Annotated in this window: 50 protein-coding genes and 1 riboswitch (1 of these 51 running past the window's edge); of the genes, 24 read left to right on the top strand and 26 right to left on the bottom strand. The window is 72.2% G+C overall.

What is annotated here, in order from left to right; genetic code table 11:
- Positions 1-872 carry the 5' portion of an NCS2 family permease gene (locus tag ACH4D5_RS17305; RefSeq protein ID WP_398303014.1) on the bottom strand. The gene continues 577 nt to the left of window position 1, outside the view, so 872 of the gene's 1449 nt are visible here — the first part of the coding sequence; its start codon is at positions 870-872; its stop codon lies off the left edge, out of view.
- A gap of 212 nt (positions 873-1084) precedes the next feature.
- Between ACH4D5_RS17305 and ACH4D5_RS17300 the strand changes: the two genes are divergently transcribed.
- Together ACH4D5_RS17300 and ACH4D5_RS17295 are read left to right on the top strand one after the other, a co-directional pair.
- Entirely contained in the window at positions 1085-1342 is a 258-nt protein-coding gene (locus ACH4D5_RS17300; RefSeq protein WP_398303012.1) for a DUF2530 domain-containing protein, read from the top strand.
- 117 nt (positions 1343-1459) lie between these two features.
- Positions 1460-3862 carry an HAD-IC family P-type ATPase gene (locus ACH4D5_RS17295; protein WP_398303010.1) on the top strand — a complete coding sequence of 801 codons (2403 nt, stop codon included), beginning with the start codon at positions 1460-1462 and terminating at the stop codon, positions 3860-3862.
- Positions 3863-3888: 26 nt separating this feature from the next.
- Here ACH4D5_RS17295 and ACH4D5_RS17290 read toward each other — a convergent pair whose 3' ends face one another.
- The 3 genes from ACH4D5_RS17290 to ACH4D5_RS17280 all read right to left on the bottom strand — a co-directional run bounded on the left by ACH4D5_RS17290 (position 3889) and on the right by ACH4D5_RS17280 (position 9727).
- Positions 3889-4728 carry a DUF5707 domain-containing protein gene (locus ACH4D5_RS17290; RefSeq protein ID WP_398303008.1) on the bottom strand — a complete coding sequence of 280 codons (840 nt, stop codon included), beginning with the start codon at positions 4726-4728 and terminating at the stop codon, positions 3889-3891.
- Positions 4729-4937: 209 nt separating this feature from the next.
- Positions 4938-8132: a molecular chaperone Hsp90 gene (locus ACH4D5_RS17285; RefSeq protein ID WP_398303006.1), complete on the bottom strand. Its 3195-nt coding sequence runs from the start codon at positions 8130-8132 to the stop codon at positions 4938-4940.
- A gap of 656 nt (positions 8133-8788) precedes the next feature.
- The gene (locus ACH4D5_RS17280) at positions 8789-9727 is read right to left on the bottom strand and encodes a DUF3027 domain-containing protein (protein ID WP_398303004.1); all 939 of its coding nucleotides are present in this window, start codon (positions 9725-9727) and stop codon (positions 8789-8791) included.
- A 913-nt stretch (positions 9728-10640) separates the two neighbouring features.
- Between ACH4D5_RS17280 and ACH4D5_RS17275 the strand changes: the two genes are divergently transcribed.
- From ACH4D5_RS17275 to ACH4D5_RS17260, 4 genes are all read left to right on the top strand, one after another.
- Positions 10641-12035: an MFS transporter gene (locus ACH4D5_RS17275; protein WP_398303741.1), complete on the top strand. Its 1395-nt coding sequence runs from the start codon at positions 10641-10643 to the stop codon at positions 12033-12035.
- A gap of 101 nt (positions 12036-12136) precedes the next feature.
- The gene (locus ACH4D5_RS17270; protein WP_362999597.1) at positions 12137-12646 is read left to right on the top strand and encodes a DUF2771 domain-containing protein; all 510 of its coding nucleotides are present in this window, start codon (positions 12137-12139) and stop codon (positions 12644-12646) included.
- Positions 12616-13374 (top strand): futalosine hydrolase, encoded by a 759-nt coding sequence (locus ACH4D5_RS17265; RefSeq protein ID WP_398303001.1) that lies wholly within the window; start codon positions 12616-12618, stop codon positions 13372-13374. Before ACH4D5_RS17270 ends, ACH4D5_RS17265 begins: the two co-directional genes overlap by 31 nt.
- The gene (locus tag ACH4D5_RS17260; protein ID WP_398303000.1) at positions 13367-14251 is read left to right on the top strand and encodes a 1,4-dihydroxy-6-naphthoate synthase; all 885 of its coding nucleotides are present in this window, start codon (positions 13367-13369) and stop codon (positions 14249-14251) included. The genes ACH4D5_RS17265 and ACH4D5_RS17260 overlap by 8 nt, the downstream gene beginning before the upstream one ends.
- Positions 14252-14270: 19 nt before the next feature.
- Here the strand turns inward: ACH4D5_RS17260 and ACH4D5_RS17255 are convergent, their stop codons facing one another.
- Positions 14271-14654 (bottom strand): cold-shock protein, encoded by a 384-nt coding sequence (locus ACH4D5_RS17255; RefSeq protein ID WP_362999596.1) that lies wholly within the window; start codon positions 14652-14654, stop codon positions 14271-14273.
- A 192-nt stretch (positions 14655-14846) separates the two neighbouring features.
- Here ACH4D5_RS17255 and ACH4D5_RS17250 point away from each other — a divergent pair, with 192 nt between their 5' ends.
- Positions 14847-15098, top strand: coding sequence for a hypothetical protein (locus ACH4D5_RS17250; protein ID WP_398302997.1), 252 nt, complete (start codon positions 14847-14849; stop codon positions 15096-15098).
- Here ACH4D5_RS17250 and ACH4D5_RS17245 read toward each other — a convergent pair.
- Positions 15091-15720 carry an HAD family hydrolase gene (locus ACH4D5_RS17245; protein WP_398302995.1) on the bottom strand — a complete coding sequence of 210 codons (630 nt, stop codon included), beginning with the start codon at positions 15718-15720 and terminating at the stop codon, positions 15091-15093. The genes ACH4D5_RS17250 and ACH4D5_RS17245 overlap by 8 nt on opposite strands.
- Before the next feature lie 126 nt (positions 15721-15846).
- Here ACH4D5_RS17245 and ACH4D5_RS17240 point away from each other — a divergent pair, with 126 nt between their 5' ends.
- Genes ACH4D5_RS17240 through ACH4D5_RS17225 form a run of 4 tightly spaced genes read left to right on the top strand, consistent with a single transcriptional unit; the run spans position 15847 to position 19785 of the window.
- The gene (locus ACH4D5_RS17240) at positions 15847-16845 is read left to right on the top strand and encodes a FecCD family ABC transporter permease (protein WP_398302993.1); all 999 of its coding nucleotides are present in this window, start codon (positions 15847-15849) and stop codon (positions 16843-16845) included.
- Positions 16842-17936 carry a FecCD family ABC transporter permease gene (locus ACH4D5_RS17235; protein WP_398302991.1) on the top strand — a complete coding sequence of 365 codons (1095 nt, stop codon included), beginning with the start codon at positions 16842-16844 and terminating at the stop codon, positions 17934-17936. Before ACH4D5_RS17240 ends, ACH4D5_RS17235 begins: the two co-directional genes overlap by 4 nt.
- Entirely contained in the window at positions 17933-18793 is an 861-nt protein-coding gene (locus tag ACH4D5_RS17230; RefSeq protein WP_398302989.1) for an ABC transporter ATP-binding protein, read from the top strand. The genes ACH4D5_RS17235 and ACH4D5_RS17230 overlap by 4 nt, the downstream gene beginning before the upstream one ends.
- 11 nt (positions 18794-18804) lie before the next feature.
- The gene (locus ACH4D5_RS17225; RefSeq protein ID WP_398302987.1) at positions 18805-19785 is read left to right on the top strand and encodes an ABC transporter substrate-binding protein; all 981 of its coding nucleotides are present in this window, start codon (positions 18805-18807) and stop codon (positions 19783-19785) included.
- Between the two features lie 20 nt (positions 19786-19805).
- Here ACH4D5_RS17225 and ACH4D5_RS17220 read toward each other — a convergent pair whose 3' ends face one another.
- Complete coding sequence (locus ACH4D5_RS17220; RefSeq protein WP_398302985.1) at positions 19806-20891, bottom strand: HAAS signaling domain-containing protein; 1086 nt, start codon at positions 20889-20891, stop codon at positions 19806-19808.
- Positions 20892-21101: 210 nt separating this feature from the next.
- Here ACH4D5_RS17220 and ACH4D5_RS17215 point away from each other — a divergent pair, with 210 nt between their 5' ends.
- The 3 genes from ACH4D5_RS17215 (at position 21102) to ACH4D5_RS17205 (ending at position 22915) form a co-directional block, all read left to right on the top strand.
- A complete protein-coding gene (locus ACH4D5_RS17215; RefSeq protein ID WP_398302983.1) occupies positions 21102-21290 on the top strand; it encodes a hypothetical protein in 189 nt (62 codons plus the stop codon).
- A gap of 88 nt (positions 21291-21378) precedes the next feature.
- On the top strand, positions 21379-22602 hold the full coding sequence (locus ACH4D5_RS17210; protein WP_398302981.1) for a glycosyltransferase 87 family protein: 1224 nt from the start codon (positions 21379-21381) through the stop codon (positions 22600-22602).
- On the top strand, positions 22541-22915 hold the full coding sequence (locus ACH4D5_RS17205) for a hypothetical protein (protein WP_398302979.1): 375 nt from the start codon (positions 22541-22543) through the stop codon (positions 22913-22915). Before ACH4D5_RS17210 ends, ACH4D5_RS17205 begins: the two co-directional genes overlap by 62 nt.
- A 36-nt stretch (positions 22916-22951) precedes the next feature.
- On the opposite strand, the gene ACH4D5_RS17200 is transcribed toward ACH4D5_RS17205, so the two are convergent.
- From ACH4D5_RS17200 to ACH4D5_RS17190, 3 genes are all read right to left on the bottom strand, one after another.
- Positions 22952-24592, bottom strand: coding sequence for a DNA repair helicase XPB (locus ACH4D5_RS17200; RefSeq protein WP_398302977.1), 1641 nt, complete (start codon positions 24590-24592; stop codon positions 22952-22954).
- A gap of 346 nt (positions 24593-24938) precedes the next feature.
- The gene (locus tag ACH4D5_RS17195) at positions 24939-25211 is read right to left on the bottom strand and encodes a hypothetical protein (protein WP_398302975.1); all 273 of its coding nucleotides are present in this window, start codon (positions 25209-25211) and stop codon (positions 24939-24941) included.
- Positions 25211-25711 (bottom strand): hypothetical protein, encoded by a 501-nt coding sequence (locus ACH4D5_RS17190; protein ID WP_398302973.1) that lies wholly within the window; start codon positions 25709-25711, stop codon positions 25211-25213. Before ACH4D5_RS17190 ends, ACH4D5_RS17195 begins: the two co-directional genes overlap by 1 nt.
- A 358-nt stretch (positions 25712-26069) precedes the next feature.
- Here ACH4D5_RS17190 and ACH4D5_RS17185 point away from each other — a divergent pair, with 358 nt between their 5' ends.
- Entirely contained in the window at positions 26070-28733 is a 2664-nt protein-coding gene (locus ACH4D5_RS17185) for a helicase-associated domain-containing protein (RefSeq protein WP_398302971.1), read from the top strand.
- 555 nt (positions 28734-29288) lie between these two features.
- Entirely contained in the window at positions 29289-31352 is a 2064-nt protein-coding gene (locus tag ACH4D5_RS17180) for a HelD family protein (RefSeq protein WP_398302969.1), read from the top strand.
- 10 nt (positions 31353-31362) lie between these two features.
- On the opposite strand, the gene ACH4D5_RS17175 is transcribed toward ACH4D5_RS17180, so the two are convergent.
- The 3 genes from ACH4D5_RS17175 to ACH4D5_RS17165 form a co-directional block, all read right to left on the bottom strand.
- Positions 31363-31977: a DUF2165 domain-containing protein gene (locus tag ACH4D5_RS17175; protein ID WP_398302967.1), complete on the bottom strand. Its 615-nt coding sequence runs from the start codon at positions 31975-31977 to the stop codon at positions 31363-31365.
- 50 nt (positions 31978-32027) lie between these two features.
- Positions 32028-32732 carry a copper homeostasis protein CutC gene (locus tag ACH4D5_RS17170; RefSeq protein WP_398302965.1) on the bottom strand — a complete coding sequence of 235 codons (705 nt, stop codon included), beginning with the start codon at positions 32730-32732 and terminating at the stop codon, positions 32028-32030.
- A gap of 136 nt (positions 32733-32868) precedes the next feature.
- A complete protein-coding gene (locus tag ACH4D5_RS17165; protein ID WP_398302963.1) occupies positions 32869-35172 on the bottom strand; it encodes a heavy metal translocating P-type ATPase in 2304 nt (767 codons plus the stop codon).
- 152 nt (positions 35173-35324) lie between these two features.
- Here ACH4D5_RS17165 and ACH4D5_RS17160 point away from each other — a divergent pair, with 152 nt between their 5' ends.
- On the top strand, positions 35325-36293 hold the full coding sequence (locus ACH4D5_RS17160; RefSeq protein WP_398302961.1) for a hypothetical protein: 969 nt from the start codon (positions 35325-35327) through the stop codon (positions 36291-36293).
- A 22-nt stretch (positions 36294-36315) separates the two neighbouring features.
- On the opposite strand, the gene ACH4D5_RS17155 is transcribed toward ACH4D5_RS17160, so the two are convergent.
- On the bottom strand, positions 36316-36924 hold the full coding sequence (locus tag ACH4D5_RS17155) for a CatB-related O-acetyltransferase (RefSeq protein ID WP_398303739.1): 609 nt from the start codon (positions 36922-36924) through the stop codon (positions 36316-36318).
- Positions 36925-37042: 118 nt separating this feature from the next.
- Positions 37043-37720, bottom strand: coding sequence for a maleylpyruvate isomerase family mycothiol-dependent enzyme (locus ACH4D5_RS17150; protein ID WP_398302959.1), 678 nt, complete (start codon positions 37718-37720; stop codon positions 37043-37045).
- A gap of 74 nt (positions 37721-37794) precedes the next feature.
- Between ACH4D5_RS17150 and ACH4D5_RS17145 the strand changes: the two genes are divergently transcribed.
- The gene (locus ACH4D5_RS17145) at positions 37795-38454 is read left to right on the top strand and encodes a hypothetical protein (protein WP_398302957.1); all 660 of its coding nucleotides are present in this window, start codon (positions 37795-37797) and stop codon (positions 38452-38454) included.
- A 35-nt stretch (positions 38455-38489) separates the two neighbouring features.
- Complete coding sequence (locus tag ACH4D5_RS17140; RefSeq protein ID WP_398302955.1) at positions 38490-39566, top strand: GNAT family N-acetyltransferase; 1077 nt, start codon at positions 38490-38492, stop codon at positions 39564-39566.
- 11 nt (positions 39567-39577) lie between these two features.
- On the opposite strand, the gene ACH4D5_RS17135 is transcribed toward ACH4D5_RS17140, so the two are convergent.
- Genes ACH4D5_RS17135 through ACH4D5_RS17125 form a run of 3 tightly spaced genes read right to left on the bottom strand, consistent with a single transcriptional unit; the run spans position 39578 to position 40517 of the window.
- Positions 39578-39880: an NIPSNAP family protein gene (locus tag ACH4D5_RS17135; protein WP_398302953.1), complete on the bottom strand. Its 303-nt coding sequence runs from the start codon at positions 39878-39880 to the stop codon at positions 39578-39580.
- Positions 39881-39897: 17 nt separating this feature from the next.
- Positions 39898-40164, bottom strand: a complete 267-nt coding sequence (locus tag ACH4D5_RS17130) for a DUF4031 domain-containing protein (RefSeq protein ID WP_398302951.1) — start codon at positions 40162-40164, stop codon at positions 39898-39900.
- A complete protein-coding gene (locus ACH4D5_RS17125; protein ID WP_398302949.1) occupies positions 40161-40517 on the bottom strand; it encodes a hypothetical protein in 357 nt (118 codons plus the stop codon). Before ACH4D5_RS17125 ends, ACH4D5_RS17130 begins: the two co-directional genes overlap by 4 nt.
- 110 nt (positions 40518-40627) lie before the next feature.
- Here ACH4D5_RS17125 and ACH4D5_RS17120 point away from each other — a divergent pair, with 110 nt between their 5' ends.
- Positions 40628-41551: a MurR/RpiR family transcriptional regulator gene (locus ACH4D5_RS17120; protein ID WP_362999572.1), complete on the top strand. Its 924-nt coding sequence runs from the start codon at positions 40628-40630 to the stop codon at positions 41549-41551.
- A 52-nt stretch (positions 41552-41603) separates the two neighbouring features.
- Entirely contained in the window at positions 41604-42611 is a 1008-nt protein-coding gene (murQ, locus tag ACH4D5_RS17115; RefSeq protein WP_398302947.1) for an N-acetylmuramic acid 6-phosphate etherase, read from the top strand.
- Between the two features lie 55 nt (positions 42612-42666).
- Here the strand turns inward: murQ and ACH4D5_RS17110 are convergent, their stop codons facing one another.
- Positions 42667-42879: a hypothetical protein gene (locus ACH4D5_RS17110; protein WP_398302945.1), complete on the bottom strand. Its 213-nt coding sequence runs from the start codon at positions 42877-42879 to the stop codon at positions 42667-42669.
- Positions 42880-44659: 1780 nt separating this feature from the next.
- Here ACH4D5_RS17110 and ACH4D5_RS17105 point away from each other — a divergent pair.
- Positions 44660-45970: an esterase/lipase family protein gene (locus tag ACH4D5_RS17105; protein WP_398302943.1), complete on the top strand. Its 1311-nt coding sequence runs from the start codon at positions 44660-44662 to the stop codon at positions 45968-45970.
- A gap of 91 nt (positions 45971-46061) precedes the next feature.
- Here ACH4D5_RS17105 and groL read toward each other — a convergent pair whose 3' ends face one another.
- The 4 genes from groL to thrC form a co-directional block, all read right to left on the bottom strand.
- Positions 46062-47687 (bottom strand): chaperonin GroEL, encoded by a 1626-nt coding sequence (gene groL / locus ACH4D5_RS17100; RefSeq protein ID WP_062776541.1) that lies wholly within the window; start codon positions 47685-47687, stop codon positions 46062-46064.
- Positions 47688-48016: 329 nt separating this feature from the next.
- The gene (locus ACH4D5_RS17095; protein ID WP_005315736.1) at positions 48017-48220 is read right to left on the bottom strand and encodes a cold-shock protein; all 204 of its coding nucleotides are present in this window, start codon (positions 48218-48220) and stop codon (positions 48017-48019) included.
- A 419-nt stretch (positions 48221-48639) separates the two neighbouring features.
- Entirely contained in the window at positions 48640-48915 is a 276-nt protein-coding gene (locus tag ACH4D5_RS17090; RefSeq protein ID WP_398302941.1) for a MoaD/ThiS family protein, read from the bottom strand.
- A gap of 86 nt (positions 48916-49001) precedes the next feature.
- On the bottom strand, positions 49002-50321 hold the full coding sequence (gene thrC / locus ACH4D5_RS17085; RefSeq protein WP_398302939.1) for a threonine synthase: 1320 nt from the start codon (positions 50319-50321) through the stop codon (positions 49002-49004).
- A riboswitch (SAM riboswitch) is annotated at positions 50315-50443 on the bottom strand. It overlaps the preceding gene by 7 nt.
- 176 nt (positions 50444-50619) lie before the next feature.
- On the opposite strand from thrC, the gene ACH4D5_RS17080 reads away from it, so the two are divergent.
- Complete coding sequence (locus ACH4D5_RS17080; RefSeq protein ID WP_398302937.1) at positions 50620-51564, top strand: glucosyl-3-phosphoglycerate synthase; 945 nt, start codon at positions 50620-50622, stop codon at positions 51562-51564.
- Between the two features lie 50 nt (positions 51565-51614).
- Positions 51615-53021 (top strand): trehalose-6-phosphate synthase, encoded by a 1407-nt coding sequence (locus ACH4D5_RS17075; RefSeq protein WP_398302935.1) that lies wholly within the window; start codon positions 51615-51617, stop codon positions 53019-53021.
- A gap of 22 nt (positions 53022-53043) precedes the next feature.
- Here ACH4D5_RS17075 and otsB read toward each other — a convergent pair whose 3' ends face one another.
- From otsB to ACH4D5_RS17060, 3 genes are read right to left on the bottom strand one after another with little or no spacing between them, the layout of a single operon-like run.
- A complete protein-coding gene (gene otsB, locus ACH4D5_RS17070; RefSeq protein WP_398302933.1) occupies positions 53044-53916 on the bottom strand; it encodes a trehalose-phosphatase in 873 nt (290 codons plus the stop codon).
- A 19-nt stretch (positions 53917-53935) separates the two neighbouring features.
- Positions 53936-54178 (bottom strand): DUF3263 domain-containing protein, encoded by a 243-nt coding sequence (locus ACH4D5_RS17065; RefSeq protein ID WP_398302931.1) that lies wholly within the window; start codon positions 54176-54178, stop codon positions 53936-53938.
- Positions 54179-54227: 49 nt separating this feature from the next.
- Positions 54228-55445: an ABC transporter substrate-binding protein gene (locus ACH4D5_RS17060; RefSeq protein WP_398303738.1), complete on the bottom strand. Its 1218-nt coding sequence runs from the start codon at positions 55443-55445 to the stop codon at positions 54228-54230.
- Positions 55446-55592 lie beyond the last annotated feature (147 nt).

Genomic DNA, 55592 nt, shown 5'->3' with positions numbered 1-55592 from the left:
ACGAAGAGGACGCCGGTCAGGATGCCGACCTTCTCGAACCCGCCGAACAGGCTGATCTCGCCGACGAGCCCGAAGTCCGGCGTCGAGACGGGGTTGCCGGGCCACTCCGGGGTGGTCAGGCCCCAGGAGGGGACGGACGCCAGGGAGTTGATGATCATGGCGACGATCGTCATGACGACGATGCTGATGAGGATGGCGCCCGGCACCTTGCGTACCAGCAGGGCAAGGGTGAGCAGCACGCCGAGCACGAAGACGAGGACGGGCCAGCCGTTGAGGTGCCCGTCGCCGCCCAGCTGCAGCGGGACGGTGGTGTGCGCGGCGTCCGGCATGCGCGAGACGAAGCCGGAGTCGACGAGGCCGATCAGCATGATGAAGAGGCCGATGCCGATCGCGATGCCCTTGCGCAGACCGAGCGGGACGGCGCTCATCACGCGCTCCCGCAGGCCGGTCGCGACGAGCAGCATCACCACGAAGCCGGCGAGCACGACCATGCCCATCGCGTCGGGCCACGACATGCGGGGCGCGAGCTGGAGGGCGACGACGGTGTTCACGCCGAGGCCCGCGGCGAGCGCGATCGGGACGTTGCCGATGACGCCCATGAGGAGCGTGGTGAAGGCGGCGGTGAGCACGGTCGCGGTGACCAGCTGCTTGTTGTCGAGCTGGTGCCCGTACATGTCCTTCGCGCTGCCCAGGATGATCGGGTTCAGCACGACGATGTAGGCCATCGCGAAGAAGGTGGCGAAGCCGCCGCGGACCTCCCTGGCCAGGGTCGAGCCCCGCTCCGTGATCTTGAAGAACTTGTCGATGCCGCCCTGCGGGGACTGCGGCTGCGGCGTTTTGGCGTCGACCGGGGCGCTGGCCGAGGGAGACATGCGTGACCTCATGAACTCAGAGAAAGGAATGATCGTTAAGCGGCGGCTACGGACCGACCATTGGGGCGAGTTGTTTCTTCGTACGAAAGCAATCGGCCATTAACGAGCCGTTTCAGTATGAATACATGAGAGCGAAATCGCTATCTCCGCGCGTAGACCCTTGCCGGGCAACGGGTGTACGGGACGCCCACCCCGCCTCGTAAGGTGTACTCATGGCGAAGTGGACCCCACAGCACGAGGCGCCGGAGCCCCTTGAGGGCCCCGTGGTCGCCACCATCACGGGCGGCACGATCCTCTGGTTCGTCCTCTTCCTGGTCCAGCTCCCGTTCTACGGCTGGTTCGACGACCGCGACGCGACCTGGTGGGTGTGGACCTGCCTGGCCGGCGCGGGCCTCGGCCTCATCGGCATCTGGTACGTACGGGGACGCGACGCCGCGATCAAGAGGGCGAAGGCCACCCAGCCCCAGTAGGAAGGTCACCCGGCCCCAGCGGTCCGTACAACCACGGGACGGTACGACTCCTACCCTGGTCGGATCTTTGGGGCATTCAAGGGGTGAAGCCCCAGGACCACCCTTACCGTCGAATGCATGACGCATATCGACGCGGGCGCCGAGCTCGATCCGGTCCACCCGGTGCCGCCGCCCAAAGGGCGGGCCACCGGCCTGACCACCGCGGAGGTCGCCGAGCGGGTCGCCCGCGGCGAGGTCAACGACGTACCGGTCCGCAGCTCCCGCTCCCTGGGCGAGATCATCCGGGCCAACGTCTTCACCCGCTTCAACGCCATCATCGGCGTCCTCTGGGTGATCATGCTCTTCGTGGCGCCGATCCAGGACAGCCTCTTCGGCTTCGTCATCGTCGCCAACACCGGCATCGGCATCATCCAGGAGTGGCGCGCCAAGAAGACCCTGGACTCGCTCGCCGTCATCGGCGAGGCGAAACCCACCGTCCGGCGCGACGGCAGGGCGGCGGAGATCTCCACCTCCGAGATCGTCCTCGGCGACGTGGTGGAGCTCGGCCCCGGCGACAAGATCCCGGTGGACGGCGAGGCCGTCGAGACCGACAGCCTGGAGGTCGACGAGTCGCTCCTGACCGGTGAGGCCGACCCGGTCGTCAAGAAGCCCGGCGACAAGATGATGTCCGGCTCGTTCGTGGTCGCGGGCGGCGGCGCCTTCACCGCCACCAAGGTCGGCCGCGAGGCGTACGCCGCGCAGCTCGCCGAGGAGGCCAGCCGCTTCACGCTCGTCCACTCCGAGCTGCGCTCCGGCATCTCCACGATCCTCAAGTACGTGACGTGGCTGATGGTCCCCACCTCCATCGGCCTGGTGATCTCCCAGCTCGTCGTCAAGGACGACAACTTCAAGGAGTCCATCGCGTACACCGTCGGCGGGATCGTCCCCATGATCCCCGAGGGGCTCGTCCTCCTCACCTCGGTGGCCTTCGCGATCGGCGTGATCCGCCTCGGCCGCAAGCAGTGCCTCGTGCAGGAGCTCCCCGCGATCGAGGGCCTGGCCCGCGTCGACACCGTCTGCCTCGACAAGACAGGCACCCTCACCGAGGGCGGCATGGACGTCACCGAGCTGCGCATGCTGAACGGCAGCGACGAGGGTTACGTCCGCAAGGTCCTCGGCGCCCTCGGCGAGTCGGACCCCCGGCCCAACGCCTCGCTCCAGGCGGTCATCGACGCCTACCCCGACAGCGAGGAGTGGCGCTGCACCGAGTCCCTGCCCTTCTCCTCGGCCCGCAAGTACAGCGGCGCCTCCTTCAGCGAGGGCGACGGCACGGAATCGACCTGGCTGCTCGGCGCGCCCGACGTCCTGCTGCCCGACGGCGACGCGTCCCTCACCGAGGTCGAGGAGCTCAACCAGCAGGGCCTGCGCGTCCTGCTGCTCGCCCGCGCGAGCGGCGCCCTCGACGACCCGGACGTCGCCTCGGGGGCCCGGGCCACCGCGCTGGTCGTCCTCGAACAACGGCTGCGCCCCGACGCCGCCGACACCCTGCGCTACTTCGAGGAGCAGGACGTCGCCGCCAAGGTCATCTCCGGTGACAACGCCGTCTCGGTGAGCGCGGTCGCCGGCAAGCTCGGCCTGCCCGGCGCGGAGAACACCGTGGACGCGCGCAAGCTGCCCGCCGAGCGGGACGAGATGGGCGAGGCCCTCGACGACAACTCCGTCTTCGGCCGCGTCACCCCGCAGCAGAAGCGCGACATGGTGGGCGCGCTCCAGGCACGCGGCCACACGGTCGCGATGACGGGCGACGGCGTCAACGACGTCCTGGCCCTCAAGGACGCCGACATCGGTGTCTCGATGGGCTCAGGCTCGGAGGCCACGCGCGCGGTCGCCCAGATCGTCCTGCTCAACAACAGCTTCGCGACGCTGCCGTCCGTCGTCGCCGAGGGCCGCCGCGTCATCGGCAACATCACCCGTGTCGCCACGCTGTTCCTGGTCAAGACCGTCTACTCAGTGATCATCGCGCTGCTCGTGGTCTGCTCGCAGGTCGAGTACCTCTTCCTGCCGCGCCACCTGACGCTGCTCTCCACCCTCACGATCGGCGTTCCCGCCTTCTTCCTCGCCCTCGCCCCCAACAAGGAGCGCGCGAAGCCGCACTTCGTCCGCAGGGTCATGCGGTACGCGATCCCGGGCGGCGTCATCGCGGGCGTCGCGACCTTCCTGACGTACATCCTGGCCCGGCACCACTACGACGGCGCGGGCGCGCGGGAAGCCGAGACCAGCGCGGCGACCCTGGCGCTGTTCCTGATCGCCATGTGGGTGCTCGCCATCATCGCCCGCCCCTACACGTGGTGGCGGATCGGCCTCATCGGCGCGATGGGTCTCGGCTTCCTGCTCGTGCTCACCGTGCCCTGGCTCCAGGACTTCTTCCAGCTGAAGCTGGTGGGCACGACGATGCCGTGGGCGGCGGTCGCGATCGCGGCGGTGGCCTCACTCGCCATCGAGGTCGTGTACCGCGTGGTGGACCGCCGCTTCCCCGCCTGACGGCGGACGGCTGCTACCGGCGGCTGCTACTGGACGTCGACGAAGTCGCTGGCCGAGGTCACCGACGGGGTCGTGGACGTGCCCGCGAAGACGTAGCGGTAGTAGCCGTCGGCGGAGGCCGTCACCGTGGTCTTCAGGTTGCCCTTGGTGTCGGACTTGACCGTCTTGAGGGTGGTGTAGCTGGTGGCACCCTTCTTCTTGTACTGCAGCTTCACGTCCTGCTTGGTGTAGCCGGCGTACTTCGAGGTGTCCCAGTTGGCGCGCGTCAGGGCGCCGGTGACCGTGAGGGTCTTGCCCTTCTTGATGGGCTCGGGGGAGGCGTTGGTGGTGAGCTTGGCGGCGCGCTTCACCGAGACGCTGGTCGGGTACGAGTCCTGCTGGACGTGGTCGCCGTCCTTGCCCTGCGCAATCGTCCAGACCTTCCACTTGCCGGCCAGGATGTTGCTGTAGATGTTCACGTTCGGGTCGGCGACGACCGTGACGGTGCAGGTCGAGGTGGTCGCGTCCACAGCCGTGCAGTCGCCGCTCTCGGTCTCGGGGACCATCGAGCCGTCGATGTTGTCCTCGTCGAAGGACGTGCCGTGCCACAGGAACGCCACGGCGTCCTCGATGCCGGACGGGTCCGTCGCGGTGACGGCGATCTTGACCGTCTTCTTGGCGGAGGTGCCGACCACGATGTCCTTGCCGCCGTTGACGGTGATCTTCGTGATCTTGGTGTCGCCCACGGCCACGTCGGCCGGAGCCTTGGCGACGAAGGAGGAGAGGTTCGGAGCCTTCGGGGCGTCGTCGGCCTGGGCAGCCGGGACGGCGAGTGCGGAAAGGGCCAGGGTGCCGGACAGTGCGGCCACGGTGGCACGGATGCGCATGTGTTTCCCCAGTTGGAGAAGGGGGCCTCGCGGTGCATTGCCGTCACGCGAGGCCCAAGTGATCTAGGAGTCTGTTGACTCGCAAGATCAGACACGCCACCGAGGCGAACGGTTGTACGACGGGTGAAGGAAATGTGACCGCGTTACGGAATGCCCTGTTCCGCCCCCCTGAGGTCAGGGCGGAACAGTCCATTCCGAGCTGCGCCGCGTCAGTCGAACCAGCGGTCCCGTGCCAACTCCGCCGTCCGTGAGGGATCTTCGAGCAGCGCCGCCACCTCGAACCGGCGCGGCCACTGGCCCGCCGCCCAGGCGAGACCCGCCGCGACACCCTCCACGGTCGCCGCGTGCACGACACCGTCCGGGGTGCGGCGCCAGTCCAGCTCCACGCCACCCGCGACCAGTTCGTCGTACTCGACGTACGTCTCCGGAGTCGCCGCCCCGAGCAGGGTCCGCACCGACTCCGGCACCGCGTGCTCGACGCCCTCCCCCGACGGCTCCACGGCCGCCGTCTCGCTCAGCCGCCGCACCTGGAACAGCTCCGCCAGGTCCCCCGCCCTGCCGGGCCGCACGGGCAGCAGCGCCACACCGCCGGCCAGCGGCAGCAGATCGGGCGCGTCGGCGACCACCGCGTCCGCCGCGTCGACCACCACGACCTCGCCGTCCACCACCGCGCGCAGCTCGTCCGGGAGGGTCACCTGCTCCGGGTCGAGATCGGCCAGCGCCCCGTACAGGGCGTGCAGTTGCGCGGCCGTGACGGTCCTGTCCGGGTCCGCGAGACGGTCGAGCAGTTCGGCCGCGCCGCCCGGCTCCGCCAGGAGTGCGGCCACGGACGTCCGTACGCCCAGCGCCCGCAGCACCTGCTCGTCGCCGAACCCGGACGCGTCCGCCGCGTCGTAGAGCCCGGCGAGCAGCGGATCGCCGCCCGCCGCGCGCAGTCCGGCGGGCCGGCGGCCGTCGAGGACCGGGTGGCCGCGCAGCCACCACGCCGCGTACGAACGGACCGTCTCCGTCGTCCCGTCCGGCAGCAGCACCCGCAACGGCTGCGTCAGCGCGTCCCGCAGCGGCGGGCGCGACAGCATCGCCAGCGCCTGCGGCCAGCAGTCGTCGTCGACCAGGTCGAGATCCCGCACGGCGACGATCTCCGTGGCCACCGGCGGCACCGGAGTCTCCGGCAGCCGGTCGAGGACGTCCTCGCACCACACGTCCACGGCGTCGAGCAGACCCGCGTCGTCCGGCTCGGCGAAGTCGCCCTCGCGGGGCTCCAGTTCGTCGGGGTCGAGGACGACATCGGTGGCGCGTACGAGAGCGAACGTGGCGAGCACACCGCAGGCGGCGAGCGGCTGCTCCCCCCACCGCTCCGCCAACTCCTCGTCGACAAGAGCCACTTCACCCTCCCGCATGACCTGCGCGAAAGGACTGCCCGGCAGGACGAGCTCGCCCGCCGGGGAGAGCTCGCCGTCCTCGTCGGGCAGCGCGAGGGCGGCCAGCCACGGCTCGTCGCCCGGGGCGAGGTTCGCGTCCCGCACGAGCGCGAGCACGACGTCCGCAAGCTCCTCGGCGTCCAGCGCGTCCTCGTCCCACGTGTCGTCGTCGAGGGACGCGGCCACGGCCGCCCGGACCTGCGGCGTCGTGAGGACGGCGCGGGGCGTCGCGGGCAGCGCGCCGAGCTTCTCCAGGAGCGGGTGGACGGCGTCCGGGTGGGCGACCTTCAGACCGAGGCGGGCCAGGGACGCCGGGTCGCGCTCGTCCCCGGACGCGGGAAGCAGAACCTGCCGGGGTCCGATGGTGGTACGGCTGTCGGCCAACGGCACCGGCAGCCCGGACAGCCGGTCCGGGTCGACCCCCGCCAGGGTGTCGTACAGCCGCCGCCACCAGCCCGGCTCCCGCTCGAGACCCGCGAGACGGTCGATCGCCTCGGTCAGCGGAATGCGCGCGACACCGAGCGTGCGCAGTTCGGCACGGCGCTCGAGACCCGCGGGCAGCAGGCTCGGCAGCACCTCGGCGAGCACCCGGACGGTGTCCGCCCCTGCGCCCTCCACGACCTCCGCGTCCCGCGGCCGCAGGACCTCCGGCAGCTCGTCCTCCTCGCCCTCGGCGCGGGGCAGGGCCGGCGGCAGGAAGGCGGTGCGGGGCAGCCGGTCCAGGATGGCCTGCCGCAGCGCGCCGTCCAGCTCGCTCCTGCCGAGCGGCCCCGGCACCAGGGAGATGATCTCCTCCGTGACCGGCCGCCAGTCGGCGAGCAGCTCCACGTACGCCTCCGCGGCCCGCTCCACCAGGAAGTCGGTCAACGGTCCCGGCGCCGCGTGCCGTCGCGCGGTGTCCAGCGGGAACGACGCGAGGAGCAGCGCCGGTACGCCCAACGGCTCGTCGCTCGGCGTCGGCGCGTGCACGACGGGGCTCGTGCGGGGCCGCTCCGGAGCGCCGTCGCCGCCCGCGGGCACGGCCCACGTCACGGACCAGTACGGGCGCAGCCGCTCCTCGACGGGCCGGTCCTTCAGGAGGGCGGCGTCGAGCGGACCCTGCCGGCTGACGGTGCGCCAGCGGGTGGTGCCCTCCCGGCTGTCCTCGACGATCGTGTACGGGGCCTCGGTCCGGCGGCGCAGGGTGCGGGTCGTCCCGTCCGGCGTCTCGACGGTGACCTCCGCCAGGCCCGGCAGGGCGAGGAGCAGCGCGTCGTCGACGCCGTCGAGCAGCCGCGTCACGAGGTCCTCCGCGGCGGCGTCGCGCAGCGGCAGGATGACGACGGTGTCGTAGCCGGCGGGGGCGGTGCCCTCGGCGGCGAACGGGAGCCGGAGCAGCGGGACGTGGCCGTCCCGCCGCCGTACCTCGTCCCCGAGCCCCGGGCTGAACCTGGCCGTCTCCGCGGCGAGTTCCCGCGCCTCGGAGAGCGACCAGCGGACACCGCCGGTGCGCCCGACGAGGGCGGGTTCGTCGCTGACGGCGAGGACGGCGGCGAACCCGACGCCGTAACGCCCGACGCTGTGCGCTTGCCCTTGCCCGTGCTCCTGCCCGTGCTCCTGCTGTTGCTGTTGCTGTTGCTGTTGCTGTAGCTGTAGCTGCGCCGGGCTCTCCTCCCGCTTCGCGGAAGCCCGGAGGGTGGAGAGCGACTCGACGCCGGCGGCGTCGAGCGGCGCGCCGGTGTTCGCCGCGGCGAGCACCCCGCCGCGCAGCGTCAGCGCCAGCCGGCCCGGCACGCCCGCGCGGGCGGCGGCGTCCGAGGCGTTCTGGGCGAGCTCCACGACGAGACGGTCGCGGTAGCCGCCGAGGGCGAGGTCCTCCTCGGCGTTGGCGTCCTCACGGAAACGGGCCGGCGCCGCCGCCCACGCGTCGAGGACTCCGCGGCGGAGGCGGGCGGTGCCAAAGGGATCAGTACCCTCGGCCGCCGGCCGCACGGTCTTGCTCACGGTCGACTGTCTCCTCTTGTGGTGGCTCTTGGCGCGCGCGTTTCGGTTCCTGGTGATGGTGCTCGGCCTGCGGGCGAACGGTATCGCGTCTCGCTGGGGGCGTCGGGGCAGGACGGGGGCACCCCTTGGGGGGCGCCGCCTTCCCACGGCTCCGCCCGGCAGCCGGAACGCACCACGCCGCTGCGCGGCGACTCTCCCACCCACCCACCCGTTTGCCCGGCACCGCACGGTGGACGTGCTTGCGCCGCTCCGCGGCGGTCTCCCCACCCACCCACCCGTTTACCCGGCACCGCAAAGTGGGCGTACTTGCGCCGCTGCGCGGCAGGAGGCGGGCCGGCTTTCCGCAGTCCGTTCCGTGAGGTGGGCGTTCCTTCGCCGCTGCGCGGCGACTCTCCCACCCACCCACCCGTTTGCCCGGCACCGCATGGTGGGCGTGTTTGTGCCGCTGCGCGGCGGGGTTTCCCGCCCGCCCACCCGTTGGCCCTGGACCGCAGCGTGGGCGTGTTGCGCCGCTGCGCGGCGGGGCCCGGCCCGCCCGCCCCGGGGCGGGATAGAAGGGCGGGTGGGTGGGGAGAACGCCGCGGAGCGGCGACGCGGGGAGGGAAGGTGCAGGGGGAGTGGGGGGGCGCCTCAGCCCCGTTCCACCGCTGCCGGAACTACGAGTGGCCGAGATCCTCCCCCGGCCCCTCCCCACTCACCGACCCGGAATCCGCCGCAGGCCGCAGCGGCAGTACGTCCACCCGCGTCTCGTCCAGAACCGGCGGCGCCGGCCGCGGCGGCTTCGGCATGACCGCGGCCTCCGAGTGCCCACCGCAGCCGTACGACAGCGACACCACGTGCCCGTCCGCCGGCCCGAACTCATTGCCGCAGATACCGAACGCCTGCCCGAGCGAGCCACCGATCCGCACCAGGAACCCACAGCTGACGCACGCCGCGGGCGCCGCCTGCGCCATCGGGGTCTTCGCCCCGTACGCCTCGTCCCAGCGGTCCGCGGCGACATGCAGCCCGTAACGGGACAGCACCCGCGCCCGCCGCATGCCCAGCTCGTCGGCGACCGCCGCGATGGACCCGCGGGCCGGCGCGACCGGCAGCTCCGCCGGCGACACCGGCGTCACGTCGGCGTCCTCCGCCTCGACGAGCTCGGCCATCTCCTCCGACACCGCGGAGTTCGGCGGCGGCTCCTCCTCGCCCGAGTAACCGGGCTCCAGGCGCAGATCCTCCGCGTCCGTCGGCAGCAGGTCGCCCGGCCCCATGTCGCCCGGGCGGAGCCGCTCGCTCCACGGCACCCACTCGGGGGCGAGGAGCGCGTCGGGGCCCGGCAGCAGCACCGTCTCGTCCAGGGTGACGATCTTCGCCCGCGAGGCGCGGGCCACCGTCACGGCCCACCGCCAGCCGCGGTAGCCGAATTCCTTGCACTCGAAGAGGTGTGTGACGACGCGGTCACCCTCGACCACGACCTCGACATGCTCACCGACCACACCGGGCGCGGCGGCCTCCTCGGCCGCGGCGCGCGCCAGGCCGACCGCCTCGGCGCACAGGCGGTCGGGGGTACGCGGGGTGCGCGGGGTACGGCTTCGCGTTGTCGCTGCGCTCACAAGTATCGCTTCTCTCCTACGCCGTCTCACGAGTGCGCCACCCTTACGCGGGGGTACGGACGGAGCGGACCAGAGGGCCGCGTCAACGTCCGCGCCCGACGTTCTCGGGCGCACCTACGTCACCCATTCTGCGGGATGACCGAGAGGCGCGCGGCCAAGAACAACCGCCGCAGGCGCGCTACGCACGCTACCTTCTCCTGGCCCCTGGGCCTACACCGACGTACGCCCCCGCGCCCCGACCCACCCCCGGCCCCCTCCCCCACACCCCCCTCACGCCCACCCCCACATCCCCCTGCACCCCCTCCCCCCGCGTCGCCGCTCCGCGGCGTTTCCCCCACCCACCCGCCCTCCAGCGGCGCAACACGCCCACGCCGCGGCGCGGGGCAAACGGGTGGGCGGGCGGGAAAACCGCCCCGCAGCGGCGGGGCAACGTCCGCCTCACGGACTGCGGAAAGCCGGACCACCTCCCGCCGCGCAGCGGCACAAACACGCCCACGCTGCGGTGCAGGGCAAACGGGTGGGTGGGTGGGGAGACCGCCGCGCAGCGGCGGAGAAGCGCTCGGCTCGGGGACTGCGGCGCGCCGATCGCCCCCGCCGCGCAGCGGCGTACCGCGCCCACGCTGCGGTGCGGGGCAAACGGGTGGGTGGGTGGGAAAACCGCCGCGGAGCGGCGCAAGCACGCCCACCTTGCGGTGCGGGGTGAACGGGTGGGTGGGTGGGAGAACCCGCCGCGCAGCGGCGGGGAGCGGCCCGGCTTGCCGGGTGGGGCGCCTCCCCGCGCAGCGGGGCCCAGGCAGTCGGCGCGGAGGGGCGGTGTGCCGCCGGTGACGGAGGACGCCACGGCTCACAGCCAGTATTCGCACTAGTAGTGCCCCCAAGGGGGCACTATGACGGGGTGGCCCCCACCAGGTCGATGTCCGAAGGAACCGTCTCGCCGGGCCCGGCGAGACGAACCGCCCGTGCGCTGGCCCGCGCCCTCCACCTCCCCTTCACCGGCACCGCCCGAGGCATCCGCAAGGCCACCCACGCCCACGGAGCGGGCGAGTCGGGCCTCGGGAAGCTCATCGAGCTGCACGCCGTGAACGGCGCGGGTGACGTCATGATCACCGTCGCCCTCGCCTCCACCGTCTTCTTCTCCGTGCCGACGGACGAGGCCCGCGGCCGCGTCGCGCTCTACCTCGCCATCACGATGGCACCGTTCACGCTCCTCGCGCCCGTCATCGGCCCGCTCCTCGACCGGCTCCCGCACGGCCGTCGCGCCGCGATGGCCGGCGCCATGCTGGCCCGCGCGCTGCTCGCGCTGGTCCTTTCGGGCGCGGTGGTGACCGGCAGCGTGGAGCTCTATCCCGCTGCGCTCGGCGTGCTGGTCGCCTCCAAGGCGTACGGGGTGGTCAGAAGCGCTGTCGTGCCACGCCTCCTGCCACCGGGGTTCTCCCTGGTCAAGGCCAATTCCCGGGTCACTCTCGGCGGTCTGCTCGCCACCGCGGTCGCGGCGCCCGCCGGTGCGGGGCTACAGGCGCTCGGCCCGCGCTGGCCGCTGTACGGCGCCTTCGTGATCTTCGTCTCCGGGATGTTCCTGTCGTTCTCGCTGCCGCACAAGGTCGACTCGTCGAAGGGCGAGAGCAAGGCCCTCCTCGCGGCCGACGAGGAGCACCTGCATCTGCACGCCCGCGCCGAGGCCGATGCGGACACCTTCCGCAAGCGGCGCCTCGGGCTGCGTACGGTCGGCCCCGCCGTCACCCACGCCCTGGCGGCGAACGCGTCGCTGCGCTGCCTGTCCGGCTTCCTCATCTTCTTCCTGGCGTTCCTGCTGCGGGAGCATCCGCTCGCGGGGCAGAGCGCGGCGGTGTCGCTCGGCATCGTGGGCGTCTCGGCGGGCGCGGGCAACGCGCTGGGCACGGCGGTCGGGGCCTGGCTGAAGTCACGGGCCCCGGAGCTCATCATCGTGACGGTCGTCGCGGTGGTGCTGGGCGTGGCGGTGACGTCCGCGCTGTTCTTTGGAGCGGTGGCCGTCGCCTGTCTCGGCGCGTGCGCGGGCTTCGCGCAGGCGCTGTCCAAGCTGTCCCTGGACGCGCTGATCCAGCGGGACGTCCCGGAGCAGGTCCGCACCTCCGCGTTCGCCCGTTCCGAGACGCTGCTCCAAGTGGCCTGGGTGGTCGGGGGCGCCGTGGGCATCGCCCTGCCGCTGATCGGGACGCTCGGTCTCTCGGTGGCGGCCGGCATAGTCGCGGTCGGCTGGCTCTCGACCGTACGCGGCCTCCTGCTCTCGTCCCGGCACGGCGCCCCCCGCCGCGCCCGGGTGGTGTGAGCCCCCGGGGGACGCGCTCCACGGGCCCGCGGACGCGAGTGGACGGCACGCCGTGCCCCCCGCGTAACAGCACCCCCCGACGCGCCCGATAGCCTTCGCCCATGACCTCCCTGCTCCGCGGCGGAGCCGCGAATGTGAACAGCGCGGTGCGCCGCCGCCGCACCGTGGCCGCCCTTGGCGCCGTCTCCGCCGGATTCCTCGTTCTTTCGGCCTGTGACAAGCCGACGCCGCTGGCCACCGTGACGGTCGGCAGCGACTCGGTGCACACGGAAGCTTCCTGCTACAACGACGGCAAGGAGCTGAAGGAGTCCCAGCTGAAGTCCTGCCTGCAGGACAAGGACGTCAAGACGGTGAAGATCGACCCGGACGAGAAGGTCCGCTTCGGTGTCGACCCGGAGATGGCCGAGAAGGGCTGGACGCTGCTGATGAACGGTCAGCCGCTGACCGAGGCCAGCAAGAAGACGTACGTCGTCATCCCGGGCAGCGTCTTCTTCAACCAGCAGTACGGCGGTGGCGGCAGCAAGTCGACCGTGAGCCTGCTCGAGGGCGGCAAGGGCTCGGAGTCCAAGGCCACGGGTCTGTGGTCGTTCAAGTTCGAGAAGGACTCCTGACCACGTCCGCCCCGCACACCGCGCCCCTCGCGGGCCGCGTCCTCGTCGCCACCGCCGTCCCCGCCGAACGGGACGCGGTGGCCCGAGCGCTGACCGGGAGTCCGGACGCGGCGACCCGCATCGACGTCCTCGCCGTCGGCGTGGGCCCGGCCGCCGCCGCGGCGGGCACGGCGACCGCACTCGCCCGCGCCGCCGCCGCGGACCTGCCCTACGCCCTCGTCGTCTCGGCGGGCATCGGCGGCGGCTTCCCGCCCCACGCGCCCGTCGGCTCACTCGTCGTCGCCGACGAGGTCACCGTCGCCGACCTGGGCGCCGAGACCCCCGACGGCTTCGCGCCGGTCACCGAACTGGGCTTCGGCGCCGTCACACACCGGCCCCCGCCCTCCCTCGTACGGGACGTGGCGGAGGCCTGCGGTGCCGCGACGGGCACCGTCCTCACCGTCTCCACCGTGACCGGCTCCGCCGAGCGCGCCGCCGAGCTGCGGCTGCGCCATCCGCGCGCCCTGGCCGAGGCGATGGAGGGTTTCGGTGTCGCCGAGGCGGCCGCCCTGCACGGCCTGCCCGTCCTGGAGATCCGCGCGGCCTCGAACCCCGTCGGCCCGCGCGACCGCGCCGCCTGGCGGATCGGCGACGCGCTGGCCGCGCTGAGCGACGCGTTCGGGAAGGCCGCGCCGGTACTGAGGAGTTGGAACCCACATGGCAGCACATTCAGCAGCACACATGACTGAGTCCGACGGCCCGGGCCTCGAACGGCCCCTGCGCATCGCGTACTCTCCCTGCCCCAACGACACGTTCGTCTTCGACGCGTGGGCGCACGGCCGGGTGCCGGACGCGCCCGCCCTGGACGTGACGTTCGCGGACATCGACATCACGAACGGCATCGCGGAGAGGGGCCCCGCGGAGTCCGACCTGGACGTCCTGAAGGTGTCGTACGCCGTCCTCCCGTACGTCCTGGACGAGTACGCGCTGCTGCCCTGCGGCGGCGCCCTCGGCCGTGGCTGCGGGCCGCTGGTCCTGACCCGGGAGCCGGGCGTCGACCTGACGGGGAAGACGGTCGCCGTGCCGAGCGAGAAGTCGACGGCGTACCTGCTGTTCCGGCTCTGGGCGGCGGACACCCTCCGCGACGGCGGTGTCGGCGAGATCGTCGTGCTGCCCTTCGACCAGATCATGCCGGCGGTGCGCGACGGCAAGGTCGACGCGGGCCTGGTCATCCACGAGGCCCGCTTCACGTACCGGAACTACGGCCTGCACCGCCTCGCCGACATGGGCGAGCACTGGGAGGCCACGACGGGCCTGCCGATCCCGCTGGGCGCGATCATCGCGAGGCGGAGCCTCGGCACGGCGGCCCTGCGGCACATCGCCGAGTCGGCCCGCACCTCGGTCCGCATGGCCTGGGACGACCCGGAGGCCTCCCGTCCGTACGTCCTGGAGCACGCGCAGGAGATGGACCCGGCGGTGGCGGACCAGCACATCGGCCTGTACGTCAACGAGTTCACCGCCGACCTCGGCGAGGACGGCTACGCGGCGGTCCGCGGGCTGCTGACGCGCGCCGCGGCCGAGGGACTCGTGCCGCCCCTCGGCCCGGACGCTCTGTCGTTCCCCTAGCGGGGCTCCAGTGGGCGCGCTACACGTCCAGCTGGTCCGCGACCGCCCGCAGCAGGCCCGCGATCTTCGCGCCGGACGCCTTGTCGGGGTAGCGGCCCTTCTCCAGCATGGGGGTGATGTTCTCCAGGAGGGTCGTCAGGTCCTGGACGATCGACGCCAGTTCGTCCGGCTTGCGGCGCTGCGCGGCCGCCACCGACGGGGTCGGGTCGAGGATCACGACGGAAAGAGCCTGGTCACCGCGTTGTCCCGCGACCACGCCGAATTCCACGCGCTGGCCGGGCTTGAGTGTGTCGACGCCGGCGGGCAGTACTGAGGAATGCACGAAGACGTCGCCGCCGTCGTCGCGGGAGAGAAAGCCGAAGCCCTTCTCGCTGTTGAACCACTTGACCTTGCCGGTAGGCACGTGAAGTCCTCGTCCTCGTACTCGTCGTACTCGTTTATGCCGGGTCCGCCCGTCCGGAACGGCGGGGCGAAAACGGCTCTGGATAGCACTACAGCGGGTCGCACGACCCGCCGAACCCAAGACTATTGGTCCGGGGGCCGGTGACAAGACGTCCCCGGATTCTTCCTACGCGCTGGGAACTACCCTGGTCGGGTGCGTGACAAAACCCAAGCGAATTCCGCCGGTCCCGGCGATGGCATGGTCCGGACCGGAGCGATCGTCTTCTTCGTCGGAGCCGTGGCCACACTGGTCACGGTGGCCCCGCTGTTCCTGGGCACCGACCCCTTTCCCTCCATCGCGTACGCGGTGTGCATGCTGATGGGCGTCGGCTTCCTCATCGCGGGGATCGGGGTGCTGCGCGGCATCGCCTCCCAACGGCGTCAGGCCAGGTCCGGCGTCAGCTGACGGCGCCACGCGCGGCGTACGCGTCGAGCCAGGCGGGGAACTCCGGCAGCCCGCCGAGGACGACGTCCGCGCCCGCCGCGCGCAGTTCCGCTGCGTCGCACGGTCCGGTCGCCACCGCGACGGAGAGCGCGCCCGCCGTACGCGCGCCGCGTACGTCGCCGGTGTGGTCCCCGACGTACACCGCCGCGTCGTGCTCGCGCAGCGCCGCCGCCTTCGCCTCAGCCCACAGCCAGCCGATGACGGCGTCGGCCTCGATGCCGAGGTGCGACAGGTGCAGCTTCGCGTTGGGCTCGTGCTTGGCGGTCACCACGATCGCACGGCCGCCGTGCGCGTGGACCGCGGCGACGGCCTCGCGGGCGCCGGGCATCGCGAGCGTCGGCTCTATGGCGTGTGTGGGGTAGATCTCACGGTAGAGGTCGGCCGTCTCCTCGATCCTGTCCTCGGGGAACCAGTTCCGCAGCTCCTGCTCCAGCGGCGGGCCGAGCCGCGTGATCGCCAGGTCGGCGTCGACGTACGTCCCCGTCGCCGCGGAGAGCGCCTGGTAGGCGGCCTTGATGCCGGGCCGTGAGTCGATCAGGGTCATGTCGAGGTCGAAGCCGACGGTCAGCGTGTGTGAGCTCATGGGCCCATTCTGCCGACGGCGGCCGCACCGCCCGCACATAGACTTAGCCCACCCTTACTGCCCCCCTCCCCCGGGCCCCGGCCCTCCCCCCCCCCCGTCCTCGCCCCCGTGAAACGAGCTCAGCCGATGCGTGTGCCCGTCGGACGCGCCGCCGTGATGACGGCGGCCGTCGTGGCCCTGCTGCTCGCCGTCCTGTTCAGCCTCTCCGTGGGCGCCCGCGCCGTCGCGCCCTCCACCGTGTTCGACGCGCTGCTGCACGGCGGGGACAGCGACTCCGCCGGCGTGATCCGCGAGATGCGGGTGCCCCGCACCGTGATCGGCGTGCTCGTCGGCGCCTCGCTCGCGCTCGCGGGAACCGTCCTACAGGGCATGACCCGCAATCCGATCGCCGACCCCGGCATCCTCGGCATCAGCCAGGGCGCCTCGGTGGGTGTCGTCCTCGCCATCGCCTACGCCGGCGTCCACACCCTGACCGGTTACGTCTGGTGGGCGTTCGCCGGCGCCGGGCTCGCGTCCGTCGCCGTCTACGCCATCGCGGCCGGCGGCCGGGGCGGCGCGACCCCCGTGAAACTCGCCCTCGGCGGCGCCGCGATCAACGCGCTGCTCGTCTCCGTGACGACCGCGATCCTCACCACCAAGGCCTCCGCGCTCGACGAGTTCCGGTTCTGGCAGGTGGGTTCACTCGCCGGCCGCGACGCCGAGATCGTCGGCCAGATCTGGCCGTTCCTGCTCGTGGGCCTGGTGCTCGTCCTCGCGGTCGCGCGCGGCCTGGACGCGCTGGCGCTCGGCGAGGACGTGGCGAAGGGGCTCGGCCAGAACGTCGCGGCGGTACGGATCGTCGGCGGGCTCGGCGCGACGGTCCTCACCGGCGCGGGCGTGGCCGCAGCGGGACCGATCGCGTTCATCGGCCTCGCCGTGCCGCACATCGCCCGCGCCCTCATCGGCAGCGACCACCGCTGGGTGCTGCCGCTCGCGGCGGTCCTCGGCCCGGTGATGCTCCTCGCCTCCGACACGGTCGGACGGATCGTCTTCCCGCCCAGCGAGGTGCCCGCCGGCGTGATGACCGCGCTGATCGGGGTGCCGTTCCTGGTGGCGCTCGTCCGCCGGAAGACGGTGGCGGCATGAGCAGCGGTACGACTGCCGTGGCCCCGGCCAGGAACCCGGCCCGCGTCCGGCCCGCCGGCTACGCCGTGCTCCGCGTCCGCAAGGCCGCCTTCCTCGTGCACCGCAGGGCCGCCGCGGTGGCCGCCGCCCTCGCCCTGCTGCTCGCCGCGAGCTGTCTCGCGTACCTCTGTGTCGGCGAGTCCTTCGTCCAGCCCGTCGAGGCCCTGAAGGTCGTCCTCGGGCAGCCCTCGCCGGACACGCTGGTCGTGGGGACCCTGCGCGAACCCCGCATGGTGGTGGGCCTGCTCGTCGGCGCCGCGTTCGGCGTGGCGGGTGCGCTCATCCAGACCGTGGCCCGCAACGCGCTGGCCAGCCCCGACATCATCGGCATCAGCCAGGGCGCGAGCGCGCTGACGGTCGGCGCGATGACCTTCGGCGTCACCTCGTACACGGTGCTCCCCTACCTGTCCGTGCTCGGCGGGATCGCCGCGGCCGCCCTCGTCTACGTCTTCGCGTGGCGCGGCGGCCTGCACGCCACCCGGTTCGTCCTGATCGGCATCGGCATCGCCATCGCCCTGCGGTCCGTGACGACGCTCTTCATGACGAAGGGCGACTACCTCGTCGCCCAGCAGGCGCAGATCTGGATGACGGGCTCCCTCAACGGCCGCGGCTGGGCCGAGGCGAACCCGCTCGGCGTCACCCTGCTCGTCCTGCTCCCCTTCGTCCTGTGGGCGGCCCGCGCCCAGCGCGCCGTCAGCATGGACGACGACACGGCGACGGCTCTCGGGACGCGCCTCGGACACGTACGCCTCGGTCTCGTCCTGCTCGGCGTCGTCCTCGCCTCGGTGGCGACCGGCGCCGCGGGCCCCGTCGACTTCGTGGCGCTCCTCGCCCCCCAGATCGCCCGCCGCCTCACCCGCACCGCGCAGCTCCCGCTGCTGTGCTCGGCGCTGCTCGGCGCGCTCATCGTGGTCCTCGCCGACCTGCTTGCGCGCCGCCTCTTCTCGCCCACGGAGCTCCCGGTGGGCGTCCTGACGGCGGCGGTCGGTGCCCCGTACCTCATCTGGCTCATCGTCCGGAGCCGCTCCGTCCGCAATGGAGGCACGTCGTGACAGCCGCCGCCCGCCTTTCGGCCCGCGAGTTGACCCTCGCCTACGAGGACCACACCGTCGTCGACGGCCTCGACCTCGTGATCCCCGACGGCAAGGTCACCGTCATCGTCGGCCCCAACGCCTGCGGCAAGTCCACGACGCTGCGGGCCCTCGGCCGCCTCCTCAAGCCGAAGAACGGTGCGGTCCTCCTCGACGGCGCGTCCCTCGCCAAGCTGCCCACCAGGAAGATCGCCCAGCAGATCGGCCTGCTCCCGCAGACGCCCGTCGCCCCCGACGCGATCACCGTCGCCGACCTCGTCGCGCGCGGCCGCCAGCCGCACCAGCACTGGTGGCAGCAGTGGTCCGACGACGACGAGAGAGCGGTGACCGAGGCCATGGCACGTACCGACGTCACCGCGCTCGCCGAACGCCCCGTCGACGAACTCTCCGGCGGCCAGCGCCAGCGCGTGTGGATCGCGATGGCCATCGCGCAGGACACGGACATCCTCCTCCTGGACGAGCCCACCACCTACCTGGACATCTCCCACCAGGTCGAAGTCCTCGACCTGGTGCGCCAGCTGGCCACGGCCACGCACGACGGCGACCGGGGCCGCACGGTCGCCGTGGTCCTGCACGACCTCAACCAGGCCGCGCGGTACGCCGACCACCTCGTCGCCATGAAGAAGGGCGAGGTCGTCGCCGAGGGAGCCCCCTCGGAGATCGTCACCGAGGATCTCGTACGCCAGGTCTTCGGCCTGGACTGCGTGGTGGTGCCGGACCCCGTGACCGGCTCCCCCCTGGTCGTCCCCGGGGCGCCGTGGTCCGCGCCCTCGCCCGCCCGCCCCGCCCCCGCCCGACGGCACGACCCCACCGCATGAAAGGCGTCCCCATGACCCCCTCCCGCTCCCCGCTGCGCCGCCGGGCGCTCCTCACCGGATCGCTGGCCCTGACCGGCGCGCTCGCGCTCTCCGCCTGCGGCTCCTCCGACTCCGACGGGTCCGGCGCCGCCGGCGGCAAGACCCGTACCGTCAAGACGGCCATGGGCGACGTGAAGGTCCCCGAGAAGCCGCAGCGCGTCGTCGTCCTCGACACCGCCGAGCTGGACTCCGCGATCACGCTCGGCGTGCAGCCGGTCGGCTCCACGCACGTCGAGGCCGAGTCCGGCTTCCCGAGCTACCTGCCCAAGGACAAGGTCAAGGGCATCAAGGACGTCGGCGAGATGCTGAACCCCAACATGGAGGCCATCGCCGCGCTCAAGCCCGACCTCATCCTGACGTCGAAGATCCGGCACGCCGCCAAGTACGACCAGCTCAAGGCGATCGCGCCGACCGTCATGACGGAGACGACCGGCTACCCCTGGAAGGAGAACTTCCAGGTCCACGCCGAAGCGATGGGCAAGCAGGCCGAGGCGGCGAAGGTCGTCGACGACTACAAGGCGCACGCCAAGAAGGTCACCACCGCCATCGGCGGCCCCGCCGAGGCCGAGCGGACCGAGGTCAACGTCATCCGCTTCATGGAGGGCGCCGACATCCGCCTCTACGGCGACCAGAGCTACATCGCCACGCTCCTCAAGGACGTCGGCCTCGGCCGCGCGCCGATCTCCGCGAAGGCCAAGGACGGCTTCTCCTACGACCTGTCCCCCGAGAAGATCGACCTCGCGGACACGGACGTCATCTTCCAGTCGACGTACGGCGACCCGAAGAAGGCCAAGCAGACGCAGACCACCGGCAGCGCCCTGTGGAAGAACATGAAGGCCGTGAAGTCCGGCAACGTCCACACCGTCGACGACGCGCTGTGGATCCAGGGCATCGGCTACACCGCGGCGGACAAGATCCTGGACGAGATGCAGACGGCCCTGACGAAGAAGTAGGGCCCCTGCCGGGTGGTGCCTCACGGCCGTCGCCGCTGCGATCTCCACAGCAGGAAGAGCGCGGAGGCGACGGCCGCGCCGCGCACCACCCACGGCCAGGTGTCGCCGATGGCGTCGCTCATGCGCCCGTCCGCGATCGGCTCGCCCCAGCCCTTGTCGGCGCGCCCCCACAGCCACGTGATGCCCGCGGCCACCGCGAGCCCCGGGAGCCACAGGACGGCGAACTTCACCTCGGCGGGGGTGAGCCTGCGGGAGACGTAGGTGATGAGCCAGCCGACGCCGAGGACCACGAGGTTGCCGAGGACCGCGCCGACGACGAGGAGCGCGGCGGCGAGCAGGAGCAGCGGGTTGCTGAACGTGGGGAGGCCCGGTCCTGCGCCGCCGCCCGCCCGGCCGACCCGCCACCACCGCCGGCGTGCCCCCTCGCCCGCCGCCTCTTCCGCTGCCTCTTCCTCGTAGGCGTACCCGTCCGCCCCTTCCTCGTCCTCGTCCGCCTCTTCGGGGTCCTCCTTGGGCGGGGGCTTGAGTATTTCCGGGATCTCCACGCCGCCGACGAAGCCGGGGACGCTGTCGGCGAGGCCGAACGGGCTGCTGTCCACCCGCCACCAGTCGGGCTCGGAACCGCTCGGCCCCAGCTCGTCCGTGCCCGCGAGGTGCGGCGGCGACGCGCCCTCGAAGTCGGCGGGCTGTTCCGGGGCGGCCGGGGCCTTCGAGGAGCTCTCGCGGCGGGGCCCGGGCACGACGCGCCGCAGACTCTGCACGCTCTTCGAACTATTCGAACTCTTCGGACTCCTCGGGCTCCTCGGACTCCTCGGGCTCTTCTGCCGGGCGGGGGCGCTCTTCTCCGCGGGCGGGTCCTCCGGTACGTCGCCGGACGCCCCGCCCGCCGCTTCGACGACCTCCTCGGGCGTGCCGAGGCGGGCCAGGATGCGGCGGACCGCGGCGGGGCTGTCGCCCGCGGGTCCCGCCGACCGGCCCCGGTCGATCCGGTTCCGCAGGTCGGCGACCAGCCGCATCCGGTCGCCGGACGGCAACTGCCGCTGCTGGGCCAGGTCTCCGACCCGACTCAGATAGTCGTAGACCAGCTGATCGCTCTCGATCCCCACGAAGTCCCCTCCGGGGCGGCTGCGTTGACGCGCCGCGGTTGTGCACAGCGCTCCCGACGTTACCGTCTCAGGGCCACAGGGCGCCCGCACCCTAGGGGTCGCCGTCCGTCTCAGGGTGTACGGGATCCGCCGTGAGGTGCACCGGAGAGCGAGGGGCGGGTCGCACCGCAGGGCGATGTGCGGAGGGCGCCCGGAAACCATCATGAAGTCATGAGCGCAGCAACCTTCACCCCCGTGTCCGTCCACTCCTCCGCGGACCCCGCCGCCGACGGCCGGGGCACCCCGCACCCGCATCGCGTGAGCGGCGTCCTGCGCGCCGCGAAGGTCCTGGCGAGCGCCGCGTTCGGCGTCGTCGTGCTCGGTGAGTACGCCGAGGAAGCGGGCGTACGACACCGCTGACGCACGCCACGGAGCGGGCGTACGACACCGCTGACCCGCCCCGGCCGGGCGCCCTCGCCCGCGCCACGAGGTCCATTAAAGTCACGCCGTGACATCACGTGCGGTGACGAAACCCTCACTCCTCGCAGCCGCCTCGCTGCTCGCGGTCTCTCTCACCGCGCTGGCCGTCCTCTGCGTCGTCCAGGACGTACGGATGGTCGACACCCTGGTCTACCGGGCGGAGGGCGCGGCCGTCGCCAACGGCAGCGACCTGTACGGCTTCACCGTCACGGAGTGGGAACTGCCCGCCACCTACCCGCCGTTCGCCGCGATCCTCTTCGTACCGACGACCTGGCTTCCCGTAGGGGTCCTGAAGGCCGTCTTCCTCGTCGGCAACGCCGGTCTCCTCGCCCTCCTGATCCGCCTCTCCTGCCGTCTCGCGGGCCTCCCCGCGTGCGTCGCGCCCCTGTGTGCCGCCACGGCCCTCGCCCTCTGGCTCGAACCCGTCTTCCAGACCGTCCTGTTCGGCCAGATCAACCTCGCCCTCGCCTGCCTCGTCCTCTGGGACCTCACCCGGCCGTCCGGCGCGCTCGGCAAGGGCTTCGCGCTCGGCGTCGCGGCCGGCATCAAGCTGACGCCCGCCGTGTTCATCGCGTACCTGCTGCTGCGCGGGCGGGTCCGGGAGGCGGCCACCGCGCTCGCCGGGTTCGCGGGCACCGTACTGCTCGGCGCGGTGGTGCTGCCCGCGGCGAGCGTCGAGTTCTGGACGCGGCGGGTCTTCGAGACGGGCCGGGTCGGCAAGGCGTGGATCGTCGACAACCAGTCCCTTCAGGGGCTGGTCGCCCGGCTCCTGCACGACGCCGAACCCGGCGCGGCCTGGGTCGTCCCCGCGGCCGTGACGGCCGCCGCCGGCCTCTGGCTGGCCCACCGCACGCCCGACGAGCCCCGCGCGCTGCTCCTGGCCGCGTTCACGACCGTGCTGATCTCGCCCATCAGCTGGTCGCACCACTGGGTGTGGTGCGTGCCGCTCCTCGCCGTCCTGATCGCGGAGGGCAGGCCGCGGGCGGCCGCCGCCGTGGCCGTCCTCTTCACCGCCCGCAGCTTCTGGCTGCTCCCGCACCAGGGCGACCTGGACCTGTGCCTGCCGTGGTGGCAGCAGCCGCTTGCGTCGCCGTACGCGCTGCTGGCGCTGGCTCTGGCGCCGATGTTGAGTACGTACCTGAGTACGCGCACCGAGGTGCCCGCCCCGCGCCCGCGGGTTGACTCGCTGCATGCACCCCGAGACGTCCCCGCACCCCGAGACGGAGTCCCGCCACGAGTGGGCCGCGCGTAACGCCGCCTACGCCGCCGCCCATCCGGTCCCCCGGCCCTCCCGCGTCCTCGCCCTGGCCCTGGCGACCCCGCTCGTCCTCCTGCTGCTCACGCTCGGCTGGTTCGTGGTCGCGCTCGACGCGGAGCTCGGCGACGCGTCGTCGCCGGAGCACCAGGAGGTGGTCGGCCGCTACGTCCTGGCGACGCTCGGCGGCCTCGGCGGCCTGACGGCGGGCTGGCTCACGCCGCGCGACTCGCGCACGGCGTGGCTGCGGACGGTGTGGGCGCTGGCGTCGGTGCTGGTGATCCCGGCGGCGATGCTGGCGGGCGCCTAGACCCCCGGCTCTCCTCTACCGGCTACTGGCTACTGGCTACTGGGCCAGGAGCTCGTCCGCGTCCACGATCCGGTACGCGTACCCCTGCTCGGCGAGGAACCGCTGCCGGTGGGCGGCGAAGTCCTGGTCGATGGTGTCGCGGGCGACCACGGAGTAGAAGCGGGCCTCGTGCCCGTCGGCCTTGGGCCGCAGCACCCGCCCGAGCCGCTGGGCCTCCTCCTGCCGCGACCCGAACGTGCCGGACACCTGGATGGCGACGGTGGCCTCGGGCAGGTCGATGGAGAAGTTGGCGACCTTGGAGACCACGAGGACGGAGATCTCCCCCTCCCGGAACGCGCCGAAGAGCTTCTCGCGCTGCGCGTTGGTCGTCTCGCCCTTGATGACGGGCGCGTCCAGGTGCTCGCCGAGCTCGTCGAGCTGGTCGATGTACTGCCCGATGACGAGGGTCTGCTCACCGGCGTGCTTCTTGACGAGCGCCTCCGTGACCTTCCGCTTCGTGGCGGTGGTCGCACAGAACCGGTACTTCTCCTCGGCCTCGGCGGTGGCGTACGCGAGCCGCTCGCTGTCCGTCAGATTGACCCGGACCTCGACGCAGTCGGCGGGCGCGATGTAGCCCTGCGCCTCGATCTCCTTCCACGGGGCGTCGAACCGCTTGGGCCCGATGAGCGAGAAGACGTCGGACTCGCGCCCGTCCTCGCGCACGAGGGTCGCGGTCAGCCCGAGGCGCCGCCGCGCCTGGAGGTCGGCGGTGAACTTGAAGACGGGCGCGGGCAGGAGGTGCACCTCGTCGTAGATCACGAGCCCCCAGTCCCGCGAGTCGAAGAGCTCGAGGTGCGGATAGATGCCCTTCCGCTTGGTCGTGAGCACCTGGTACGTGGCGATGGTGACGGGCCGGATCTCCTTCCGCGTCCCGCTGTACTCACCGATCTCGTCCTCCGTGAGGGAGGTCCGCTTCACCAGCTCGTGCTTCCACTGGCGGGCGGAGACGGTGTTGGTGACGAGGATCAGCGTGGTCGCCTTGGCCTGCGCCATGGCCCCCGCGCCGACGAGGGTCTTCCCCGCCCCGCAGGGCAGCACGACGACACCGCTGCCGCCGTGCCAGAACCCTTCGACGGCCTGCTGCTGATAGGGCCGCAGCGACCAGCCGCTCTCGTCCAGGTCGATCTTGTGGGCCTCACCGTCCACGTACCCGGCGAGGTCCTCGGCGGGCCAGCCCAGCTTCAGCAGCGTCTGCTTGACCTGCCCGCGCTCGGAGGGGTGCACGACGACGGTGTCCGGGTCGATCCGCTCGCCGACGAGCGGCTGCACCTTCTTCGACCGCAGGATCTCCTCAAGCACCGGCCGGTCGGTGGTGGTCAGCACGAGCCCGTGGGTGGGGTGCTTGGAGAGCGTGAGGCGCCCGTACCGCGCCATCGTCTCGGCGACGTCGACGAGGAGGGCGTGCGGCACGGGATACCGCGAGAACTCCACGAGCGCGTCCACGACCTGCTCCGCGTCGTGCCCGGCGGCCCGCGCGTTCCACAGCCCGAGCGGGGTGACCCGGTACGTGTGGATGTGCTCGGGCGCCCGCTCCAGCTCCGCGAACGGCGCGATGGCCCGACGACAGGCGTCGGCCTGCTCGTGGTCGACCTCGAGCAGGAGAGTCTTGTCCGACTGGACGATGAGGGGACCGTTCACGCGAGCGCCCTTTCCATAGGCCAAACGTCCAGTGTGCCGCATGGGGACGGATCGGGGTGGTGACGTCGGCTACAGGGGTCCGGGCAACCAGTTCGGCAACCACCCGCGCCGACGCCGGCCGGACTGCCCGCGGGTCTCGTTCCTGAGGCGAGTGGCAAGGGCGAGCTATGTCTCGTCGTCGGTCTCCTCGAAGGCGACGGCGGCCGCACCGAAGGCGATGCCCGCCGCCTCCAGGTCACCGGTACGTCGACTGCCGAGGCCGGGATTGCGATGTCCTCGGCGAATGCCTCGGTGACCTCCTGAAGTCTGCGCAGGTCGTGGGTGACGGCTCTGGTCCGGCCGTCCCTCAGACGCCTCCGCCGTCCCCGGCGAACAGATCGTCGATGCTCTCGGCATGGACCGCCCGGTCCAGCCAGCGGTTGAGCAGGTCGAAGTCGGTGCAGTTGCTGACGCGCTCCCGGGCGTGCTCGGGGATGTCGACCCCGCGCACCTCCAGGACGCGGAGGATGGCATTGGCCTCGCCCCTGGCCACGCCTTCTTGCTCGCCCTCTTCCTTGCCCTCGAGGTACGCCGTCTCGCGGACGGTACCCCGCCCGGGGAAGTAGGTGACGAAGGTCATCAGCTCTCTCCATTTCTCTCCGGCACGGGTACTCCCCAGGCCGACGTCCAGAAGGTCGGTTCGGTGATCATCGGTACGTTGTCCGGGCCGACGACCAAGGGGTACGTGCTCTGGGCGGTCCAGCCGCGTGCTCCGCAACTGAATGGCCCCACCGCCCACTTCGCGGTGGCGCGGCTCTTGCACACCACGAGCAGGAGGACCGGCAGACGGAACTTGGCCTGTAGGTAGGCCACGTAGTACGGCCAGTTCGTCTCCTTGTCCGCGTCGTGGCGCCCCTGCGCTTCGATGGCGAGGAGGAAGTCGTCGCCGTCGGAGGGCTGGACGCGCAGCACGCTGTCCACGCGGCGCTCCAGCGGCAGCAGTTCCGTCGCGTCAGGGGTGAGGACGTCCACGGCCGCCTTCTCCGGGAAAGGCAGGTCGAGCGCCTCGAAGACCGGTACGAGGATTTCGGGCCGGTCCTGGAAGATCCGGTGAGACGCCTCGTGGGCTGATGTGACCATGAGGAACCTTCGCGGGGACGCGCCGCGATGTCCCGTCACTCCGAGTGCGTTCATCCTTTCGAGACCGGCAGAGACGTTCCCCCGGAGAGCGCGGCTGCGCGACGCTGTGACGAGGCCGTCTCTGCCTGGGGGTGCAAAACATCTGCGCCCGGCGGCCGCATGGTGATCCACGCATGCGCACCACTGAGCACGACATCGAGCCGCCGCCGAGGGGCTGACACCACCTGCGGGCCCGCATCACCGACGCCGAGGCGCTTCTGGCGTTCGCGTCGCGGGGCGGGCGGGCCCCAGGGGGTAAGGGCCCCGGCGCGGGCGTGAGGGCGGATGCGGGAGCGCCCGACCCGCTACCGTGAACCGGATGAGCACCGACGAGCCGCAGCCCACGGACAGTGCCGGCGCGAGCGCGCCCGTATCGCCTCGCGGGGCGGAGACGCCCCGTTCCCTCGCCGAAGCGCTGCGGTCGCGGGAGGACGGCGCGCTCGCCGACCTGCTCCGGTACCGGCCCGACCTGCTGAACCCGGTGCCCGGCGACCTCACCCAGCTCGCCACGCGGGCGGGGACCCGGGCCTCCGTGGTGCGGGCCCTGGAGCGGCTCGACCGGTTCGCGCAGCAGGTCGCCGAGGCGCTCGCCGTGGCGTCGGACCCCGCCTCGTACGAGGAAGTGCGTGGGCTGCTCGCGGGGGACGTCGGGGACCCGGCCGTCGAGCGGGCGCTGCGGCGCGCCCTCGGCACGCTCCACGAGCAGGCCCTCGTATGGGGGACCGACGACCGGCTCCGGCTCGTCCGCACCGCGCGGGAGCTCCTCGCCCCCTCACCGCAGCACCCGTCCCCGACCGGCCTCGGCCCCACCGTCGCCGAGGCCACGGCCGGGATGTCACCGACCCGCATCCAGGACATCGTCGCGGCGGCCGGGCTCCCGACGACGCACGACGCGGTGTCCGCCGTGCAGTCGCTGACCGCGCTGTTCACGGACCGTACGCGCATGTCGGCACTGCTCGACGAGGCGTCCGCCGAGTCCGTCGAGGTGCTCTCCCGCCTGGTGTGGGGGCCGCCCTACGGACAGGTCACCGCCGATCCGGCCCGGCACCTGCGCTGGCTCCTCGACCGGGGGCTGCTCCTTCCGACCGCGCCCGGCACCGTCGTACTGCCCCGCGAGGCCGCCCTGCACCTGCGCGCCGGCCGCGCCCACCGCACGGTCGAGCCGACGCCGCCGCCCGTCGAGGTCGCGCGCGAACACCGTCCACAGGTTGTGGACGCGACCGCCGCCGGGCAGGCGTACACCGCGCTCGCCACCGTCGAGGAACTCCTGAAGGACTGGGACGAGGGCGGCCCCGCCGTGCTGCGCGCGGGCGGCCTCAGCGTGCGCGACCTCAAGCGGACCGCGGTGGCGCTCGACACGTCCGAGCCGCTGGCCGCGTTCTGGGTCGAACTCGCCTACGCCGCGGGCCTGCTGGCGTCCGACGGCGAGGCCGACGAACGGTACGCCGCGACTCCCGCGTACGACGAATGGCAGGAGCTGCCCGCCCCCGAGCGCTGGGCCGCGCTCGCCGGTGCCTGGCTCGCGGCCACCCGCACGGCGGGTCTGGTCGGCGGCCGCGACGGCAAGGACCGCACGCTGTCCGCGCTCGGTCCGCACCTCGACCGGTCGTCGGCCCCCGAGGTACGCCACCGGGTCCTCGCGCTCCTCGCCACGCTTCCCGAGGGCTCGGCGCCCGACCCTGAGTCCCTCCAGGCCCGGCTCCACTGGGAGCGCCCGCCCGCCGGCCGCAACCGTCCCGCCGACGCCGCGTCCGCTCCGGACCTGCGCTCCCGGATCGCCCAATGGACGTTGGACGAGGCGGAGTTGCTGGGTGTCACGGGGCGGGGGGCGTTGTCGACGCATGGGCGGGCGCTGTTGCCTGAAGGGAATGGGGGAGCGGGGGGCGGCCTCGGTGCGGGTGCCGGTGTTGGTGCCGCTGTCCCTGCCGGTGCAGGTGCGGATGCCGGTGTTGGTGCCGCTGTCCCTGCCGGTGCGGGTGCGGGTACCGGGGCGGGTGCGGGTGCCGGTAGTGCCGGCGAGCGTCGGCTCGCCGCTGCCCGTGCCGCCGAGCTCCTTGCGCCGCTTCTCCCCAAGCCACTCGACCACGTCCTCCTCCAGGCCGACCTCACCGCCGTCGCCCCCGGCCCGCTGGAGCGGCCGCTCGGTGACGCCCTCGCCGTGCTCGCCGACGTCGAGTCGAAGGGCGGCGCCACCGTCTACCGCTTCTCCCCCGGCTCCGTGCGCCGCGCGCTCGACGCCGGGCAGTCCGCGTCCGACCTGCACGCCTTCCTCGCCGCCCACTCCCGTACGCCGGTCCCGCAACCCCTGGCCTATCTGATCGACGACGTGGCGCGCCGCCACGGCCACCTGCGGATCGGCGCCGCCTCCGCGTACGTGCGGTGCGACGACGAGGCGATGCTCGACGAGATCATGGCGGACAAGCGGGCGCAGAGTCTGCGACTGCGCCGTCTCGCGCCCACCGTGCTCGCCGCCCAGGCGGATCCCGGGGCGCTCCTGGACGGGCTGCGGTCCATGGGGTTCGCGCCCGCCGCGGAGAGCGCGGAGGGCGACGTCCTGATCACCCGCGCCCACGCCCACCGCACGCCGCCCCGTTCGGCGCCCGAGCCCGTGCCGGACGGGCCGCCGGTGCCCGGGGCGACGCTCATCGACGCCGCGGTGCGGGCGATTCGGGCGGGGGATCTGGCGTCCACGGCGCCCCGGAAGGTGGCGCCGGCGTCGGCCTCTTCCGCCTCGGCGGCGGCGGACGGGCGGCTGCCGCGTACCACCGCTGCCGAGACGCTCGCCACGATGCAGGCCGCGGTGATGACCGGTGAGGCGGTGTGGATCGGTTACGTCAACGCGGAGGGGGCCGCGAGTCAGCGTGTCATCGCGCCGGTGCGGGTCGAAGGGGGCTTTGTGACGGCTTACGACCACACTGCGGATGAGGTCCGTACGTTTCCCTTGCACCGGATCACGGGGGTTGCCGAGCTTGCCGACGAGTGAGGCGCGGCTCCCGGGGGCGGGGGCGTCGTGGTTTTTCGCGCAGTTCCCCGCGCCCCTGGGAGGGTGGTCCCTGAAGCCCCGTCTGCCGGGTGCCGGCGCGACGTGGTTTTCGCGCAGTTCCCCGCGCCCCTGGGGAGGGCCCCCCGCGGTCGTCTTTCGCGTGTCGCCACGTCGTGGCTGGGCGCGCAGTTCCCCGCGCCCCTGGGGGGGTGGCCCCTGGCGCCCGTCTTTCGGGTGCCGGTGCGTCGTCGTTTGTTGCGCAGTTCCCCGCGCCCCTGGGGCAGCGGTCCCTGAGGGTCGTTTGCCGAGTGCAGGTGCGTCGTGGCTGGGCGCGCAGTTCCCCGCGCCCCTGAGCGGGCGCCCCCACCCTTGAGGGGAGGGCGGCCCCACCCTGGAGGGGCCGTCGGGGGAAAAGTCGTTGGCAGGGGCATTCATGTCGGGTCTAAGATGCCCTCTTCCCCGGCCTCCCGCGCGGAGTGCCGCCGTCCGGACGGAAACCGGATGGCAGCCCGATGAGCCAGCACCACGACACCGCTGAACCGCCGGAGGCACCCCGTGCACGCGCACGCCGAACCCGACCCCCTCGCCCGGGAGCGCGGCCACCTCGCCGCGTCCCGTGCCGCCCTGCGCGCCATGCGTGAGGACGCCGAGGCCCTCGACATCCGTGACGTCACCGCGAACTGGGTGAACGCCGCGGTCCTGGAGCGGCAGCTCGACGAACGGATCAAGTCGCTCGCCGATCTCGCCCACACCCCGCTCTTCTTCGGGCGGCTCGACTATCTGCACGCGCCCGGCGCCGAGCAGGCGGAGGGCGCGGAGGGCGAGCAGTTCTACATCGGGCGGCGGCACGTGCACGACGCCGGCGGGGACCCGATGGTCATCGACTGGCGCGCGCCGGTCTCCCAGCCGTTCTACCGGGCCTCCAAGAAGGACCCGATGGACATCGCCCTGCGCCGCCGCTTCGGCTACACCGGCGGCGACCTCACCGCATACGAGGACGAGCACCTCAGCGACCCGGGCGAGGCCGAGCGGACCAGCCGGCTGCTCCAGCGCGAGATCGAGCGGCCGCGCGTCGGGCCGATGCGGGACATCGTCGCCACCATTCAGCCCGAGCAGGATGAAATCGTGCGGAGTGGGCTGAGCGGGAGCGTCTGTGTGCAGGGCGGGCCGGGGACCGGGAAGACCGCCGTCGGGCTGCACCGGGTCGCCTATCTGCTGTACGCGCACCGGGAGCGGCTGGCCCGCACCGGCACCCTGGTCATCGGGCCGAACGCCTCCTTCCTGCACTACATCGAGCAGGTCCTGCCCGCGCTCGGCGAGCTGGAGGTCAAGCAGGCCACCGTCGACGACCTCGTCGCCCACGTGGAGGTGCGCGGCACGGACGAGCCGGCCGCCGCCCTCGTCAAGGGCGACGCCCGCATGGCGGAGGTGCTGCGCAAGGCGGTGCGGTCGCACGTCACCATGCCCACCGAGCCGGTCGTCGTCGTGCGCGGGTCGCGCAGGTGGCGTGTCCCCGCGTATGAACTCGAAGAGATCGTCGGTGAGTTGCTCGCGCGGGACATCCGGTACGGGGCCGCGCGGGACGCCCTGCCGCAGCGCATCGCGCATGCCGTGCTCGTCCGCATGGAGCAGGCGGGCGAGGCGCCGGACGACCGCGTGCAGGACGCCGTCGCCCGCAACGCCGCGGTGAAGGCGGCGGTCAAGGCCGTCTGGCCGCCCGTCGACCCCGCGAAGCTCGTGCTGCGGCTGCTGTCGGACGCCGACTTCCTCGCCGCGCACGCCGGGGGGATCCTGAGTGAGGAGGAGCAGAAGGCCGTTCTGTGGGCGAAGCCCGCGCGGAGCGTCAAGTCCGCCAAGTGGTCCGCCGCCGACGCCGTACTGATCGACGAGGCCACCGACCTCGTCTCCCGCACCCACTCCCTCGGGCATGTCGTGCTCGACGAGGCCCAGGACCTCTCCCCCATGCAGTACCGCGCGGTGGGCCGGCGCTGCACGACGGGTTCGGCGACCGTCCTCGGCGATCTCGCGCAGGGCACCACGCCGTGGGCGACGCGGAGTTGGGACGAGGCGCTGCGGCACCTCGGCAAGGACGGTGCCGTCGTGGAGGAGCTGACGGCCGGTTTCCGCGTGCCGCGCGAGGTCATCGCGTACGCGTCGCGGCTGCTGCCGGACATCGCGCCGGGTCTCACGGCGGTCGACTCGGTGCGTGAGGCGCCGGGTTCGCTGGCGGTGCGCCGGGTGGACGATGGTGCGGGTGTCGAGGGTCTGGACGCGGCCTGCCTGGAGGCGTGCGCGGAGTCGTTGCGGCAGGAGGGCTCCATCGGCCTCATCGCCGCGGACGCCCGGATTCCGTCGCTCGCCGGGGCGCTGGCCGCGGCCGGGATCACGTATCTCTCCCCCGGCGAGGAGACGACGCCGGACACCCGCCTCACGCTGGTGCCCGCGTCCCTCGCGAAGGGGCTCGAGTACGACTACGTGGTACTCGACGAGCCGGCCGCCGTCGTCGACGGCGAGCCCGACGAACGCACGGGCCTGCGCCGCCTCTACGTGGCACTGACCCGTGCCGTGTCGGGCCTGATCGTCGTCCACGCGGACGATCTGCCCAAGCAGCTCGCCTAGGGCCCAGGGCCTAGGGGCCCTTGGGGTCGTCCGCCGGGTCCGCCGGGTCCGCCGGTGTGGTGGTGACGGCCGGAGCGGCGGACGGCAGGTGCGTGACGATCAGGACGATGCCCGTGAGCGTGATCACGCGCGTCGCCGCGTCCAGCCCGTTCCAGGCGTCCGACTGCCACATGGCGAACCACTCGCCGCCGATCCCGATGAAACCGACGCCGAAGAGGAAGAGGATCATCAGCAGCCCGATGCTGCCCGTGCGCCGGGCCCGGTGGAAGCCCTCGGCCCGGCGCGGGCCCTCGGGCCGGCGCAGGGCGCGGGCCCACAGGACCGTCGACGTGCCGAGGACCAGCGCGGCCAGGGTCTCCCAGGCGATGATCCCTACGTACGCCGCGTCCTGGAGCGCGGTGGACTCCACCGCGCGCCACTTGAGGCCGTTGTCCTTGAAGGTGGTGTCCATCGCGAGGACATGGCGTACGAACTGCCGGTTGGTGTCGAAGTCCGTGATGTTCCCGAACGCGACGAGCGCGATGTAGAGCGCGACCGTCCCCGTGAGCAGCGTCGCGGCGACGGGCAGCGTCCCGGCCGCGAGTATGCGCTCCGCGGGACGCGTCTTTTCTGCTGGTGTCGGCATGAGGTCCCCTCCGTGTCGAACCAGTTCTATCGCGTCCCGCGGAGAAACGATCAACCGGTGAACGACCCGGAGTCCAGCGCGGCCCGCCACTCCGCGACCGCCGCCGCGGACACCGGCGCCGACCAGCCGTCGGGCCGGGCCGCGCCGCCGATGTGGAAGGCGTCGACGCCGGCCGCCGTCAGGCGCGGCAGGTGATCGAGGCGGAGGCCGCCGCCGATGAGCAGCTGCGGCCCGTATCCCGGTTCGCCGCGCCGGGCCGCCTCGGCGAGCAGGGTCGGCAGGCCGTCGTCGACGCCGGTCGCGGCGCCCGCGGTGAGGTAGGTGTCGAGTCCGGGCAGGTCGGCGAGCTGCTTGCGCAGGGCGTCGCGGTCGGCGGCCCGGTCGATGGCCCGGTGGAAGGTCCAGCGGCAGCCGTCGAGGGCGCCCGCCAGCGCTTCGACGGCGGGCAGGTCGGGGCCGCCCGCCTCGTCGAGGAAGCCGAGCACGAACTCGTCGGCGCCCTCGCTCCGAAGCTCGTGGGCGCGGCGCAGCAGTTCGTCGACGTCGCCCGCGGCGAATCCGTCGGCCAGCCTGAGCATGACGCGCAGCGGGATGTCGACGGCGGAGCGAATCGCGGCGAAGGTCTCGCGGGACGGGGTGAGGCCGTCCGCGGCCATGTCGGTCACCAGCTCCAGGCGGTCCGCTCCGCCGGCCTGGGCGGCGACGGCGTCCTCGGTGTCGAGGGCGATCACCTCCAGGACTGCACGCTTGCTCATGGATGTCTCTTCCTTCTGCTCGCTGCCCGCATAGGTCTAGTCCAATTACCAGCCTACGCGCAGAACACCCCGGCGCGAGCCGAGTCGCTCACGCCGGGGTGCGGGAAACCTGCGGGAAGGAACGTCAGGCCGGCGGTCAGGCCAGCGGCTTGAACCCCCGCAGGCGCAGGCTGTTGCCGACCACGAAGACCGACGAGAACGCCATGGCCGCGCCCGCGATCATCGGGTTGAGCAGTCCGGCGGCGGCCAGCGGCAGCGCGCCGACGTTGTAGGCGAAGGCCCAGAACAGGTTCGACCTGATCGTGCCGAGGGTGCGGCGGGAGAGCCTGATCGCGTCGGCCGCCGCCCGCAGGTCTCCTCGTACGAGAGTGAGATCGCCCGCCTCGATCGCGGCGTCCGTGCCGGTGCCCATCGCGAGGCCCAGGTCGGCCTGGGCCAGCGCCGCCGCGTCGTTCACGCCGTCGCCGACCATGGCGACCGACTTGCCCTCGGCCTGCAGCCGCTTGACCACGTCGACCTTGTCCTGCGGCATGACCTCGGCGATCACGTTCTCGGGCGCGATGCCGACCTCGGCGGCGACCGAATCGGCGACGGCCTTGTTGTCGCCGGTCAGCAGGATCGGGGTCAGGCCGAGCGCGCGCAGCCGCCCGATGGCCTCGGCGCTGGTGTCCTTGACGGCGTCGGCGACCTCCAGGACCGCGCGGGCCTCACCGTCCCAGGCGACCGCGATGGCGGTACGTCCCGCCGCCTCGGCCTCGGCCTTGGCGCGCTCCAGCTCGACGGGCAGCCGGATCGCCCACTCTGCGAGCAGCTGCTCGCGGCCGACCAGGACCGCGTGTCCCTCCACCACACCCTGGACGCCGAGGCCCGCGACGTTCGCGAAGTCCTCCGGGGTGGGCAGCTCGCCCACCGAGGCGGTGGCGCCGGCGGCGACGGCCCGGGCGATGGGGTGCTCGGAGGAGTGCTCCAGGGCGCCGGCCAGCCGCAGGACTTCGGCCTCGGTGGCGTTGTCGGCGGTGTGGGTGGCGAGGAGGGTCATCTTGCCGGTGGTGACGGTGCCGGTCTTGTCCAGGACGATGGTGTCGACCTTGCGGGTGGACTCCAGGACCTCCGGGCCCTTGATCAGAATGCCGAGCTGGGCGCCGCGCCCGGTGCCCACCATGAGGGCGGTCGGCGTGGCGAGGCCCAGGGCGCACGGGCAGGCGATGATCAGTACGGCGACGGCGGCGGTGAAGGCGGCGGTCAGACCGGCGCCGTTGCCGAGCCAGAAGCCGAGCGTGGCGAGCGCCAGGCCGATGACGACCGGCACGAACACCGCTGAGATCTTGTCGGCGAGGCGCTGGGCGGCGGCCTTGCCGTTCTGCGCGTCCTCGACGAGCCTGGCCATGCGGGCGAGCTGGGTGTCGGCGCCGACGCGGGTGGCCTCGACGACGAGGCGGCCGCCCACGTTGAGGGTGGCGCCGGTGACGGAGTCGCCCTCACCGACCTCCACGGGCACGGACTCGCCGGTGAGCATGGACGCGTCGACGGCCGAGGAGCCCTCGACGACCTTGCCGTCCGTGGCGATCTTCTCGCCGGGCCGTACGAGGAAGCGGTCCCCAGTCTTCAACTCGCCGACCGGGACGGTCTCCTCACGCCCGCCGTCACGCAGCACGGTGACATCCTTGGCGCCGAGCTGGAGCAGCGCCTTCAGGGCGGCGCCCGCCTTCCGCTTGGAGCGGGCCTCGAAGTACCGCCCGGCGAGGATGAACGCGGTCACTCCGGCCGCGGCCTCCAGATAGATGTTCCCCGCGCCGTCGCTGCGGGCGATGGTGAGCTCGAAGGGGTGCGTCATGCCGGGCGTACCGGCCGTCCCGAAGAACAGCGCCCACAGGGACCAGAGGAACGCCGCCGACGTGCCGACCGAGATCAGCGTGTCCATGGTGGCCGCGCCGTGCCGGGCGTTGGTGTACGCCGCCTTGTGGAAGGGCCAGGCCGCGTACGTGACGACGGGGGCGGCGAGCGTCAGCGAGAGCCACTGCCAGTACTCGAACTGGAGCGCCGGGACCATCGCCATGGCGATGACGGGCACGGAGAGCAGCGCCGCGGTGATCAGGCGCTGGCGCAGGGGCCGCAGCTCGTCGGCGGCGGCCTGCTCCTCGCCGCCGTCACCGTCGCCGTCCGGCGCGCCGGACTCGGTGCGGGCCGGGGCGGGCTCCTGCGCGGTGTAGCCGGTGGCCTCGACGGTCGCGATCAGGTCCTGTACGGAGACGTCCTCGCCGCGGTAGCTGACCTTGGCCTTCTCGGTGGCGTAGTTGACGGTCGCCTCGACGCCGTCCATGCGGTTGAGCTTCTTCTCGATCCGGGCCGCGCAGGAGGCGCAGGTCATGCCACCGATGGCGAGTTCGACCTCTGCGGCGGGCGCCGCCGTCTCGGCGGCACCGGATGTGGTGGTGGCCATGTCTCGGGCTCCTGTACGCGTCGGGGTCCCGATACCCGGGGCGGGTACCGGTGACGAGATCCATGTATACCCCTGGGGGGTATCAAACGCAAGAGGTTCCCCCCTCGCTCCACCCGCTTGACTTCATACCCCGGGGGGGTATCTTCGGTGTCATGAACTCCGGACTGAAGATCACCGCATTCGCCGCCGCCGTCGCCGCGACCTTCGGCACCGCGTACGGCGTGGGAACGGGCATCGACCCCGTCACCGACAAGGCGCCGGCCGCCCGGCACGGGCAGCACGACGGCGACCCGCACAAGGAGAAGCAGCCGAACGGCGAGAAGGAGGGCACGGGAGAGCCCGCCGGGCACGGCGGGGCGGTCCCCGGCGGCCTGCAGGTCTCCGACCGCGGCTACACGCTCGACCTCGAGACGCCCCGCATCGACGCGGGCCGGCCGCAGGAGCTGCGCTTCGCCGTCGTCAAGGACTCCTCGGGCCGGAACGTCACCGCGTACCGGAAGGAGCACGACAAGGAGCTGCACCTCATCGTCGCCTCACGCGACCTGACCACCTACCGCCATCTGCACCCGGCCCGCGCGGCCGACGGCACCTGGTCGACGAAGGTCGAACTGCCCGAGGCGGGCGGTTACCGCGTCTTCGCCGACTTCCGCCCCGAGGGCGCGAAGGAGGGCCTGACGCTGGGCGCGGACCTCGGCGTGGCGGGCTCGTACGACCCGAAGGAACTGCCCGGGCACCGCACCACCGCGAAGGTCGACGGCTACGACGTCGAGCTGAAGGGCGAGTTGAAGACGGGCGCGGGCGGCGACCTCACGCTGAGCGTGGCGAAGAACGGCAGGCCAGTGACCGACCTCCAGCCCTACCTGGGGGCGTACGGCCACCTCGTGGCGCTGCGGGCGGGCGACCTCGCCTACCTCCACGTCCACCCGAACGGCGCGCCCGGCGACGGGAGGACGAAGGCGGGCCCCGGCATCTCCTTCGGCACGGCGGCGCCGAGCAAGGGCGTGTACCGCCTGTTCCTCGACTTCAAGCACGAGGGGAAGGTCCGCACGGCGGAGTTCACGGTGCACGCGGGCGGCGGCGCGCACGCCGAGCCCGAGAAGGGCGGGGGCCACGGGCACTGACGGCTTCGGGGCCGGGCGCGGCTCAGGCGGCGGTCGGCGCCACCGCCGCAAGCTCGTCCACCGAGCCCGACATGACGGCCCTGACGTGCGCGGTCAGATGGTCGAGAGGCCAGTCCCACCAGGCGAGTTCGAGCAGCCGGGCGATGTCGTCGGCACCGAAGCGCCGCCGGATGAGCTTCGCCGGGTTGCCGCCGACGATGCCGTAGTCGGGCACGTCGTCGACGACCACGGCCCCCGACGCGATGATCGCGCCGTGCCCGATGCGCACGCCCGGCATGACGGTCGAGCGGTAGCCGAACCAGACGTCGTTGCCGACGACCGTGTCGCCGCGTCCCGGCAGCCCGGAGATCAGGTCGAAGTGCTCGCTCCAGGACCCGCCCATGATCGGGAAGGGGAACGTGGAGGCCCCGTCCATCCGGTGGTTGGCGCCGTTCATGATGAACCGGACACCCTCGCCCAGCGCGCAGTACTTCCCGATGACCAGCCGCTCGGGCCCGTAGTGATAGAGCACGTTCCGCGTCTCGAAGGCGGTCGGGTCATCGGGGTCGTCGTAGTACGTGAAGTCCCCGACCTCGATCAGCGGTGACGTCACGAGCGGCTTGAGCAGCACCACACGCTCCTGGCCCGGCATGGGATGCAGCACGTTCGGATCGGCGGGGACGAGAGGTGCGCCGGAGCCGGCTGCGGTGGGGGTGCCGGGGGTGTCGGAAGCGCCGGAGGTGTCGGAGGCCATCCCTCCATGATCCCCGTCACCCGAAGAGGCACAACTCCTTTTCGGTGACGCCCACCAGCTCGTACCGTGTGCCCGTCAGCGGCCGTCCCGTGCACAGCCGGACCAGCGTCGGCGCGTCACCGATGTAGCGGGCGGGCGGCCGCTTGCCGTCGGTGACGCCCAGGGTCAGCGGCTCGTCCAGGCCGTCGACGTCCGCGTGCAGCGGCGGCAGTGTGGCGGCGGCATGCGCCGACCTGCTGAACTGTTCGAGCAGGGGCAGCGCGTCCGCCAGTCCCTCACCGCCGTACGCACCCGGCTTCCCCCACGCCTCCCGTACGTCACCGGCGTGCACCCACTCGCCGAGCGCCACGCCGTCCAGGAGCCCCTTGGCCGCGGCGAGCACCGGCCCGGCCTCCGTCATGCCGCGCTCCAGCTCGTCCACGACACGGGAGTTGGACCAGTCGGCGCGCTCGGCGATGTCGCGTTCGTTGCTCTCGGGCGAGTACACGCCCTCCTCGAACCGGCCCTCCACCACCCGCATCAGCGCGGAGCCGCAGTGCGCGAGCACATGCCGCACGGTCCAGCCCGGACAGCAGGTGCGGATCTCGTACGCCGTGTCGGGAGCGGCCCTCAACAGCGGTATGAGGGCGTCGCGTTCGGTACGCAGGAGGCGTCCCGCGCGGTCGGGTTCGTAGCTCTCTTCGATGGTGGCCATGGCGGCAGCCAACAGCCTGCGGCCCCACATGGCAACATACCCCCCACGGGTAGAAGGCGAACTAGAGTCGCGGCATGGCCGACGAAAAGGACCTCCACGCCCGCTGGGCCGCCGCCCTGCTCCGCGCCGGCGAGGGCACCCCGCATCCCGGCGAGGGCGCCCCCGACCCCGCCCCCTACGCGGAACGCCTCCTCGCCCGCTGGGCCGAGCCGCAGCGCAGGTACCACACCACCGACCACCTGGCGGCGGTCCTGGACCACATCGACGTGCTGGAGGACCACGCCGACGACCCCGACCTCGTACGCCTCGCGGCGTGGTTCCACGACGCGGTGTACGCGCCCGACCGCTCGGAGAACGAGGAGCGCTCCGCCCGCCTCGCCGAGCGCGCCCTCACCGAAGCGGGCCTCCCGGCCGACCGGACCGCCGAAGTGGCGCGCCTGGTCCGTCTCACCGTCACGCACGACCCAGCCGACGGCGACCACAACGGCGAGGCGCTGTGCGACGCCGACCTGGCGATCCTCGCGGCCTCCCCCGACGCGTACGCCGCCTACGCGGCCGCCGTCCGCGAGGAGTACGGCTTCGTGCCGGACGAGGCGTTCCGCCGGGGCAGGGCCGATGTGCTGCGCCGGCTCATGGCGCTCCCGCGCCTCTTCAGGACGCCGTACGGGGCGGCCAATTGGGAGGCACCGGCCCGCGAGAACCTGGCGACGGAACTGGCGCTGCTGGAAACCTGAGGCCCTTCCGGCGCCGCTCCCGTACTCTCTGCCGCATGCTTCTCATGGGTGGGGACCGGATCGACGAGGCCGTCGCGCACGCGGCCGGGGTGCTGCGCGCGGCGGCGGACCGCGACTGGAGTGCCAAGGCGGATGACCTCGACTGGAGCTGCCTGCAGACGGCGGAGCACATCGCGGGCTGCCACATCGCGTACGCGGGCCAGCTGACGGGCCGCGCCACGGACGGCTACGTCCCCTTCGAGACGACCCTCGACGAGGGCACCGACCCCGAAGGCGCGATCCGGGCGATCGAGGCGGCGGGAGCCATCCTGTCCGCCGTGGTCCGCACGACGCCCCGCGGCGTCCGCGCCTACCACCCCTACCCGTCCGGCGCCGCCGACGCGACGGGCTTCGCCGCGATGGCCGTCGCGGAGGTCCTGCTCCACACGTACGACATCGCCCACACGCTCGGCGTCGACGCGGAACCGCCCGCCGAGCTGTGCGCGTCGGTCCTCGCGCACCTCTTCCCGCACGTGCCGCCGGCCCTCGCGGGCACCACCCCCTGGACGACCCTGCTGGGAGCCACGGGCCGCGGCACCCTGCCGGGCCGCGCCCCCGTCACGCAGTGGCGCTGGCACAACCCGCACTCGCTCCCCGCGGGACCCGTCGCCCTGCGCGAGGTGACGCCCGCGGCCGCCGCGGATCTCGCCGACGGCGGCACCGGCGGACTGACCTGGCTGGACGGCGCCCCCTTCGACGGCACACGCAGGGCCGCGGGAATGCTCACGAAGGCGTACGCCGCCGGGGTGCTCCGCCCCGGCTGGGGCATGTACGCGCTGGTCCGCACCGCCGACGAGCTGGCGGTCGGCGGCATGGGCTTCCACGGCCCGCCGGACGACAACGGCTGCGTCGAGGTCGGCTACGACCTGGTGGAGGCGGCACGCGGCCACGGTTACGCCACGCAGGCACTGCGCGCCCTCTCCGACTGGGCCCTGACCCACCCCGAGGTGACGTCCCTCCTCGCCGTGACCGCCCCCGACAACGCCCCGTCCCAGCGGGTGGCGACCGGCGCCGGCTACGTCAGGCTGGCAGACCGCGACACGAACCACGCGTACGGCCTGCAGCGGTCCTGAGGCTCGGCTGGTCACTCCAGGGGCCGCAGAAAACGCCGCTCGTAGCGCCGGATGCACCGCGTCCGGCGCGCCAGTTCGAAGGCGGCCTGGCACTCGGGGTCCGTCGTGCTGTCGGTGCGGTACTGCTCGTACGCGGCGAGGCTCGGGAAGGAGAAGAGGGCGTACGCGATGTCGCTGTCGCCCTCGCTCGGGAGGAAGTAGCCGTGGTGGGTGCCGCCGAAGCGGTTGACGAGGTCCACCCAGCGGCGGCCGTACTCCTCGAAGTCGTCGATGCGGTCCGGATCGATCTCGTACTTCAGATGAACGGTGATCATGCGCCCGACCCTAGCGACTAGGCCGGCCGTCCCTTGGGCCTGCGCAGCCCCGCGCCCGTGAGCCGCCGGACCAGTTCCTTGGAGCCGATCTCCACCGCGCCCGCGCGCACCGCGTCCTCGTAGCGCTCGGCGGGTACGTCGTAGTGGTCGCGTTCGAAGGCGCGCGGCGGGCAGCCGATGCGTGCCGCGAACGCGTGCAGTTCCTCGAACGAGACGTCGCTGACCAGGTGGGACCACATGCGGCCGTGCCCGGGCCAGGTCGGCGGGTCTATGTAGACGCTCACGTCAGGCCACCCACCGGTGCCACGACCACGCCCGCCTTGCCGCACACCCAGTGCGGGTCGGGCCCCAACTCCGGCTCCACGTCCAGCGCGTGGGGCTCGCCCGTCTCGCACACGGGGCACAGCGGCCACCGCCCGTACCGTTCCAGGAGTGCGTCCTGGACGTCCTGGGCGACGAGCCCCGCGACGTAGTCGACGCCCTCGGGCCACTGCTCGACCCACCAGCGCCGGTGCGCCACCGACTCCTCGACCATCGAGACGACCTCGGCCTCGGCGACCTCGCGGGCGACCAGGTCGGCGAGGACAAGTGCGCGAGCGGCGTGCAACGCCTGCTCCAAGGGGTCGATCGCGTCCATGCAGCCATTGTCCCCCCACCCGCACCACACCGGAGAACCGACGGGACGCACGGGAGACACCCGGCCGACGAGGTCTTGACCGGGCACCTGACCGAAAATACCTTTCAAATGTGACCCATGACGTGAAGGAAATTTTCGCGGACGCCGCGCCCCCCGCCCCCGCCGCCCTCGCGGCGAAGGTGCGGACGCTGGCCCCGTCGATGACCCGGTCCATGCAGCGGGTCGCCGAGGCCGTCGCGGGCGACCCCGCGGGCTGCGCGGCCCTCACGGTCACCGGTCTCGCCGAGCTCACGGGCACGAGCGAGGCGACCGTCGTGCGCACCGCCCGCCTCCTCGGCTACCCCGGCTACCGCGACCTGCGTCTCGCGCTCGCCGGTCTCGCCGCCCAGCAGCAGTCGGGGCGCGCACCCGCCGTGACCGCGGACATCGCCGTCGACGACCCCATCGCGGACGTCGTGGCGAAGCTGGCGTACGACGAGCAGCAGACCCTCGCCGACACCGCCGCCGGGCTCGACACCGTGCAGCTCGGCGCGGCCGTCGCCGCGCTCGCCACCGCCCGCCGCGTGGAGATCTACGGCGTCGCCGCCTCGGGCCTCGTCGCCCAGGACCTCGCCCAGAAACTGCTCCGCATCGGACACATCGCGCACGCGCACTCCGACCCGCACCTGGCCGTCACCAACGCGGTGACGCTCCGCGCGAAGGACGTGGCGATCGCGATCACCCACTCCGGTTCGACCGGCGACGTGATCGAACCCCTCCGCGTCGCCTTCGAGCACGGCGCCACGACGATCGCGATCACCGGCCGGCCGGGCGCGGCCGTCTCGCAGTACGCCGATCACATACTGACCACCTCCACGGCCCGCGAGAGCGAGCTGCGGCCGGCCGCGATGTCGTCCCGTACGAGCCAACTCCTTGTGGTGGACTGTCTGTTCGTGGGTGTCGCCCAGCGGACGTACGAGACCGCGGCGCCCGCGCTCGCCGCGTCCTACGAGGCGCTGGCCCACCGCCACAGCCCGCGCGGCACCAGCCGCTGACACCCCCGCCCCCCCAACCCCCCGCACCGGACACGAAAGAGCCGCAGCCGCCATGACCTCCACCACCGACGCGAGCGACGCGACCGACCCGACGGGCGCCCCCCACCACCACCAGCACAAGCGTGGCGACGACTACGGCGAGCTCCGCGCCCAGCTGGCCACCCTCACCACCGAGGCGTTCCGGCCCGAGCTCTCCGGCATCGACCGGCTGCCCACCGCGGAGATCGCGCAGATCATGAACGGTGAGGACGCCACCGTCCCCGCGGCCGTCGCCGAGCAGCTCCCCGCCATCGCCGCCGCCATCGACGCCACCGCCGAGCGCATGGCCCGCGGCGGCCGCCTGGTCTACGCGGGCGCGGGCACGGCGGGACGGCTCGGCGTGCTCGACGCCTCCGAGTGCCCGCCCACCTTCAACACCGACCCCGGCGAGGTCGTCGGCCTCATCGCGGGCGGCCCGAGCGCCCTGGTCGAGGCGGTCGAGGGCGCGGAGGACAGCAAGGAGCTGGCCGCCGAGGACCTGGACGGGCTCGGCCTCACCGCGGACGACGTCGTCGTCGGCATCTCCGCGTCAGGTCGCACGCCGTACGCGATCGGCGCCGTCGAGCACGCCCGTACCCGCTACGGCGCGCTCACCATCGGCCTCTCCTGCAACGCGGACAGCGCGCTCGCGGCCGCCGCCGAACACGGCATCGAGGTCGTCGTCGGCCCCGAACTCCTCACCGGCTCCACCCGCCTCAAGGCCGGCACGGCCCAGAAGCTCGTCCTCAACATGCTGTCGACGATCACGATGATCCGCCTCGGCAAGACGTACGGAAACCTGATGGTGGACGTCCGCGCGTCGAACGAGAAGCTGCGGGCCCGCTCCCGCCGTATCGTCGCCCTCGCCACCGGCGCGTCCGACGAGGAGATCGAGGCCGCGCTCGCCGCCACCGACGGAGAGGTGAAGAACGCCATCCTCACGATCCTCGGCGGAGTCGACGGTCCCACTGCCGCTCGGCTCCTCACCGCCTCCGACGGCCACCTCCGCGCGGCCCTCGACAACTCCCGCACCACGCACTAGCCCCCGGCCTCAGCCGGGCCCCCGACCCGTGCCCGAGACGCCGCCCCCTCCTCCTTCACCGCGCCTCCTCCAGTACGGCGGCCAGCCGCAGCGCGGTGTCGAGGTTGCAGCGCCCCAACTCGACCAGGGGCAACGTGCCCTCGGCCGCCGCCGTCAGCGGATCGATCCGCAACGAGGGCAACGTGACCCCGACCTCCGCGAGCCCCGCCTTCAACTGCCGCACGGCATCCTCGACCGCCCGCACCCGTTCCTCCGCCGTCAGCGCCATGACCTCCACCTCTCACACTGAGTGTTCCCTTCTCATCACCCAGAGTGTCCACCTGCACGTAACCTGAAAAGTACAGGCACTCCAACAACGCTCCGTGTTCGCTGGGCCGGTGACGTTGACGGTCACCGGGGCCGCCCGGCTTTTTGCGGAGTGTGGCGCTTCCGGGCCGGCAGTAAAGGGCGCTCCCTGCGGTCGCGTCGGCTACGCCGATTCCGCTCCGCTCCACCCTTGACTCCCGCCCCTCCACCGCACGTTGACTTCGACCCGGACGGCCAGGGGTGAGGCCGACGGGGACTTCCGCCGGGTCATCCCCTTTCACTGCCGGGTGCGGCCCGGCCCATCGTGGGTGCCTGTCACCGTCGGGGCTCGGCCCCCGGCTTCGCCGCTCGGGCCATCAGCCCTCGCGGCCGGGTGCGGACCGGCCCAACGTGGGCGCGGGCCACACTTGGGGCGCGGCTGCCCGGCTGGCCGGGCCATCACCCTTCATCGCCGGGTGCGGGACGGTCCATCGCGTCCGGTCGGGCACCTACTTTGGAAAAGTTGCGAATGGAGAGGCCGCGCGCCCCCCTGCCACGCCCCGCGCGCCGTCACGCAGGGCCGGTCATGGAGAGATTCTGGGCGCAGTGGGCTCGGATGCCGGGGGCGCATCGGCTAGTCATGGGGGCGTGCGGCAGACGAATTCGCAACTTCGCGAAAGTAGGTCCCCGAGGGGCAGCCTCTCCCGCCCCGGCCGGGACGGCGCATCGGTCGTGAAGAGGGGGCGCACGGCCTCCCCATTCGCAACTTTCCCAAAGTTGGTCCCCGAGCGGGACCTCTGCCTCCCGGCCGGAGCGGCGCCTTGGTCGTGAAGAGGGGGCGCGCGGCTCCTCCATTCGCAACTTCGTGAAAGTTGGTCCCCGGCAGGCGGCCTTTCCCGCCCGGTCGGGGCAGCGCATTAGTTGTGAAGGGGGGCGCGCGGCCTCCTCGTTCGCAACTTTGTCGAAGTAGGTGCCCGGGAGGGGCGGGGCCCCGGGCCTGCCCGGCACCATGGACCGTGACGGGCACGCACGATGAGCCGGGCCGCACCCGGCTACGAAGGGTGATGACCCGGCCAGCAGGGCCGCGCCGGGCGGCCGAGCCCGGACCATGGCCCGCGCTCACGATGGGCCGGTCCGCACCCGGCCGCGAGAGCCGATGACCCGAGCGGCGAAGCCGGGGGCCGGGGGGCCGAGCTCCGACCGTGACGTCGACCCACGATGGACCGGGCCGCACCCGGCAGCGAAACGGGATGACCCATCCCAGGGATACCCGTCGGCCCCACCCCTGGCCGTCCGGGTCAAGGTCAACGTGCGGTGGAGGGGCGGGAGTCAAGGGTGGAGCGGAGCGGAATCGGCGTAGCCGACGCGACCGCAGGGAGCGCCCTTTACTGCCGGCCCGGAGGCGCCACACTCCGGAAAGTCCGGGCGGCCCCGGTCACCATCAAAGTCGCAGGCCAACCGAAGTCACCACCCCGCCCACCCCGGTCGGCTTCGCGACAGAGTTGACGCCCCCCGGCGGGAGCCGGCCCGTGGCGAGTTGGCCGACGCGCCGCGCCCCGCCAGGGTGCGGCGGCAAGGAACCCCCGTACGACCCAGGCCAAGGCCCCCCACCCCACCCGTCACACGCGTACGCGGCCGAACTCCCCCTGTCCGAAAGGCCCCCGGCCCCGGCGCGGATTGCCGCGAGCGGGTGTCGGCGACTACTCGACGTATCAAAGATGGCACCGGACGTCACCACACCAGCGCGACCGGAGGGGACCCTCATGAGCAAGCGCAACGAACCCGACCGGCCGGACCGGGCCGAGCAGCCGGTTCAGCCCGATCTTCAGGAGATGGACGAGCGGGAGGTGGCCGAGGCGATCGGGTCGGCCGCCCGCATCACCCTCGCCCCGGGCCCCCGCGAGGCCCGCGAGGCCCCCGCCGCCGCCCCGCAGCCCGACGACGAGTGGGCGCTGCCCGGCGGCACCGCCTGGGTGTACCTCGCCGACCGGGCGAAGGGCCTGACGCGGCCCGTCGTCATCAGCGACGGCTTCAGCTCGGGACCGAGCGACCTCGACTTCTCCTGGGAGATCATGGAACGCGGCCCGTTCCCGTTCCTGAGTGCTCTGCGCGGCCGCGGGTACGACGTCATCCTCGTCGGCTTCGACGAGCGGAGCGCGTCGATCCTGGAGAACGCCGAGGTCGCCAGGGCCGCGATCCTGGAGACCATCGCGCGGCGCAACGGCGATCACCCGCTGACGGTCGGCGGATTCAGCATGGGCGGACTCGTCACGCGGTACGCGCTCGCCAAGATGGAGCACGACGGCGGGACGGGCGAGAACGACCACCAGACCGCCCTGTACTTCTCGTACGACAGCCCGCACCGCGGCGCCTGGATACCCGTCGCGCTGCAGTCGTTCGCGCACTACATCCGGCGCCTCAACGCGGCGTTCTCGAACCAGATGAACAGTCCGGCCGCCCGCCAGCTGCTGTGGCAGCACATCAGCGAGTGGGGCGACACCCCGGACACGGACAAGGAGCGCGGCACCTTCCTCGCCGAGCTGGACCGGGTGGGCCGCTGGCCCTCGCGGCCGAAGAAGATCGGCGTGTCCAATGGCTCCCGCATCGGCGAGAGCAACGGCATCCCGGCCGGCGAGCAGGCCTTCCACGGCAAGGGCCTGGCCATCACCGGCACCCACCTGTACACGCAGTCCGCGGGCGAGGACCAGCTCGTCGCCCAGCTGCGGGTGGTGACCCTGCGCAGGCCCCGCATCCGCACCACGGGCCTGCCCGAGATCGACGGCGCGCCGGGCGGCACCCTGGAGGGCTTCGGCATCCTCGCCGACGAGCTGAACAAGATCCCCGCACTGATCGGCCTCGGCTCCGAGGCGGACTTCCGCGAGCACTGCTTCGTGCCGACGGTCAGCGCCATCGCCCTGCGCGACATCGACACCCACGAGAAGCTCTACGCGCCGGTCACGGCCTCCGCGGAGGAGGAGAGCGAGCTGGACGAATTCCTCTGCGCCTCCCGGAACGAGGGCCACACCCTGGTCACCGAGGAACTCTGCACCTGGATCATGGACCGCCTGCCGTAGGGCGGGACGGGAAACGCCCGAGGGCGGCACCCCTTCGCGAGAAGGAGTGCCGCCCTCGGTACGTACGGGACAGTGATCAACCAGAGGTCGATCAGAAGTCCATGTCACCGCCCGGCATGCCGCCGCCGGCCGGGGCAGCGCCCGCCTTCTCCGGCTTGTCGGCGATGACGGCCTCGGTGGTGAGGAACAGCGCGGCGATGGAGGCGGCGTTCTGCAGGGCAGAGCGCGTCACCTTCGCCGGGTCAAGGATGCCCTCGGCGATCATGTCGACGTACTCACCGGTCGCGGCGTTCAGGCCGTGGCCGACGGTCAGGTTGCGCACCTTCTCGACGACGACACCGCCCTCGAGGCCGGCGTTGACCGCGATCTGCTTCAGCGGGGCCTCGAGGGCCAGCTTCACAGCGGCGGCACCGGTGGCCTCGTCGCCCTCAAGCTCCAGCTTCTCGAAGACCTGGGAGGCCTGCAGCAGGGCCACGCCACCACCGGCGACGATGCCCTCCTCGACGGCCGCCTTCGCGTTGCGAACGGCGTCCTCGATGCGGTGCTTGCGCTCCTTGAGCTCGACCTCGGTCGCGGCACCGGCCTTGATGACGGCCACGCCGCCCGCGAGCTTCGCCAGGCGCTCCTGGAGCTTCTCGCGGTCGTAGTCCGAGTCGCTGTTCTCGATCTCGGCGCGGATCTGGTTGACGCGGCCCTGGACCTGGTCGCTGTCACCGGCACCGTCGACGATGGTCGTCTCGTCCTTGGTGATGACGACCTTGCGGGCGCGGCCGAGCAGGTCGAGACCGGCGTTCTCCAGCTTGAGGCCGACCTCCTCGGAGATGACGGTGCCACCGGTGAGGATGGCGATGTCGCCGAGCATGGCCTTGCGGCGGTCACCGAAGCCCGGGGCCTTGACGGCGACGGACTTGAAGGTGCCACGGATCTTGTTGACGACCAGCGTGGACAGGGCCTCGCCCTCGACGTCCTCCGCGATGATCAGCAGCGGCTTGCCCGACTGCATGACCTTCTCCAGGAGCGGAAGGAGGTCCTTCACGTTGGAGATCTTGGAGTTGACGATCAGGATGTACGGGTCGTCGAGCGACGCCTCCATACGCTCCATGTCGGTGGCGAAGTACGCCGAGATGTAGCCCTTGTCGAAGCGCATACCCTCGGTGAGCTCCAGCTCCAGACCGAAGGTCTGGGACTCCTCGACGGTGATGACGCCTTCCTTGCCGACCTTGTCCATCGCCTCGGCGATGAGCTCGCCGATCTGGGTGTCGGCGGCGGAGATGGAGGCCGTCGAAGCGATCTGCTCCTTGGTCTCGACATCCTTCGCCTGCTCGAGCAGGGCGCCGGAGACGGCCTCGACGGCCTTCTCGATGCCGCGCTTGAGGGCCATCGGGTTGGCACCGGCGGCCACGTTGCGCAGACCCTCGCGCACCAGGGCCTGGGCCAGGACGGTCGCGGTCGTCGTGCCGTCACCGGCGACGTCGTCCGTCTTCTTCGCGACCTCCTTGACCAGCTCGGCGCCGATCTTCTCGTACGGGTCCTCGAGCTCGATCTCCTTGGCGATGGAAACACCATCGTTGGTGATCGTGGGGGCGCCCCACTTCTTCTCGAGGACGACGTTGCGACCCTTGGGGCCCAGGGTCACCTTGACGGCGTCGGCGAGCTGGTTCATGCCGCGCTCGAGGCCGCGCCGTGCCTCCTCGTCGAACGCGATGATCTTGGCCATGTGAAGTGGTCCTCCCGGACGGGGTGGAAACGCAAACGGACCGTGCTGGTGCCCGCGACGGACGGACTGCGTGCCGTGTGGTTCCTTGCCCCACGCGGCCTGCGGACCTCACCGACCCGATCCAAGTTCTGTCACTCTCACTCGGAGAGTGCTAAGCCCAATGATTAGCACTCGACCCCCACGAGTGCAAGGTGCTCCCGCCAGATCCGCCCGGCGCGCGGGAGCACGGACGCCCCCCGGGGGCCCGCACCGGACGCACACGAGGGGCCCGTACCCCTGTGGGATACGAGCCCCTCGCGATGCTTGCTTCGGTGGTCGATCGCGCCGAGCTAGACGGCGAGCTTGACCATGTCCGCCTGCGGACCCTTCTGGCCCTGCGAGATCTCGAACTCGACTCGCTGACCTTCTTCAAGGGTGCGGTAGCCGTCCATCTGGATCGCGCTGTAGTGGACGAAAACATCCGCACCACCGTCGACCGCGATGAAGCCGTACCCCTTCTCCGCGTTGAACCACTTGACGGTGCCCTGAGCCATGCCTAACTCCCCTATTACTGGCCCTTGCACAGGACCGCACTTCGCGGACCCGGGTCAGACCTCACCCCCCACTGATTGGGGGTGTGCGCCGGAACGCGTCGACCGCCGCTGAATGTATCTGTCCAACTGCCGTCTGCAACAGGTCAATCGGACGAGAATTCTGGGCGCGCCCGATCGGTAATATGCGGAGAATTCACCGGAATCCAGGGCAAGTCGGGCCGGGCAAAAGGCACATGGGGCTCAAATGGGCAGTGCGCTTTGGCTACTTCTTGTCGGCTCCGGGCCGACTTCGTATATGCACTCGGCACTGACGGCGAAGCACGCTTCCCAACTGTACCGCGCTCAACCAAGCAGAATTGCCCCCTCCGCTTCTCTCGCGGAGGGGGCAATTCGAATTACGCAGGGTGCTTGCGAAAAGGTCAGCCGCCGGCGACGGCGGGAATGATCGAGACGCCCGAGCCGTCCGGCGTGGCCGTCTCCAGGCCCTGCTCGAAGCGGACGTCGTCGTCGTTCACGTACACGTTGACGAAGCGGCGCAGCTTGCCCTGGTCGTCCAGGACGCGGGCGGCGATCCCGGTGTGGTTCTTCTCCAGGTCGGCGATGACCTCACCCAGATTCGCCCCTTCGGCGGCAACCTCGGCCTTGCCGCCGGTGTAGGTGCGCAGAATGGTGGGGATGCGAACGTTGACACTCATGGTTCACCTCAGGGGGATACGGGCCCCGTAAGGGGCGCGGGGAACTGCGCGACCAGCCACAACGGCCCCGCAGGGAAGCAACAACCTCAGCCGGCAAGGCCCGCGGAGCGAAACGCCTCAAGGCTCGGCTTGATCGTGGCGGTGGCCTGCGAAGTCTCGGCGACAGCGTCAAGCGTCTTCAGGCCGTCCCCGGTGTTCAGGACCACCGTGGTGAGGGCCGGGTCGAGAAGCCCCGCCTCGAAGAGCTTCTTCGTGACGCCCACCGTCACACCCCCCGCGGTCTCCGCGAAGATCCCTTCCGTGCGGGCGAGCAGCTTGATCGCCTCGACGACCTGCTCGTCGTTCACGTCCTCGACCGCCCCGCCCGTGCGGCGCGCGATGTCCAGGACGTACGGCCCGTCGGCGGGGTTGCCGATGGCCAGCGACTTGGCGATGGTGTTCGGCTTCTGGGGGCGTACGACGTCGTGGCCGGCCTTGAAGGCGGTCGACACCGGCGAGCAGCCCTCGGCCTGCGCGCCGAAGATCTTGTACGGCTTGTCGGCCACCAGGCCGAGGGCGATGAGCTCCTTCAGCCCCTTGTCGATCTTCGTGAGCTGCGAGCCGGAGGCGATGGGGATGACGAGCTGGTCGGGCAGCTCCCAGCCGAGCTGCTCGCAGATCTCGTACGCGAGGGTCTTGGAGCCCTCGCCGTAGTACGGCCGCAGGTTGACGTTGACGAAGCCCCAGCCCTCGCCCAGCGGGTCGCCGATGAGCTCGGAGCAGAAGCGGTTCACGTCGTCGTAGTTGCCCTCGATGCCGACGAGTTCACCGCCGTAGACCGCGGCCATGACGACCTTGCCCTGCTCCAGGTCGTGCGGGATGAACACGCAGGAGCGGAAGCCGGCGCGGGCGGCGGCGGCGCCGACGGCGCCCGCGAGGTTGCCGGTGGAGGAGCAGGAGAGCGTGGTGAAGCCGAAGGCGCGCGCCGCTTCGAGGGCCTGCGCGACGACGCGGTCCTTGAAGGAGTGCGTGGGGTTGCCGGAGTCGTCCTTGACGAACAACTTGCCCTGCTCGAAGCCGAGTTCACGGCCGAGGTTGTCGGCCTTGACGAGCTGGGTCCAGCCGGGGTTCAGGTTCGGCTTGTCGGCCACGTCGGCGGGGACGGGGAGCAGCGGGGCGTAGCGCCAGATGTTGGCGGGGCCTGCCTCGATCTGCTTGCGGAGGGCTTCCGGGTCGCCGAGCGGCAGGTCGTACGCGACTTCGAGGGGGCCGAAACACTCGACGCAGGCGAAGATCGGGCCGAGCGGGAACGTGGTGCCGCACTCACGGCAGGAGAGGCCGGAGGCGGGCCCGAGGTCGACGGAAGGGGTGGTGCTCTGGGTGGCGACGGTCTGCACAGCCATGGAGGCGAGGCCCTTTCTCCTCATCTTCCTCGCGACGCATCTCGCCGCGAGACGGAATTGGCACCTTCCCCACCGTGACCTCGCGGTCGGCGGGAGGGTTGCCGGGGCTTCAACGGGCCGTTTCCCTCTGCCCCTCTGGATGAGCGGTTTTCGATTATGGGTTTCAGTTGTCGATCTCAACGCGGCGGTGACCCCGACATGCGATGGTCACCGGCGTTGTTCAAGACTGTAACCGAAGCCCCGGACCCTTGAGATAGTCGTCCGAACCGCGAGATGGATCACATCGATCACCTCATCGATCACCTATGGGAGGACCGCGACCGTGCTGGAAGAGGTCGAGCGCTGGCTCAGCAGGCGTTCCTGGTCCGTCGCCGACCGGCCGCCGGCCCGGCTCGCCGAGGCCAAGCGCGCCGGCGGCGCCTCGGTGAGCGTCGTGCTGCCCGCGCTCGACGAGGAGGGGACGGTCGGCGAGATCGTCGCCGAGATACGCCGCGAGCTGATGGAGAAGGTCCCGCTGGTCGACGAGCTGGTGGTGATCGACTCCGGCTCCACGGACCGTACGGCCGAGGTCGCCGCGGCGGCGGGCGCGAAGGTCGTCCGCAGGGACGAGATCCTGCCGCGCGTCCCCGCGGTCCCGGGCAAGGGCGAGGTGCTGTGGCGCTCGCTGCTCGCGACGAGCGGTGACATCGTCGCGTTCGTCGACGCGGACCTGCGGGAGTTCTCCGCGGACTTCGTCTCGGGGATCGTGGGACCGCTGCTCACCGACCCGGACGTGGCCTTCGTGAAGGCGATGTACGACCGCCCGCTCGGCGAGGCCGCCGGGCAGGGCGGCCGGGTGACGGAGCTGATGGCGCGGCCGCTCCTGAACATGCACTGGCCGCAGCTTGCGGGGTTCGTCCAGCCTCTCGGCGGCGAGTACGCGGCCCGCAGGTCGCTCCTGGAGCGGCTGCCGTTCCCCGTCGGGTACGGCGTGGAGCTCGGCCTGCTCGTCGACGCGCTGCACACGGTGGGCCTGGACGCGCTGGCACAGGTGGACGTCGGGGTGCGCAAGCACCGGCACCAGGACGGGCAGGCGCTCGGGCGGATGGCGGCGGCGATCTACCGGACGGCACAGCTGCGGCTCGCGCGCGGGCATCTCGTACGCCCCGAGCTCACGCAGTTCGAGCGGGGCGAGCACGCGTTCGTGCCGCGGACGTACGCGGTCGACACGGAGGAGCGGCCGCCCATGACGAGCATCGCCGAGTACGCGCACCGCCGCGTGGCGTGACCCGGAGCCCGTACGTTTGCCCGGCCCCGGGACGGGCTACGTTTTGCCACATGGTCTCCGAGCACGGTTCGTCAGCAGCACAGGTACTCGTCGCGTCCAACCGCGGCCCCGTCTCGTACACCGTCGGAGAGGACGGTGAGCTGACCGCCAGGCGTGGCGGCGGCGGCCTGGTCTCCGGGCTCAGCGCCATCGGCGACGAGGCGGACGCCCTGTGGGTGTGCGCGGCGCTCGGCGACGGCGACCGCGAGGCGGTGCGCCGGGGCGTCGGTGAGCCCGGCGTACGGATGCTGGACATCGACGCGGACGTCCACGCGGACGCGTACAACGGCATCGCGAACTCGGTGCTGTGGTTCGTCCACCACCTGCTCTACCAGACGCCGTTGGAACCGGTCTTCGGACCGGAGTTCCGCGCACAGTGGGCGGCGTACGAGACGTACAACCGGGCGTTCGCCGAGGCGCTCGCCGAGGAGGCGGGGCCGGGGGCGGCCGTCCTGGTGCAGGACTACCACCTGGCGCTGGTGCCGGGCATGCTGCGGGAGCTCCGCGAGGACCTGCGCATCGGCCACTTCTCGCACACCCCGTGGGCGCCCGCCGACTACTTCCGGATGCTGCCGGACGACGTGGCCGAGCAGCTGCTGCGCGGGATGCTCGGCGCCGACCGGCTCGGCTTCCTCACCGGGCGGTGGGCGGACGCGTTCACGGAGTGCTGTGTGCGGCTCGTCGGCGGGACCTCGGGCACGCGGATCGGGGTGCACGGGCTCGGCGCCGACGCCGACTTCCTGCGGGAGCGGTCGCGGCGCGACGACGTCGAGGAGCGGATGCGGGCGCTGCGGGAGCAGGCGGGCACGCAGGACGGCGAGGACCGGAAGCTGATCGTCCGGGTGGACCGGACGGAGCTGTCCAAGAACATCGTGCGGGGCCTGCACGCCTACCGCGAGCTGCTCGACACCCACCCCGAGTGGCGCGAGCGCGTCGTGCACGTCGCCTTCGCCTACCCCTCCCGGCAGGACCTGGCGGTCTACCGCGACTACACCGCGGAGGTCTCCCGGGTCGCCGAGGACATCAACGCCACGTACGGGACGGACGGCTGGACCCCGGTGGTCCTGCACGTCAAGGACGACTTCGCGCGCTCCCTCGCGGCCTACCGCATGGCGGACGTGGCCCTGGTCAACCCCATCCGCGACGGCATGAACCTCGTCGCGAAGGAGGTGCCGGTCGTCTCCGACGAGGGCTGCGCGCTGGTCCTGTCGCGGGAGGCGGGCGCCCACGAGGAGCTCGGCGAGGACGCGCTCTCCGTGAACCCCTTCGACGTCACGGCCACGGCGGAGGCCCTGCACACGGCCCTCCTGATGCCGCCGGAGGAGCGCGCCGAGCGCACGAAGCGCCTCGCGGCGGCGGCGACGGCGCTGCCGCCCGCGCAGTGGTTCCTGGACCAGCTGCGGGCCCTGACGGGCTGAGGCGCCCCGCGCGCCCGCGCGCTCAGGTCAGCCGGGCGCCGATCGCCGACAGGAGTCGTACGACACCCTGCGGGCCGTCCACGACCAGGTCGGCCCGCCCGGCCAGCTCCTTGACCTCCGCGCTGCCGCTGCACACGAGCAGGCCCGCGACACCGTCCGAGCGGAGCTTCTCCACGGCGCCGAAGGCGGGCAGGTCGCCGAGGTCGTCGCCTGCGTAGAGGACGGACTCGGCGCCCACCTCGCGCAGGTACTCGGCGAGGGCCACGCCCTTGTCCATGCCGGGCGGCCGCAGCTCCAGGACGAGCCGGCCCGGCTCGACGATCAGGCCGTGCCGGTGCGCCAGCTCGCCGAGCGGCTCGCGCAGCGCCTCGAAGGCCGCCTGCGGGTCCTGCGCCCGGCGCGTGTGCACGGCGACGGCGCGGCCCTTCTCCTCTATCCACGATCCGCGCCAGGCGCCGATCCCGTCCAGGAAGCCGGGCAGCTCGGCGCGGACGGCCGCGACCCCGGGGTGCGGCTCGGCGGCGCGGACCGTGCCGGTGACGGCGTCCCAGCGCTCGGCGCCGTAGTGCCCGAGGACGACGAGGTGCTCCAGGCCGGGGACGCCCGCGAAGCCGCCGTAGCGGACGGCGACACCCGCCGGGCGGCCCGTGACGACCGCCACCGACCGCAGGCGGGGGGCGAGCGCGGCGAGCACCGGCACGGCGTCCGGGTGGGCGCGCGCCTGCTCGGGATCGGGCACGATCGGGGCGAGCGTCCCGTCGAAGTCCAGCGCCACCACGGCGCGTTCCGGCCGGGCGAGGAACGCCGCGAGGCCGTCGCGCCCCGCGGGCGTCACGGGCTCGGGCAGGCCGGGCGGCTCGGGCAGGTTCGACAGCGAGTACGTAGGGTCACCCATGGGCCCGACCTTAGCCGCGTCAGCGCTCGGCGCGCCGGTACTCCCGCACCCGGCGCAGCCGATTGACCGTAATCGGGTCGTGGGCGAGCGCCCGCGGGTCGTCGAGGAGGGCGTTCAGGAGCTGGTAGTAGCGCACCGGCACCATGCCGAGCTCCTCGCGGACGGCGCGCTCCTTGGCGCCCGGGCCCGGCCACGGCCGCCGTTCGAGGGCCAGCACCGCGCGGTCCCGCTCGGAGAGGCCCTCCGGCTCCTGATCGGTCATACCCGCCACGCTACCGGCCGCCTCGGACACGACCGCATCGACTGCTCGGCTACTCGGCGTTCTCCGCGGTCATCGCCCGGGTCTGGATCCGGCCGAGCACCGACTTGGGGTCGCCGCCCTCGCCGACGGTCTTGCCGATGTCCTTCTTGATGTCCGCCGAGACCTGCGCCCAGGACGTCTTGCCCACCGGGTAGAGCTCCGAGGTGGGGAGCTCCTTGAGGAACTCGCCGAGCGCGGTGTGGCCGCGGTCCTTCGCCATCGCCTGCGAGGCGGAGGTCGTCACGGGCAGGATGTCGTACTCGTTCGAGAATTCGAGCACGTTCTTCTTGCTGTAGACGTAGTCGAGGAACTTGCCGGCCTCCTTGCGGTGGCCGTTCTGCTTGAACGCCATCATCCAGTCGGCGACGCCCATCGTGGCCTGCGCCTTGCCGTTGACGCCGGGCGCCGGCACCATGCCGAACTTCACGCCCTTCTTGGCGGCCATCTTCATCAGCGTCGGGTGGCCGTTGAGCATGCCGACCTCGCCGCGCGAGAACGCCGCGAACGCCTCGGCGCGGTTCAGCTGCGCGGGGGGCGTGGGACCGGTCAGGCCCTTGCCGACGAGCTCGTCCCTGAGCCAGGAGAACGTCTTGGCGTTCTGCGGGGAGTCGAGGGCGTACGAGCCGACGTTGTCGGTGTAACCGCCGCCGCCGCTCAGCATCCACATGAGCGTCTCGGCGGGGGCCTCCTCGGGGCCCAGCGGCAGCGCGTACGGGATCTTCACGCCGCGCGCCTTGAGCGCCTTCGCGTCGGCCTGCAGCTCGCTCCAGCTCTGCGGCGGAGTGAGGTGGGCGTCCTTGAAGAGCTTGGTGTTGTAGAAGAGCAGCCGCGTGGAGGAGGCGAACGGCATGCCGTACTGGATGCGGTTGACCTCGCCGGCCTGCGAGAGCGGGGCCAGGAAGTCGGCCTGCGTGGCGATGGAGAGGAGCTCGTCGGCCTCGTAGAGCTTGCCCTGCGCGGCATAGTCGGCGTAGGCGCCGATCTGTGCCAGGTCGGGGGCCTCGCCCTTCTTGACCATCTCCTTGACCTCGCGGTCGACGTCGTTCCAGGAGTGAACGGTCACGTCGACCTTGATGCCGGGGTTCTCCTTCTCGAACCCCTCGACGACCTTGGCCCAGTACTTCTTCGAGCTGTTCGCCGCCGAGTCGCCGTAGTCGGCGGCCACCAGCTTGAGGGTGACGTCGCCGGAGTCGCCGGGACCGCCGCAGCCGGCGAGTACGCCCGCCATGCCCAGTGCGGCCACCGCCGCGGTCAGTCCTGTCACGCGCCGCTGCACAGCTGTCCCACCCTCGTTGCTTCCACAATCCGCTTGAACCGCGAGTTTCCCCCGAGTCCGGACACAAGGTCTACACCACCCGCGTATCACTTGTGCAAC

The sequence above is a fragment of the Streptomyces sp. NPDC018029 genome (assembly GCF_044327655.1).
GTDB lineage: Bacteria > Actinomycetota > Actinomycetes > Streptomycetales > Streptomycetaceae > Streptomyces.
Note: the sequence above shows the minus strand (reverse complement) of the source record. Positions and strands in the feature narration are given on the sequence as shown.

Excerpts from the sequence above, each read along its gene's own strand:
- ACH4D5_RS17300 (WP_398303012.1), top strand. The coding sequence starts at position 1,085 with ATGGCGAAGTGGACCCCACAGCACGAGGCGCCGGAGCCCCTTGAGGGC.
- ACH4D5_RS17295 (WP_398303010.1), top strand. The coding sequence starts at position 1,460 with ATGACGCATATCGACGCGGGCGCCGAGCTCGATCCGGTCCACCCGGTG.
- ACH4D5_RS17290 (WP_398303008.1), bottom strand. The coding sequence starts at position 4,728 with ATGCGCATCCGTGCCACCGTGGCCGCACTGTCCGGCACCCTGGCCCTT.
- ACH4D5_RS17275 (WP_398303741.1), top strand. The coding sequence starts at position 10,641 with ATGTCCGAAGGAACCGTCTCGCCGGGCCCGGCGAGACGAACCGCCCGT.
- ACH4D5_RS17270 (WP_362999597.1), top strand. The coding sequence starts at position 12,137 with ATGACCTCCCTGCTCCGCGGCGGAGCCGCGAATGTGAACAGCGCGGTG.
- ACH4D5_RS17260 (WP_398303000.1), top strand. The coding sequence starts at position 13,367 with ATGACTGAGTCCGACGGCCCGGGCCTCGAACGGCCCCTGCGCATCGCG.
- ACH4D5_RS17245 (WP_398302995.1), bottom strand. The coding sequence starts at position 15,720 with ATGAGCTCACACACGCTGACCGTCGGCTTCGACCTCGACATGACCCTG.
- ACH4D5_RS17240 (WP_398302993.1), top strand. The coding sequence starts at position 15,847 with ATGCGTGTGCCCGTCGGACGCGCCGCCGTGATGACGGCGGCCGTCGTG.
- ACH4D5_RS17235 (WP_398302991.1), top strand. The coding sequence starts at position 16,842 with ATGAGCAGCGGTACGACTGCCGTGGCCCCGGCCAGGAACCCGGCCCGC.
- ACH4D5_RS17225 (WP_398302987.1), top strand. The coding sequence starts at position 18,805 with ATGACCCCCTCCCGCTCCCCGCTGCGCCGCCGGGCGCTCCTCACCGGA.
- ACH4D5_RS17215 (WP_398302983.1), top strand. The coding sequence starts at position 21,102 with ATGAGCGCAGCAACCTTCACCCCCGTGTCCGTCCACTCCTCCGCGGAC.
- ACH4D5_RS17205 (WP_398302979.1), top strand. The coding sequence starts at position 22,541 with ATGCACCCCGAGACGTCCCCGCACCCCGAGACGGAGTCCCGCCACGAG.
- ACH4D5_RS17195 (WP_398302975.1), bottom strand. The coding sequence starts at position 25,211 with ATGACCTTCGTCACCTACTTCCCCGGGCGGGGTACCGTCCGCGAGACG.
- ACH4D5_RS17190 (WP_398302973.1), bottom strand. The coding sequence starts at position 25,711 with ATGGTCACATCAGCCCACGAGGCGTCTCACCGGATCTTCCAGGACCGG.
- ACH4D5_RS17185 (WP_398302971.1), top strand. The coding sequence starts at position 26,070 with ATGAGCACCGACGAGCCGCAGCCCACGGACAGTGCCGGCGCGAGCGCG.
- ACH4D5_RS17175 (WP_398302967.1), bottom strand. The coding sequence starts at position 31,977 with ATGCCGACACCAGCAGAAAAGACGCGTCCCGCGGAGCGCATACTCGCG.
- ACH4D5_RS17170 (WP_398302965.1), bottom strand. The coding sequence starts at position 32,732 with ATGAGCAAGCGTGCAGTCCTGGAGGTGATCGCCCTCGACACCGAGGAC.
- ACH4D5_RS17165 (WP_398302963.1), bottom strand. The coding sequence starts at position 35,172 with ATGGCCACCACCACATCCGGTGCCGCCGAGACGGCGGCGCCCGCCGCA.
- ACH4D5_RS17160 (WP_398302961.1), top strand. The coding sequence starts at position 35,325 with ATGAACTCCGGACTGAAGATCACCGCATTCGCCGCCGCCGTCGCCGCG.
- ACH4D5_RS17155 (WP_398303739.1), bottom strand. The coding sequence starts at position 36,924 with ATGCCGGGCCAGGAGCGTGTGGTGCTGCTCAAGCCGCTCGTGACGTCA.
- ACH4D5_RS17150 (WP_398302959.1), bottom strand. The coding sequence starts at position 37,720 with ATGGCCACCATCGAAGAGAGCTACGAACCCGACCGCGCGGGACGCCTC.
- ACH4D5_RS17145 (WP_398302957.1), top strand. The coding sequence starts at position 37,795 with ATGGCCGACGAAAAGGACCTCCACGCCCGCTGGGCCGCCGCCCTGCTC.
- ACH4D5_RS17140 (WP_398302955.1), top strand. The coding sequence starts at position 38,490 with ATGCTTCTCATGGGTGGGGACCGGATCGACGAGGCCGTCGCGCACGCG.
- ACH4D5_RS17135 (WP_398302953.1), bottom strand. The coding sequence starts at position 39,880 with ATGATCACCGTTCATCTGAAGTACGAGATCGATCCGGACCGCATCGAC.
- ACH4D5_RS17125 (WP_398302949.1), bottom strand. The coding sequence starts at position 40,517 with ATGGACGCGATCGACCCCTTGGAGCAGGCGTTGCACGCCGCTCGCGCA.
- murQ (WP_398302947.1), top strand. The coding sequence starts at position 41,604 with ATGACCTCCACCACCGACGCGAGCGACGCGACCGACCCGACGGGCGCC.
- ACH4D5_RS17110 (WP_398302945.1), bottom strand. The coding sequence starts at position 42,879 with ATGGCGCTGACGGCGGAGGAACGGGTGCGGGCGGTCGAGGATGCCGTG.
- ACH4D5_RS17105 (WP_398302943.1), top strand. The coding sequence starts at position 44,660 with ATGAGCAAGCGCAACGAACCCGACCGGCCGGACCGGGCCGAGCAGCCG.
- groL (WP_062776541.1), bottom strand. The coding sequence starts at position 47,687 with ATGGCCAAGATCATCGCGTTCGACGAGGAGGCACGGCGCGGCCTCGAG.
- ACH4D5_RS17095 (WP_005315736.1), bottom strand. The coding sequence starts at position 48,220 with ATGGCTCAGGGCACCGTCAAGTGGTTCAACGCGGAGAAGGGGTACGGC.
- ACH4D5_RS17090 (WP_398302941.1), bottom strand. The coding sequence starts at position 48,915 with ATGAGTGTCAACGTTCGCATCCCCACCATTCTGCGCACCTACACCGGC.
- thrC (WP_398302939.1), bottom strand. The coding sequence starts at position 50,321 with ATGAGGAGAAAGGGCCTCGCCTCCATGGCTGTGCAGACCGTCGCCACC.
- ACH4D5_RS17075 (WP_398302935.1), top strand. The coding sequence starts at position 51,615 with ATGGTCTCCGAGCACGGTTCGTCAGCAGCACAGGTACTCGTCGCGTCC.
- otsB (WP_398302933.1), bottom strand. The coding sequence starts at position 53,916 with ATGGGTGACCCTACGTACTCGCTGTCGAACCTGCCCGAGCCGCCCGGC.
- ACH4D5_RS17065 (WP_398302931.1), bottom strand. The coding sequence starts at position 54,178 with ATGACCGATCAGGAGCCGGAGGGCCTCTCCGAGCGGGACCGCGCGGTG.
- ACH4D5_RS17060 (WP_398303738.1), bottom strand. The coding sequence starts at position 55,445 with ATGGCGGGCGTACTCGCCGGCTGCGGCGGTCCCGGCGACTCCGGCGAC.